Genomic DNA, 56,534 nt, shown 5'->3' with positions numbered 1-56,534 from the left:
GAGATCGCTGCCTTCTGCCGGTCCCCGGTCTCCAGCCGGAGCACGACCGCCCCGTGGTCGCGGGCGTGCCGTTCGAGCGCGTCGAGGATCGCGTCGGCGAGTCCGTGGCCGCGGAGACCGGGCGCCACGTAGAACCGCTTCAGCTCGGCGAACCCGCCGTCCTGGAGCTCGATGCCGCCGATGCCGACCAGCCGGTCTCCGACGCTCGCCCCGACCAGGTGCACCGACCCGGACTTCAGCTCGTGCGTCGAGTACCCGAAGCTCTCGTTCTCGGTGTACTCGGATTCAGCCAAGTCGCTGTCGAGTGCCTCGATCAGTGCGATGACCTCCGGATCGCGGACGGTCACCGGGCGGACCTCGGCGGCATCGGTAGGTTGTGCCATCTCCCGATCCTACGAGCCGGTGGCCGCCTCGACGCCCAGCCGGGACCCACGGCGCGGCGCCGCCGCGATGAAGGTCATGCACCACACGAGGGCCGCGACAGCGGCGATGCCGAAAGTCAGCCCGTATCCGCCGGTGAGGTCGAACGCGAAGCCGCCCAGCCAGGTCGCGGCCGCGGCGCCGAGCGCGCTACCGACCTGCACGAGGCCGGACACTCGACCGAGGACGGGCCCCGCGAATATGTCGCCGGTGCCCGCGCTGCGGGCACCGATCACCCCCCCGACGACGAGGCCCAGCCCTGCCGCCAGGACGGCGACCAGCCATTGCGCTGGCAACTGCGCGGCTCCGACGAGCAGCGCGATGTACGCCACCCCGGCGGCAACCCCGGTGCGCTCCCGCCCCCACCGGTCCGACGCCGCCCCGGCGGTGAGCTGCCCCGCGATGTAGCCCAGCGACGCGATACTCAGGACGAACCCGGCGGACGCCTCCGAGTAGCCGGACGTCACCAGGAACGGCGCGAGGTGTTGGAAGACGACGAAGTCGAGTACGCTCGCGGCGCCTGCGGCGACGAACAGGAACCAGAACGCCGGGCGTGCCAGGACGACACCGATCCGGACGGTTGCCGCGGCCTCGTCGGACTCCTCGGTCCGGGTCGGTGCGGGCAGCCGTCGGTGCAGCAGGAAGAACGCCAGCGCGACGACGACGGCGACCACCCCGGCGACCAGATAGGCGGTCCGCCACCCGGACTCGGAGATGACCTGGCCGAGCAGGTTGAACAGCACGAAGTTCCCGAGCCCGACGCACGCGTAGGCCAGGCCGAGTGCTCGTCCGCGGAACTCCGTCGGGTACGAGTTCGACACCATGACCTGGGCGGCGACGATCACCACGGTCGTCGCCGACGCAAGGACGAGACCGTACACGAGGTAGAAGTGCCAGAGCGCCGTCGCCCACGACGCGAGGACCAGCCCCACCCCGATGACGACGAACCCGATCGGCACAACCCGCCCCGGCCCGTACCGGTCGACGAGCCTGCCGACCAGCGGCGCCGACAGCGTGCTGCACAGCAGGTGTACTGAGTACATGCTGGACGCCTCGCCGCGGGTGATCCCGAGATCACGGGCGAAGGCGAGCGAGAACAGCGAGAAGCCTTCGACCAGACCGAATATCGTGCCAAGGGCCAGCCCGCCCAGCAGTGCCGTCTGCCAGAAGGACAGGCGCTCCCGCAGTCTCGCCGCCATTAGGCACCACCCGCAGCGAACCGCGGCGGCCCGGCGAACACCTCGGGGATCTCCAGCTTGTTGTTCTCGTACGCCTCCGCGATCCGGCTACGAGTGCGGCAGTGCTCCTCCAGGCTGGCAATCCCCTCGCGGACGAGCTCGCGGCCATCCGGGCCGACGCCGGAGAACCAGCTGACCAGCGGCTGCGGGTGGAACCCCATCCGGACCTTGAAGCCGTACATACTGCGACCCATCTCGATCCGCTTCACGCCCAGGCGTTCGGCGAGCTCCAGGGTCTGGGCGTAGAGCGCGTAGTATGTGCCGAGTTCCTTGTGGTGGTTGTAGTTGAGGCCCGCGATCCAGGCGTAGAGCGTGTCCTCGAAGTGCATCAGGACGAAGCCGCCGAGCAGCTCGTCGTCCAGCCAGATGCTCACGAAGTGCACGTACTCGCGCAGGTACTCGAAGATGCTGTACAGGTTCTCCGGCGGGTTGATCGTCGCGACGCCGTGCCGCGCGCAGACGTCCTCGACGAGCTTCGCGAACCGCTCGACGTCGCCGGACTCGATGGTCGTCCGGATGTGCGCACCCGACCGGCTCGCCTTGTTGGACAGCCGGCGGAACTCCCGGCGGAACTTCTGGCTCCGCAGTGTGGCCAGGTGCGCCTCCGCCGTCCCCGCGAAGTCGACGCCGCTGGTCGCCTCGGTGTAGACGGGGCTGAAGCCGCGTCGTTCCAGTTCGGGGCCGAGTGGGTCGGGCTCGGGGACCCCCGGGAAGCCGAAAACGGACACGCCGAGATCGGTCGCGACCTCACCGACGGTGCCGACGAGGTCGTCGACGATCTCTGCGGGATCGACGAGCGAGCAGATCCCGTTGAAGTACGAGTACCACGAGTGCCCGACCAGCATCCGCGTGTGCAGGATCGGGTGGTCGAAGTCGTAGTCGGGGCCGTAGCCGACGTAGTGTGGGTCCTCCTGCACCTCGTAGAACGGTGCGACGGCGTCGAGGCGCCCGTCGGTCCGGTGGCAGAGGTGGCGGGCGTGGAACACCGGCGCCGGTGGTGCCGTCTCGTACGCCGTCAGCCACTCATGGCTGTGGAAGGCCGAGCCCCCCGCCAGGACGACGACGTTGTTCCACTCGTCGGCGTCCACGTCGCCGATCGAGTCGTGCACGATCCAGCCTGAGCCTGATACCACTCGTCACTCCTTGCATCTACCGGGAGCGCAGGATCCCGATGTCGTCGAGTACCTCGGCGAGCAGCACAATGGCCAGCTCCAGGCCGACCCGGGCAGCGGGCCCGGCCTGGATGTGCGCGCCTGCCACGTCCGCGGGCGACTTCCCCGCGGCGAGGTCGCCGCCGATGACGTGCATGTCGCGGCCCACGGTGCGCACGTGCTCCTCGCCCTGGACCGACCAGAACTCGTCGGGCATCAGTCGCAGTCGCGAGCAGTACTCGGTCCACACGGCCGCGTCGTCGATCGAGAGGAGCGGGCCGCGCCGCCACAGACCCTCCGGATCGAGCCTCATCAGCGGTGCCGCGTAGTCCAACTCGGGCCCGCCGGGTGTGAGGTTCATGGTCGAGCAGAAATACGTTGTTCGGCCGCCGGTCCGGCGGGCGTCCGACAGCTGCCCGACGACATCGTCCGGGTCGGCCCCGGTAATCGCGGCGATCCGCTCCGCGGTGATCGCGTCCCGGAGCCGCATCGGCACCGCGGAGTCGACGCCAATCGAGATCGTGTGCAGCGGGAACGCTTCGCTGAGCTCGCTGAGCACCTCGGGTTCAACGCCGCCCATGCTCTGGAACCGCATGGTCACCCGCCGCGGTGGGCCGGCAGCCAGTTGCTTCCAGAACGTCCGGATCAGATCGAGTCCATCCGGGCCGCCGTTCCCGGCCGTCGGGTACGGCATCCCCGCGGGTACCGGGACGCCCGGCAGGTTCACGATCACGTGATCGAACTCGGCAAGGTCGATGTCCGCGAAGTTCCGGACCTCGGTGGTGACCTCGGCGCCGCCGGGGTTGAGCGCGCAGGTCAGCCCGGTGGCCTCCACCGCGTCCGGGAGGACGTCGATCGCGCGGACCGAGCCCGCGGTCCGCGCGGCGGCCGCCGAGGAGACCCCGGATCCGGAGCCGACGTCGAGTACCGTGCCCCGCGGTGCCGCGGCGAGGACGGCCTGGGCGAACCGCAGCGAGTCCTCGCCCAGGTGCACCTCGTGCTCGGTGCCGTAGTCGCGGTCGGCGGCGATCAGCAGCCCAGCGAAGGCGCTCAGCCGCCACCGGCCGGTGCGGTAGATGCCGTCGTCGGACGTCACGAGGCCGGCGGCGACCAGCGCCCGCCCGACGTCGTCCCGGATCGAACCGTGCCCGACGTGGACGCCAGTGTGCAGCAGCCGGGCCAGCTCCTCGCGCGGTGATGCCGCGGTCCCCTCCGGGGAGGCACCGTTCAGCGCCTCCCCGGTGAGCCACGGTTCCCACGTGTTGAGGCACGCACGACGCCGCCCGTCGAGCAGACCGGTCAGGTTCGCTCGACGGAGCAACTCAGCCGCGGTGGAGACCGAGGTGTGGGTTCCGATCATCCGAAGTGCCGCTCGTGGGCCTCCGGGTACAGGTCCTCCATGCTGGAGTGGTCGACGGGCCGGGTCAGGTCCGACTCGGTGGCGAATGTGTAGCAGACGATCATTCGCTCGGCGTCCTCGGAGAGTGGCGCGACCCGGTGCAGCGCAGTGTCGGCCTTGAGCAGGTACGCGTTCCCGACGCCCGGGTGCCGGCTGGCCACCGGACCCTTCGCGACGAGCTCGTCGACCCGCGGATTCTCGCGGTCCCACGGGGCGCGCGCGATGAAGTCGACACTGCCACCGATCGTCTGGTCCGGAATCTTGAAGATCCAGACGAGCGCCCAGGTGTAGTCGTCCCAGTGCCATCCGTGCACGTCACCGGCCTGGTGCAGCCGCGCGGCGATGTACTCCTCGGGCGTGTAGGGCACCGGCAGAACAGTCTCGCCGACGATCTGATCGAGGTAACTCCGCAGCGCGCGGCTGTCGAACAACTCCGGGACGACGGTGCTGCCGGCCGCGAGCGCGTCGCGGTCGAGGTTGGAGTATTTGCGCGGGGTGTTGCCGCTCTGGGCGACGACGATGTCGCGCCGGTTCGCCTGCCGGTCGAAGAGCTCCTCGACCTCGCGGAGGGCGGTGTCGAACACCCAAGGCGGGGTGAATCCGATGATCTCGGCGAAGTCGGTTTCCTGGTAACTGCGACGTAGATCGGGAATCTGCGACTGCATCGCCTCGGACGCGAAGTGGTCGTCGATGGCCGCTCGAATGGAGTCCAGCGACTCCCGGATTGTGGCGATTGCGGGCATATGTCCTCCTTATTTCCTCTATTTCCGCTTTTTCGATAAGCGAGTGCGTAACCACTCACCCCGCTGAGATTGCAACTCCGGGGACGCCATCGGCCCGAGTCGGATTTCCTGCGTTTCGGAAGGTCGATCAGACGGCGTCGGCCAATCGATTGCAGCTGACGGTCAGTCCGTTCTCGACGGCGTCGAGATACTGCTGACAGCGATTGGTGGATTCAGCCCGGACGACGGCGAATCCGATGCGATCGAGAAAGGCGTGGGGTGGCGTCCGGAGCACGGTTCCGAATTCGACCTCACGCGTGAAGGCATGCAGCCAGGGAGCGGACTCGATCTCTGGGTCGAGGTGCAGGCCCACCAGCCTGCTCTCCGCCGGCGGGTAGATGAAGCGGATCGCAGCGGCCGCCGGCCCGCCCCCTTCGGGGCCTGCGGGCACGGCCGGCAGGCCCACCCCGCACACCGCGGCGGCGGCCTCGACGACCTGGTCCCTCCCGGTCGCCAGCCGCACGAGCAGCGGGATCAGGTCGCCGCCGGGCCGGGCTCCGATCTCGACCACGCGGGGCCCGGTGCGGGTCAGCCGCAACTCGGTGTGGGTCGCGCCCCAGGCGATCTCGACGGCCGAGTTCGCGGCCCGGACCACCGAGACGATCGTGGAGTCGTCGGCGGTCACCGGCTCCCCCGGCGCGACCACGTGCCCGATCTCCTCGAAATACGGTGCTGGCCCGAGAGACTTGCGTGTGATGGCCAGGACCTCGGGAACGCCGTCCTGGACGACGCACTCCACCGAGATCTCCGGCCCGTCGAGGTATTCCTCGACCAGGAGCCGCCTGTCGGATGAGCCGTACGTCCCGTGGCCCGAGTTGCTGGCGATGTCGTAGGCGACCTCCAGCTCGGAGTCGGCGTCGACCCGGATCACGCCGATGCTCCCGGCCAGCGCTTGCGGCTTCAGCACGACCGGGTAGCCGATTTCCCGGGCTGCACCCCGCGCCGCGTCGCGGGAGTCGACCTGGACGCTGCGGGCCGACGGGACGTTGCCGGCCGCCAGCCGTGCCCGCATCTCAGCCTTGTCCCGGCATGCCCGGGCGGTCGCGACCGGGTTAGCGCGCAAGCCAGCGTCTGCGCCGGCCTCGGCCGCCGCTTCGACAGAGAACTCGTCATAGGTGAAGATTCCGTCAAAGCGACCCTGGTTACGGTCGACGTAGTCGGAAACGAGTGCCGGGTCGCGATGCGCAAGGTCGACGTGCTCGTCGACGACGCTCCTCTGCCATTCGTTGGCGGATGCGTCGAGAAGGGTTACCCGGAAATTGCTCGCCAATGCTTCGAGCGAATATCCTCGATAATCCGGATCACCGGCACCCAGAAGCAGCAGCCTCGGCGACATTCCCATCCCCCCAGACGGAGCCAGCGACTATTTATCGCTGGCTGAACCCGGAGAGGTACTCTAAGCGACAGTCCGTCAGAAGTAACAGAATTGTGATACAGGCGACATTTAAGTCGAATTTGCCCGGGACGCGTAACGCGGCATTCAACCGCAACATCAACACGCCAACCAGCCGGTTGGGCTACATCGCATTACCTCAAATGGTCCATCGTGCTTAGTGCAACGCCGATAACCCCACTTTTCCCGCTAACGGTGCTCCGACCTACTTCTCGGTGAGCTGGTCCGTCGAGCGCGCTCGTGGGTGGCACGTAGCCCGATGCTCGGCACGGGTCCGACAGAAACCCCGCCAAGCGGGAGTTGTGACTGGATCGGAACAGCAGAAACCAACGGAACGGCCCCTGATCGACTCGGTTGGATCGCGGTGTTGCTACTCGTGTCCGCGAAACCGGTCCGGTTGTCGCTATTGGCGTCATTGGCCGGGACCTGGTCAGAGGTGGCTGAACAATGGGGGAAAGACCAGGGCGACGATCCAGGCCCACGCGGCGTACACGGGGAGGTAGCCGGTCTGCCAGCGCTCGAGCGCTGTGAACGGTGTGGTCCGGCGGACGAATCCCGCCACCAGCCATGCGGACCAGGCGAGATTGGCCAGCAGGATGACGTTCTCGCCGAGCGCGGCCGCCTTGTTGGGTGTGGTGCCGTACTCGGTGATGCGTCCGGTGATTGCCAGCAGTACCAGCACGTCGATGGCCAACGCGCTGAGCACGAGGGCGAGCTGCAGCTTGTCGAACAGGCCGGACGGGGCCAGCGGATCGCGGGCTGAGATTGAGTAGAGCAGCAAGCCCAGTACCACGGCCAGCAGGAGGTCGAACAGGATCAGCGCTTCCCGCTCGACATCGATGCCGACGCTGGTCCAGCCGAGGGTGACGAGGAACGCCAGCATCATGACGGTGAACAGCGGGGTGAACAGTCTCGCGAGTACCGGGGCTATGTTCTCGATAACGCTCTGCTTGGCCTCGACGAGCCACCCGGCGACCACTACCGCTGCCACACCACCGCAGGGAAGAACCCACTGCGTGATGAACTCCTCCGGGACGATTCCGATGGCTTTGAAGGTTCCGAAAATGAACGCGATCAGCCCACCGCCGCCGGAGCCGATGAGCGAGAGGTAGATGAACCATTCGCCGGTGAAGCGGATGAAGTCCATTCGTCGGCGCGCGGAGCGCAGATCGTCGGCCACGTAGGCTAAACCGACCACGAACCACAGGGCGATCGGGAGATGGATGCTGGTCAGGACCACCGACTGGGAGTCCTCCGCGAGCGGGTAGACATTGGCCGCCACGGCGCCGAGCCCGAACAACGCCGCCAGTACCGCGATCAGCACTGGCCTGGCCTGACGGCGCCAGGCCAGGAAGGCGGCTAGCCAGGGCAGCGCGAACAGGCCGACGTTGGGCCCGTAGAACGCGGCATCCTCGTGGATGTTCATCCCGAACAGCGCCGGCGCCTTGACCGATGCTGCCGCGCCCGCCGCGCAGATGACGATCGCGAGCAGGTCACGCCGCGGCCGGGTGTCCGCCACCGGGCTATCGGTCTCGCCAGTCAGAACCAGTTGCTTCCACAGCCGTTCGGAATGCTCACGGGCGAACTCGCGGGAGAGGTCATCCAGGCCACCCATGCGTTTGACCGCGACCAGGAACGCCTCGTCGGCGCGTAGCCCAACGGCGATGAGCTCATCGACGGAATCCCGGAGATGGTCTTCGAGCTCTTCCGCGTCGGAGCGCCGTAACTCTGGGCGACGCTGCACGTAGTGACGCCACTGAGCGAACTGGTGCTCCAGTTCGCTCTGACCGTCTGGTGCTGTCATGCCTGGCCCTCCAGCGGGCTCGCTATCGTCGTCAAATCACCGGCGGCGAGCCAGACCTTCTTAAGCGCATCCACCACCGTGTCCCACTGGCGGCGTTGCTCGGCAAGCTCAGCCAAGCCACTGCTGGTGATGCGGTAGTACTTGCGCCGCCGCTCCCCGGTAACCGACTGCCAGCTCGACTCCACATAGCCGAGGCGTTCAAGCCGATGCAGCAACGGGTAAAGCAGCCCCTCGGTCCAGTCCAGCTCTCCACCGGACAACTCGTTGATCCGCCTGAGGATGGCGTAGCCGTAGCTTTCCCCCTCGGCCAGGATGCCCAGCACCATCGGTGACGCCGAGGCGGCCACGAGATCTTTGGTGACCCTCACCAAACCACCTCCCACGCCTAGTGCCTAGATCTATAATGCATTGTAGCTCTAGGTATCATTCGGGCCAATGTCCGGATCGTCGGCAAGGCACACTCGCGACATCGGCTGACCGGAATGTGCCGTAAGGCGGACCCGCCCCACGCCGGCGAGACCACACAGCCCCGTCGACGGCCCGCTTCTGCGGGAACGACGCCCCTGCCGCGCTCAAGCAGGTCGCGCCAGGGCACTTGTCGGTATCCGTGCAGGAAAGGCACGATCATCCACGCCGTCGCGGCGGAGCTGTTTCCACCCGAGATCAAAAACCGTGGCACCCAGGATGTGCTCATGGTCGTCTGCGACGGGCTCAAAGGCCTGCCCGACGCGGTCACCACGGTCTGGGACAAGGCGATCGTGCAGACCTGTGTGGTGCATCTATTGACTGAACTAGTGGGGTGTTTTTGCAGTTCAGGGTGGGTGGCGCTACGGTCCTGCGCCATGATCGTGTCCGAGGGACAGCCGAGGGATCTGGCGGGGTTGGTCGTGCCGTCGGCGGGCTCGTTGATGGAGACCGGCGATGTGTGGGAGCCGTGGCGGCTGCTTGATCCGCATGGTGCGGTGTTGGTGCCGGTTGCGGAGTGCCTGAAGGATCTGCGGGCGTGTGGGCGGGCGGTGAGCACGCAGCGGTCGTATGCGATGGCTTTGCTGCGGTGGTTCCGGTTCTTATGGGCGGTGGGGGTGTCCTGGGATCAAGCGACCCAGGTTGAGGCCCGCGATTTCTGTTGCTGGATCCAGTTCGTCGATAAACCGGGGGGGCGCACGAGCATCGGCCCGGTCGGTCGGCGGATGCTGTCGTGGCGGAATCCGTTGTGGTGCAAGGGGATCAGTTCGGCGAAGTCGGCGGCGACTGCTCTCCCAACTCGAAGCGCTCTGCCCCGGGTACCCGTGGCGCACTGTTGAAGCGGTCCGCGCGGACAGCGGGAAAGTACTGATCAGCCGCACCTGATCGATGGGCTGGACCGGGTTACCCGCGCGTTGGGCGGGTTGACCCGGGCGTGGCGGTTCGACCGGATGGCCACCGTCATCAACCCCGAGTCCGGTCGGGTGCAGGCCTCGTTCTCGGCCGTGGCCAAGCACTATGGCGTCGCGGTGCGGGCATGCCCACCGCAGCGAGGTAATCGCAAGGGCGTCGTGGAGAAAGCCAATCATGTTGCGGCGCAACGGTTCTGGCGCACTTTGCCTGACGATGTCACGCCCGAGCAGACCCAGCAGCGGCTCGACGACTGGTGCTCCATCCGGGGTGATACCCGGCTGCGCGCCACCGCGGATGGCAAAGCCAGTGTGGCCACCGTCGCCGCGGCCGAGCCGCTGCGCGCCCCGCCCGCGGACCCGTTCCCGGCCACCCTGGTGGTCACCAGGGTCGTCTCGGCGCAGGCGCTGGTGTCCTTCCGCGGCAACCGCTACAGCGTCGCCCCCGAACTCGCCGGCGCCACCGTCACCGTCTCCCACCGGCTCGGTGCCGGCCACGTGGATGTCGCCACCGAGTCCGGGACGGTGATCGCCCGCCACACCTTGGCGCCCGAGGGCGCCGGCGTTATGGTCCGCGACCACGGCCACGTCCTAGCGCTCGAGAAAGCCGCCCTGGCCGCCACCACCGCCCACGGCCACGTCCTAGCGCTCGAGAAAGCCGCCCTGGCCGCCACCACCACCACGCGGCCGCACCGCAGCAAGCAGCGCATCCCACCCGGACCGGACGCACGAGCAGCCGCCGACGCCCTGCGCGCCCAGCGCACCGGCCAAGCGCCGACCAGCGGCGTGGACGCCAGTGGTGAGGTCGTGATCGATCTCGCCCGCTACTGCGCCTGCCGAAAATCTCATCCGTGCAGGTCAGACAGTATGTTGATATTCGTGGAGGATTCCTGGCAGGCGGTCGTGTCGGCGTATCTTGAGGTCGGCTATCCGATCGGAGTCGGTGATCGGTTGAGGGGCGGCGCGTAGCGGTGCTGCCTGGTTCATGGCCTGGTGGAGCCGGTGCGCATTGTAGTGCTGTTCGAAATCGTGGAGCGCGTGGTGGAGATGGCGCTTGTTCCAGATGAGAGTCCGGTCGAGGAGTTCACGGCGAAGTGTCGGTACTCACCTCTCTGTGATCGAATTCATCCTCGGTATCTGGCCTCTAGGACATCCGGCGGGAGACTGCAAGCCCGATGACCTGGGCGGACCAGATTTCCGGCAGGCGCACCGTTGTAACGATCGGGATCATGGTCGATTTGCCCACCACAAGTATCGGTGGGAGAGGCCCGGATGGGTGCCGGGCCTCTTGAGTTGGGTGGTTGTCGGGTGTTCGGGTTTTAGGTTGTTAGTGGGTGGGGTTCGCCGGTGAGTGCGGCGAGTGCGCTGGCGATTTCGTGGACGGCAGCCCTTTCGGCGATGCCCAGATCCTCGACCGTACCGTTGTAATGATCGGGATCATGGTCGATTGCCCACCGCAAGCATCGGCGCGAGAGGCCCGGATGGGTGCCGGGCCTCTGGCGTTGGGTGTTTGTCGGGTATTCGGGTTTTAGGTTGTTAGTGGGTGGGGTTCGCCGGTGAGTGCGGTGAGTGCGCTGGCGATTTCGTGGATGCTGGCTCGGGTGTAGGTGGTGGTTGCGGAGTCGCCGTTGTTGTTGGTGTGGCCGGCGAAGGCCCGGGCCACGGCGTAGCCAAAGTTACGTTCGACCCAGGTCAGCGTGGTGTGGCGAAGCCAGTGGATGCTGATCTGCTGGGTGGCGACCCAGGGGAGATGGTTGCCGAGTCGGGTAAAGAGGTGGTCGTAGCGTCGGGTGGTGATGGGGTCTCCGTTGGTGTAGCGGAGGAGTTGTCCGCCTGATGCGGCTGCGCCGCGTTGTTCGGTGTGGTCGCGGAGGTGGGTCATGAGGGTGGGGGAGACGGGCTGCCAGCGGACGGTGCCTCCTTTTTCGTGGAGCAGGATCAGGCATTGGTCGGGGTCGAGGTCTCGGGGTGTGAGGGCGAGTGCTCCTCCCCGGCGGCAGGCTGTTTCGGTGTGTAGCCGGAGGATGAGGGTGTCCAGTACGGGGTCGTTGCCGGTGGTGGCGGCGACGTGGTTGATTTCCTCCAGCCGGGAGTCCGGCAGGCCACGGCGTGTGCTGGGCAGGCGGCGTGGTTTGGGTGCTTTCTTCGCGGGGTTGTCGGCCTCGCTGATCACACCGTCGTCGACGGCGTGGTTGTAGAGGCAGCGCAAGGCGGCGATGAGGTGTTCGGCGGCGCCGCGTCCGCCGCGGGCGTTGCGGCGGACGACCACCTGGCTGCGGATCTTCTCGGCGAGCTGCTTGATCTCCAGCGGTGTCGGTTCGTTCAGTCGCCGGTCGCCCCATTCGGTCGCTACGCGTTTCCAGTAGGTGCCGTACACGCGCCGGGTTCCGGTGCTGACGGCGTCGGAGACCTGGGGGATGTACTCGGTGAAGGTCGGAGCGGGTGGTCGCGTGGAGGGGGTGGTGACGAGGTCGTCCGGGCAGACGCCGAGGCGGGCGAGTAGTACCCGGGCCGCTTCGATTTCCTCGGGGCCGGCTCCAGGTGTGATCTTGTTCTCGGTCATGCCGGCTCACCGCCCCACACCATGGCGTGGCGCTTCTCCAGGGCTTGGTCCACCGCTGTGAGCGGATCGACCAGCACCATGTCCCGGCGCGGGTCGGCGACCAGCAGCACCGTGTCGCCGATGCGGATGCCGCACGCCGCTCTGGCTGTGGCCGGGATCTTGATCCGCCGTGTGTTGGGCAGCGGGTGGATGCCGCCCGGGTCGGGCTGCAGGACCACGGCACCGGAGGTGACCCGGATGGTCAGGTTCTGACCAGGGGGCCACTGCAGGGCATGCAGGACAGACGCGGCCGGGACTCGGCCGGAGGCATCGACCCGAGTCATTCCGTAGGTCACGTGGAGCTCGCGGCGTTCAGCGATGACCGGCAGGGGGAGCCTCCGGCGCTCACCGCTGCCCACTTCGACGGGAGAGCCTGTGCCGGTGGCCTCGGGTGGCACCAGGCCCGTGACGATCCGCTCAGGCATGGCCACCACCCCGGTGACCAGCACAGACCAGACGAGAACGCACCTGCGAACACCAAAATCCGCGACGGCGACAACGCCGACGCGAAACGGTGTTCAAGCGCTTGCTGCGATGGGGAAATCTCACCAGTTTTTGTGTCCGAGGGGGGACTTGAACCCCCACGCCCATTAATAGGGCACTAGCACCTCAAGCTAGCGCGTCTGCCATTCCGCCACTCGGACATCTTCGGTCCGGCCCTTCTTCCTTTGGGCCGTCCCGCTGTGTTGTGTAGATAGATTAGCTCATGGTCAAACACGCTCAAACGGCACCCCCCTCATTGGTGGTCGGGTGATAGAAATGCCTGGTGAGCGCACATAACGAGGGTATCTCCGGCACTGATCACGACGCTGGGTTGCTGCGGGCCGAGGACGAGGTCGTCGGCTTGGCCAGCGACCTGATCCGCATCGACACCACCAACACGGGCGACCCCGAGACGCTCGTGGGGGAGCGGGCCGCCGCCGAGTTTGTGGCCGCCAAGCTCAGCGAGGTCGGCTACGAGGTCACTTACGTCGAGTCCGGGGATCATCCCGGGCGGGGCAACGTCGTCGCCCGGTTGCCAGGGGCTGACTCGACGCGGGGTGGGCTGCTGGTGCATGGGCACCTCGACGTCGTGCCCGCGGATCCTGCCGAATGGTCCGTTCATCCCTTCTCCGGGGCCGTGCAGGACGGCTACGTGTGGGGTCGGGGCGCCGTCGACATGAAGGACATGCTGGCCATGAGCCTCGCCGTCGCGCGGCGGCTCAAGCGCGATGACATCACTCCGCCGCGGGATGTCGTCTTCGCTTTCTTGGCCGATGAGGAGGCTGGCGGCTTCCACGGGGCGCAGTGGCTGGCCGATCATCGGCCGGAGTTGTTCGAGGGCTGCACTGAGGCGATCAGCGAGGTCGGCGGCTTCTCGGTGACGCTCAAGGACGGCGTGCGCGCCTATCTGATCCAGTCTGCCGAGAAGGGTATCCGCTGGTTGAAGCTGCGGGTGCGGGCTCGTGCCGGACACGGCTCGATGGTGCACGACGACAACGCTGTGACCAGGCTCTCCGAGGCTGTGGCCAAGCTTGGCAACCACCGCTTCCCCCTGCTGTTGACTGACTCGGTACGCGAGTTCCTCGATGGCGTGACCGAGATCACCGGTTGGGACTTCCCGGAGAATGACATCGAGGGCGCTGTGGCCAAGCTTGGGAACCTGTCGCGGATTGTCGGCGCCACGCTGCGCGACACCGCGAACCCGACGATGCTCACCGCCGGGTACAAGCACAACGTGATCCCGTCGGTTGCCGAGGCCGCCGTGGACTGCCGGATCCTGCCCGGTCGGGAGGAGGCCTTCGACCGTGAGCTGGCCGAGCTCCTCGGGCCGGACGTGGAGCGGGAGTGGGTCGGGTTGCCGCCGGTGGAGACCAAGTTCGAGGGGCGCATCGTCGATGCTATGACTGCTGCGCTGATCGCCGAAGATCCGGGTGCGAAGGCGCTGCCCTACATGATGTCCGGTGGGACCGACGCGAAGTCGTTCAGCCGGCTGGGCATGAACTGCTACGGCTTCGCGCCGTTGAAGCTGCCCGCGGACCTCGACTTCGCCGCCTTGTTCCACGGCGTTGACGAGCGGGTGCCGGTGGAGTCGCTGAAGTTCGGGACCCGCGTGCTCGACCGGTTCATCCGCAACAGCTGATTGTCGGTGCCGTCTGGTTTCATCTACCCGAGTTGATCATGATCAATCGGGGAGGTGCGGCGTGGACGTGGCGCGCTTGATCGAGGTCTACCTGGAACACCTGCAGGCCAGGAAGCTCGCGGCGAACTCGCTGCGCGCTTATCGCCGCGACCTGGAGTCGGTCGCCGGTGAGCTGGTCGAGCTCACCGGCACCGGCGCCGACCGGTTGGCCGTGGACCGGGTTACCGCTTCGGTGCTGCGGTCGGCGTTCGCGCGGTTCGCCGCCTCGCGGTCGGCTTCGTCGGTGACCCGCGCCTGGTCGACCTGGAACGGTTTTTTCGGGTTCCTCGTGGTCGAGGGCGCGGTGTCCGGCAACCCGATGCAGGTGGTGCCGAAGCCGCGCAACGCCCCTTCGACGCCGAAGCCGTTGCAGGGCGAGGACACGCCTGAGCGGCTGCTGCGCACGGTGGCCGCCGGCGCGCGTCGTGCACGGAATCCGTGGCCGGAGCGCGACCTGGCCGCACTCGCCACGTTGTTGTGCACCGGGGTGCGGTCGGCCGAGCTGTTGGAACTCACCATCGCGTCGTTGGCGGGCCGGCCTGGAGACCGGCGGCTGCATGTGCACGGCAAAGGTGGCAAGAACCGGTCCATCCCGATCGAGGACACCCTGGACTCGTTGATCCAGAGCTACCTGCAGTCGCGGCGGGCGCGGTTCGGTCAGCGGCTGCCCGGTGGCGAGCCGTTGTTCGTCGATCACCACGGCGATGCGCTGCGGCGGGGCGGCCTGCAGTACCTCGTGCGGCAGTCTTTGCGGGCTGCGGGCGTTTCCGATCGGGTGCAGCCAGGTGCGATGGTGCACGCCTTGCGGCACACCTTCGCGACGCGGCTTGCTGAGGACGGGGCGAGTGCCGCCGAGATCGCCAAGCTGCTCGGGCACTCATCGATCAATTCGAGCCAGACCTACATCGACGTGACCGCGCGCGAACAGCGGTTGTCGGTGCGCGCGAACCGGACGTTGCAGGTCCTCGGGGAGCTCTCCGGCGGTTAGTGCCCTGATCGGGAACTGCCCCGGAGCGATAACCCCAGCAGTGGTGGGTGGGTCTACGGGAGAAACCCGCTTCAGCCCCACGTGTCGGCGGCTGCCAGGCCGATTACCGCACCTGTGGGGTCGGCTACCACGGCCGTGGTGCCCAGCGAGGGATGATTGCTTCGGTCGATGGTCTTGCCGCCCAGCTTCGGCGCGCGGGCGCTGATCGCGTCGACGTCCTCGACCGCGAAGTAGCACAGCCAACCCCAGCCGGCCGGTCGGCACCTCGTGCGGCCTGCCAGCGGTCGCTCGCCGACGAGGTACTGGTCGGCGAGCACCGACCAGCCCAGGATGCCGGCCCAGAACGCGTCAGCGCGCTCCAGCGCTTGCGTGCTCAGCTCGACCCAGCAGGGCTCGCCTAGGCGCGGGCTCGGCGCCCAGGGGCCATGCTGGGCCCGCCCCTTGACGACCAACGCGACCGCGTCGTCGGGACCGGTCAGCGAGGCGTCCTGGGTCGTTCCGGCGAACATCGGCCGCCAGCCGGGTCGTTCGCCGCCGCGGGGATTGCGCATCGCGGCGCAGCGCCGGTTACCCACCCAGCAGTCGAAGCCGACGCCGGTCGGTACCGGGGTCCAGTCCAGCAGGGCCCGGTAGAAGACTGCCGAAGCTATCGGGTCCTGGCTGATCAGGTCGGCGCGGCGCAGGCCGCGGACTATGGGACGTGCGGGCACCGTCGATTCCTCGCCACCGCTGGGGACCAACCCATCCTGGTCATCCTGACCGGCGGGCACAATGCTCCGTTCGTTCTCACCGCAGCCGTTCGAGCTCCTCGGCCACGGCGACGACCTGGGTGGCGAGCTTGCGCAGTTCGGCCTGGTCGGCGGCGTCGTCGACGGCGGTGACCACGTCCTCGGCCGCGCAGCGCAGTTGGAACAGCCGGTCCTGCAGGTCTGCCAGTTCGGCCGCTGAGAGCACCACCGCGTCCTCTGGGAGGCCACCGCGCTGGACCGAGGTGCGGCGTTCGTAGGCGCGTTGGCGGCACGACTGCGCGCAATACAGGCGGGGACGTCCCTGCCGGCCCGCTTCCGGAACGCGACGTCCGCACCAGGCGCAGTGCCGGGTTTGGCGTTGGCGGCGGGGCGGTGGGACGGAGGTTTCCACGATCGATCACGTTAGCCAAGGGCCCCGCCTGCGCGGTGAAGGCACGCCGATCAGGCAGAGTTGCTCGCGTGACGCATCCTTTCCTCCTCGGCCCCCGGCCCCGCGCGTTCGCCCACCGCGGTTGGCACCTGGGGGAACTGCACGATCTGGAGAACTCGCTGGCCGCGTTCCGCCGCGCCGCTGACGAGGGCTACCGCTACATCGAGACCGATGTCCACGCGACCGCCGACGGGGTCGTGGTGATGAACCACGACGCGACGCTGGACCGCACCACGGACGGTCGTGGCGCCATCGAGCGGTTGCCCTGGTCCGTGGTCGGATCGGCGTTGATCGGCGGTCGGGAACCCGTGTGCAGCCTGGACGCCGCGCTGGAGGACCTGCCGGAGACGTACTTCAACATCGACATCAAGGCGGACTCGGCGATGGGACCCGTGCTGCGGACGCTGCGCGCGCACAACGCCTGGGACCGGGTGTGCCTGGCGTCGTTCGCCGAGCACCGGTTGGCCGGGCTGCGCCGGGCCGTCGGGCCGCGGCTGATGACCTCGACAGGGCGCCGGTCGGCCGGGTTTCTGTGGCTGGGCTCGCGGTGGGGCGGCTGGCCGCTGCGGTCGTCGGTCGCCGGTGGTGCGGCCCAGGTTCCGCGTGAATTCGGGCCGCTGCGCTTGATCGACTCCCGCTTCGTGCGCCAGGCTCATCGCTGGGGGATCGAGGTCCATGTGTGGACCGTCGACGACGCCGCGGAGATGCGGGAACTGCTGGATCTCGGCGTGGACGGGCTGGTCACCGATCGGCCGGACGTGTTGCAGGAGGTGTTGCGAGAGCGGTCCGGCGAGCCGCAGGCGGAAGTCGGTGGATGAGCAGAACTACGCATTGTCCCCGCACGGACCTCCACCGCATTCCTTGAGCCAGTAAGGTCCGGTTACCCCCATCGAGTGATCTTGGCCGGAGGACCGAACGGATGAGCGTGATGGACAGCGACCTGGCGCCCGACGCCGCGCGGAGGCGGCGCCGGGAACAGCGGGGTTGGTGTTGGTACGACTGGGCCAACTCGGTGTTCCCGACATCGGTGACAACGGTCTTCCTCTCGCTCTACCTGACCTCGGTGGCGACGGAGGCCGCCAAGGCCGACGTGGCGCGCAACGGCCCGAACGCTTGTCCCCAGGACAACGCGCTGGTGCAGTGCGACATCTCGGCGTTCGGCCTGGTGTTCCCGGCCGGCTCACTGTGGGGCTACCTGCTGTCGGTGGCCACGGTCGTGCAGGTGGTCGTGCTGCCGATCACCGGTGCGATCGCGGACCGCACCCAGAGCAAGCGGCTGATGCTGGCGATCTTCGCCTTCGGCGGAGCTGCGATGACGGCGCTGCTGGCGCTGGTCGGTGGGCAGAACTGGCAGCTCGGCGTGGTGCTGTTCATCATCGCCAATATCTGCTTCGGCGCGTCGGTGGTGGTCTACTACTCGTTCCTGCCGGAGATCGCCGACGTCGACGAGCGGGACGACGTCTCGACCCGCGGCTGGGCCATCGGCTACCTGGGTAGCGGCGCCGCGCTGGCCATGCACCTGGTGATCTACCTCGGCCACGACTCGGTCGGCCTGAGCACGGAAGCCGCAGTGCGGCTGATCTTCTTGTCCTCGGGCGTCTGGTGGGCGGTGTTCACGCTGCTGCCGCTGGCGGCCCTGCGGCAGCACCGGAACCCGGAGACGACCGAGCGCGGCGCGTCCGCCGTCACCGCCGGCTTCAAGCAGTTGGTCACGACGTTCCGGGAGGCGAAGCACTTCCCGCTGACGCTGGCGTTCCTCGGCGCGTACTGGATCTACACCGACGGCATCTCCACGGTCACGCAGGTTTCGGCGCAGTACGGCAGCCTGGAGCTCAAGCTGCCGCAGGACTCGTTGATCATCACGTTGCTGATCGTGCAGTTCATCGCCTTCGTCGGCGGGATGCTGCATGGGGTGGTGGCGCGGCGCATCGGCGCTAAGAAGACGATCCTGATCAGCCTCGCCACCTGGCTGGTGGTGCTCGTCGCCGCGTACTTCGTGCAGGCCGGGCAGGACATGCAGTTCTACGGCCTGGCGGTTGGCATCGGTCTGGTGCTCGGCGGCACCAACGCGCTGTCGCGGTCGCTGTTCAGCCAGATGGTGCCGCCCGGCCGGGAGGCCGAGTACTTCTCGTTGTACGAGGTGGGGGAGCGGTCCACCTCGTGGCTGGGCCCGCTGGTGTTCGCCGGGGTCGGGCAGGCGACGGGGTCGTTCCGGCTGGCCATCATCTCGTTGGTGGTGTTCTTCGCGGTTGGGTTGGTGCTGGTCTCGCTGGTGCCGGTGCGGCGGGCGATCGAGGCGGTCGGCAACCCCGCGCCGAAGGTTCTCTGAGTCGATCTGCGGCGACGCTGCGTGCGCGGCGCGTGACGATCTGCGCCCGCCTCGCCAAGGCAGCCGCGTTGCTCCATGCTGGTGACAGGCGCTGCCGGGGTTGTCCGCGTGATCGGAATATGCCGGTACGCAGCGTTGTGACAAGAGGGAACCAAATGACGCTACATTCAGTTACCGATTTTCGTCCTGTCGCACCCGATCGTGTCGTGATCTATGTCCCACTATCGCTACATTCCAGGGACCTGGCTTGGCCATAGTGACTCAACATCTGGCACTATCACCCGTTCGAACGCACCTATAGATTGCAAGTGGGATAACGCGTCACGAACGCAGACCGACTGCATCTCTAGGGAGACAAGCTGTCGTTGACGGGTGAACAACGTCACCGACGGCAACCAGAACCACCACACCGGGAACACACGGCGGACCCCCCGTCGTTGCACACGGTGAGCACAACCGCCCGGGCTCGGTCCCGGGCCGAAGTGAAAGGAACCGTCATGGCCGACCGCGTTCTGCGTGGCAGCCGGCTCGGAGCGGTGAGCTACGAGACCGACCGTAACCACGACCTCGCACCGCGCCGGACGGTGCGCTACGCCTGCCCCAAGAGTCACGAGTTCGAGGTGCCGTTCTCCGACGACGCCGAAGTGCCGCCGACCTGGGAATGCCGCTTGCACGGCGCCGAGTCGAAGATCATCGACGGCAGCGAGCCGGAGCAGAAAAAGGCCAAGCCGCCGCGCACCCACTGGGACATGCTGCTGGAGCGGCGCACCATCCCGGAACTCGAGGAGTTGCTCAACGAGCGCCTCGACCTGCTTCGGGAGCGGCGCGGGCAGTCCGTCTGAGCAAGAGCATTCGGCGAAGGGCCTGGGACGCTGAGTCCCTGGCGCTTCGCCGTGTTCAGCGCTTCAAGCCGCGCAGGAGGTTCGCCGCTTGGTTGCCCCGGCGGCGCAGGCCCCACTTCGTCACGCGGACCAGGGCCTCGCGCACGACCTCGGCGTCCATCTTCGAGCAGCCGATCTCGCGTTCGACGAACGTGATCGGCACCTCGGCGACCGCGAACCCGGCCTCCACCGCGCGCCACGCCAGGTCCACCTGGAAGCAGTAACCCTGCGAAGCGACGTTGTGCAACTGCAGCGTCTCCAGGACCTCCCGCCGGTACACGCGGTAACCGGACGTGATGTCGTTGATCGACACGCCGAGCGCCAGCTTGGAGTACACGTTGGCGCCGCGGGACAGCAGCTCCCGGTACCAGGGCCAGTTCACCGTCCGCCCGCCGGGCACGTAGCGCGACCCCAGCACGACGTCGGCGCCGGTGCCATCCGGGCCGAGCATGCCGATCAACCGGGGCAGGTCCTCGGGGGAGTGCGAGCCGTCGGCGTCCATCTCGATGATCGCGTCGTAGTGCCGCGCCAGGGCCCAGTCGAAACCCGCCACGTACGCCGCGCCGAGCCCGGCCTTCTCGGTCCGGTGCATCACGTGCACCCGCTCGTCGTCGGCGGCGAGTTCGTCGGCGACGTCACCGGTGCCGTCTGGGCTGCCGTCGTCGACGACCAGCACGTGCGCCGTGGGTAGAGCGGTCAGCAGCCGTCGCACGATCGGTTCCAGGTTGTCCCGCTCGTTGTAGGTGGGGACCACCACCAGCGCCGAGTCGGCACCGGCTCCTGGGGATTGCCGGTTCGCCATCCATGTCCTCCTAGCCGGTCCGATCGGCCGGCTGCGCATTCGTTATGTTCGGGTTCAGGCGTCCGCTTCGCGCCGGGGCCGCCACCAGGACAGCACCACCGCGCCGACGCCCAGCACGACCAGTGTCCACATCGGAACACTTCCCAGCTCGGTGGCGAGCGTCTGCGTCGAGCGCAGCGGCACGTCGGCGACGATGTTCTGCGCGGTGAACAGGTCGGTCTGCTGGGTCACGGTGCCATCCGGTTGGACGACTGCGCTGACCCCGCTGGTGGCCGCCACCAGGACCGCCCGTCCGTGCTCCACGGCGCGCAGCCGCGACATCGCCAGCTGCTGGTAGCTCATCTCGGAGTGGCCGTACCAGGCGTTGTTGGTCGGCACCGCGAGCAGCGTCGCGCCCTGCTGGGCGGCGCCGGTGAAAACGTCGTCGTAGGCGACGTCGTAGCAGATCCCGACGCCCAGGCGGGCGGTTCCGACGTCGAGGATGCCGGGCTCGTCGCCGGGCACCATGTCCTGGCGGAAGCGATCCACGAACGGGCTGACCAGTCGAGCCACCGGCCGCATCGGGATCGTCTCGGCGAAGGGGACCAGGTGTTGCTTGATGTAGCGGTCGCCCGCGCCCGATGCCGGATCCCACCGGACGATCTGGTTGTGCAGCTGGCCGTCGGCGTCCTCGCCGAGGCCGCCGACCACCAGCGGGACGCCGAGCGTGGCGGCGATGCCGGACAGGTCCGGGTCGGTCCGGCTGGGGCCCCAGCTGCCGACCTGCTCGGGTAGCACGACGAAGTCTGGTTGCGGCACCCGGCCCGCCTTCACGTCGTCGGCGAGCTGCTGCGCGGCGGCGATGTGGTTGGCGTGCAGCACGTCGTCCTCGTAGAGCAGGCCCAGCCCCAGGTTGGGCGCATTGCCCTGCACGATCGCGACCCGGGCGGTGCCGGCGTTGGGATCGGTGCCGATGAAGGGCAGCATGGCCAGGCCGGCCACCAGTGGCAGGAGGACCGCGGCCATTGGGGCGGCCCAGCGGCGCGGGGTGCGTGCGCGGCGGGTCAGTTCGGCCAGGCCGCCGCCGACCGCCGCGACGGAGAAAGACACCAGGGCGGTGCCGCCGAGCGCGGCCAGCGGCAGGAACAGGCCCGTGTCCTGGGTGAACGCCAGCCTGCCCCACGGGAATCCGCCGAAGGGTACGGCGGAGCGCAGCGCCTCGGCGGCGACGAACACCGCCGCCATCCACACCGGGGCACCGTGCAGTCGGCTGACGCGCGCCATCCCGGCGCCGCCGAGCGCGACGAACAGCGCTTGGACGGCGGCCACCCCCAGCCACGGCCACGGACCGAAGTCGGCCCCCAGGAAGTCCTGCAGCCAGCCCAGCAGCGGCAGCAGGTACGCGAAACCGAACAGCAGGCCGTAGCCGAACCCAGCGCGGGCCTTGCGGCCGCGCAGCACCGCCACGAACACCGCGAACGCGATCGGGGCGATCCACCACAGGTCGCGCGGGGGAGATCCGGCGTAGAGCGCGAACCCGGCGGCGACGACCGCGAGCATGCGCAGCCAGACCGCGCCGAACGATCGACCTCTGGTCTTGCTGCGGCCCTGCCGCTCAGCGCGCTGCAGACGAGCCGTGGGGACAACCACCCGATCAACCTTCTCGGTGCCGCGGTCCCGGACCGGCCAGGACGGAAACGTTCTGTCGTGTTCGTGTTCGTGCGCGGGCAGCCCGGCGCGCACTCAAACAAATGTACGCCGGATGGTCGAGTCGGGTCGGCAGTGGGCAAATCCGAACAAACGCCCGAAGCGGACGCGGCGGAGCTGCTATCGACGATCTCGGTGGTAGGTGTTGGCGCGGCCGTCGGTTTCGAGTTCTAACCGCAGGGTGGCCTTGGCAACGCGTTCCGAGGCCGTCATCGGCAGCGGTTCCCCGGAAGGTCCAGTAGCGCGGGACTTCGAAAGTAGGCGAGCTGGATGGCGCAGAAATCCGCCAGCTCACGTGGACCGCACGGTTCGTCGCAGCGAGCACCACCGCGTGGACCTCCTCGCCGCGCAACTCGTCCGGTTCCGGCAGGACCGCGGCCACCTCGACCGGGGTGTAGGTGCAGACGCGCTCGATCTCGGCTGCGGCGATGTTTTCGCCGCTGCGGCGGATCATGTCTTTGGTGCGTCCCGAGTAGTAGACGCGGCCGTCGTCGTCCATCCGGGCCGGGTCGCCGGTGCGGAACCGGCCTTCGCGGAAGGCGCGTTTGGTGGCCTCCGGACCGCGGAAGTAGCCGTGCATCAGGCTGGCGTCGCGGATGGGCAGTTCGCCGAGCTCGCCGCGCGGCACTGGCGCGCCGGCGTCGTCGACGATCACGACTTCGCGCCCCGGCGGCGCCCAGCCGAGGCAGCCGGTCCTAACCGCGGCGTCGTGGTCTTGCGAGGTCATCCTGATGGTCGCTACCGGTCTCGGTCATGCCGAAGGCCTCGAACCACGGGACGCCCCAGCGTTGTTCGAGCGCAGCGTGCAGGTTCGGCGGGATCGCCGACGCGCTGATGGAACGAACCCGATGTTGCCGGTCGCGCGGCGACGGTTCCTGGTCGAGCAGCGACTTCGGCATCGGGCGTAGGCAGTAGAACCAGATGCCGCGGTGCTCGCGGACCTTGGCCCAGAACGTGGCAGGATGGAAGCGGTCCAGCATCACGAGCCGCGCCCCGGCGGCGAGGCCGCGTGCGACGTTCCACTGCGGATCGATGTAGTGGAATAGTTGAGCGGTCAGGATCATGTCCCGGTCGTCGACGTTCGGGAAGCCGTTGACGAGTCCGTGCGCAAGCGTCGTCGAGTAGCGGTGGGGGAGTGCGCAGCCCTTGGGGGTGCCGGTGGTGCCGGAGGTGTATTGGACGTTCGCGAGCGCGTCCGGAGTCGGCGGAGTGCACTGGGGTGCTTCGGCGGTCGGGAGGTCGATGGTGTTCGCGCTGCTGGCGTTCGCCCCCTCGACCAGGCGGTCGCTGATCCGCACCCCGGCCGTCGCGGCCGTGGCGTGACAGCCGGGGCGATCCGCCAACGGCGGAAATCGCGCACCGCAGGCAGAAGCCGGCGCGGCGCACCGGTCGACCGGCCCACCCGAGGTTGACCGGTGCGCCATGCTGGTCGTTGCTGGGGACAATCGGTGTGGAGGTGGGAAGTGCCTGCTGGGCTGGAAGAAGTCGGTCGCGGGGATCACCCGGTCATCGCTTTGCACGGTTGGTTCGGTTCCGGGGCCGCTTGGCGGCCGTTGCAGCCGTACCTGGACGGCGCTCGTTTCCGGTACGTCTTCCCGGACTACCGTGGATACGGCTCGAGGATCTCCGAACCCGGCTCGCACACCCTCGAAGAAGCCGCCGGGGACGTGCTCGCCCTCGCCGACGAACTCGGCTTCGACCGGTTCTCGCTGGTCGGTCATTCGATGGGCGGTGCGGTGATGCAACGCGTACTGGCGGACGCGCCCGAGCGGGTTCGGGCTCTGGTGGGGGTTTCGCCGGTGCCGGCCAGCGGCGGGGAGTTCGACGAAGACGGCTGGGCGCTGTTCTCCGGTGCCGTCACCGAAGCCGGGAACCGCCGGGCCATCGTCGACTTCACGACCGGCAACCGGCTGACCGGGGTGTGGCTGGACGCGGTGGTGCGCCACTCGCTGGACACCTCCGATCCGCAGGCCTTCGGCGACTACCTGGTGGCGTGGGGCAAGGCCGACTTCCACAGCGAGATCCAGGGCAGCGAGGTGTCGGTCAAGGTCATCGTCGGCGAGCACGATCCGGCCCTCGGCGAGTCGAGGATGCGCGCGACGTTCGAGCAGTGGTACCCGAATTGCGAGATCGAGGTGTTGGGAAACGCGGGCCACTACGCGATCGACGAAACCCCGCTCGCCCTCGCCACCAGCATCGAGATCTTCCTGGCGGGGGTCCAGTAGTCGCGTGCGCGGATGCATCCGGGTCGATATCCTCCTGCGGACACGTGTACCCTCCCCGCCGCAATGTTGGCTGCTGGGCTCATCGGAGTGGGTGGCCCCGTGGCCTACGGCGCCCTCGCCGACGGGACGTCGGCCGAGCGGGCGGTCGGCGCGGCGTACCTGGAGACCAGCCTGCTCTTCGGCACCGCGATGCCCGGTGGTGGGGAGCCGGTGTCCGACGAGCAGTTCCACGCTTTCGTCGACGAGGTCGTCACGCCGCAGTTCCCGGCCGGGCTGACGGTGCAGGACGGGTACGGGCAGTACCGGGACTCGCACGGCGTGATCGAGCGCGAACGCTCCTTCGAGCTGACCCTGCTCTACCCGGCCGGTGAGCACAACGTCAACGACCCGAAGATCGAGCAGATCCGCGAGGAGTACAAGAACCGCTTCGCTCAGGAATCGGTGGCTCGCATCGACGACCGCACCGCCGTCGACTTCTGAGGCCCGGCCGCTGTTACAGCCGGTCCGCGTCCGCAGTTCGATGGTGAATTCACCTGCCAGGCGGGGGAATTCGCTGGGAGCCGGGAGCTGGGAGCCCGACCCGTCGGGTGCGGGTTCGCCGGTGCGACGGGTGAGGGCTGTGCGTATGAGGGGATGCCAGCGCGCGGCGAAGGTGTCGAGGACGTATTCGCCGCCAGCCTCCTTCGTGATCACCTGGCCGGTGGCGATCGTGTGGTGCAGGCGTGCTGGGCCGAGGACCGTGTTCGAGCGCCACGTGGTGTGCCGGGACCAGCGGCTTGGTCGGCGGCTTCTTGGACAGGGATTTCTTCGCCCGGTTTCGCCAGTGGCCACGCAGTTGGTCCAGGTTCCAGGCGCGCAGGTGGTGCGGCTCCGGATCGAGCCCGAGTTGGTCCGGAGCCGGACCGCGCACAGCGATCCCACGTTCCCGCAGTACCTTCCACATCACCGGGTTCACGTCGAAGCCGCGACCGTGTTGGAAGGACCAGCCGCTGTGCGAGGCTAGGGGGCGGATCTGCGTCACCGGCTCGCCCAGGTCGGCCATTCGACACGAACGCGCCGTTCATGGTTCCCGGGATGGTCGGATCGGCCCGCACCAGGGCGCGTCTGGCGGCCGTGGCGTCGCCGATGGGGTGCAGGACGCGCAGCCGACGCGACTCCCGGTCGCTGATGTCCCCATCCACCACGGCGATGAAGTCGATGTCGCTGCGCTCCGCCAGCCACGAGTCCAGCGCGGCCGAGCCGACGACGTAGAAGCCGGTGCTCCTCCCCGCCTGCAGCCGGTCGGCAACGGCCAGGTAGCGGGAGACGGCGCGTGCTGCATCGTGATGGAGCATTCTCGTGGTCTCCCAATGCGAGGGGTACGGCTGCTGTGCTCAGGGCCAGGGGCGATGATGTCCACATCGGACGCTTTAGCGGCCGTGGTAGGTGAAGGCCGTCCAGTGCATCGGTGCAGTCGGATCGATTTCGGCGAAGTGCTGGGTGAATTCCTCTCCAGGGCTCCCGGGATCGATCGGCGGTCGGGGTCGAGCATCCAGAGCTGGGCGGCGCGCAGGACCGCCGCCGGGTCGGGGTGCTCGGTGTTCAGGAGGTGGTGGAAGGCGATCATGAACATCGCTGCGGCCAGGTCGTCGATCTCCCACTTGGTACCGATCACCCCGCTGGCACCCGCGGCCAGTAACGCGGTGGCCAGGGTCAAGACTTCGTCGTGCTCGCGGACGGTCAGGTCGCTCGCGCAGGCGGCGAGCGCGACGAGCGCGACGTGCGGACCGTTCTCGTGGTACTGGCGCAGCACGTCGCGCACCGGCGGTGATCGCCCGGCCCCGAGCCGGAGCGCGGTTCGACCGGGAGCTCGGACTGATCGGCGTGGCAGCTCAGGTGAGCAGCGACGCGCCCAGCAGCGTCGCCAGGACATCGTCCGCGTCGGCACCGATCGGCGGCGTGGCCCAGGGCGGCCGACGTAGCGGCCGTTCGGGTAGTGGGCGTCCTGGATGTGCCCGACTTCGTGCCGGGTCCAGTACAGCTCGGGTGTGCGCATCAGGACCGGTTCTTGCTGCCAGGGGCGCGGTTGTCGGCGGGCGGCCTCCACGAATTGGGCGTGCCGTTCGGCCGGTTGCGGATCCGCCGACATCGCCCGGACCACGACCATCCTGGCCCGATCGGGGGAGTCGTGCGGCGAGGTTCCGGCTCCCTGCGTGACGACGGCCCCGGACCGCAGGGAGGCGGTTTCCGGCGTCGCGGCCGCTTCGTCGGAGAGCGCGTCGAGGTGTCGCCGAAAGTCGAGGAGTCAGGGTTTCGGCAGTTCGAGGATCAGCTGCCGGACTTCGTCATCGAGTTCGCTCCAGCGCGCGGCGGGCAGGTCCTTCCGCAGGATGAGGAAGAGGCGTTCGCCGTGGCAGACATCGCGGATCTCGGTGACGGCGTCGGGCCGCTCCAGGGTCGGTGAGCGTCTCGACCGTGTGCTGGCGGTCCTCGTCACCGCCGCCCAGCTCCCGGAACCGGGCGGCCCGCAGCTGGGCGCGTGTCAGCATCGGGTGGTCCCGCAGCTCGCATTCGGCAATCCCGTCGATGGCGATGCCCAGATCCGCGATCACCTCCTCGACGCCGGCCGCGTCGGCGAGCCGGAGCACCGTTTTCGAGACGAGTATCGCGGCGCGGCCGAAGATCTCGGCGCGCGCCGGATTGTCCGCCGCCACTAGCGGCCGCAATTGCCGCCAGTACCCCACGGCGGCCCGCAGATCGTCCTCGCCGTGGTGGGCCGCGCGCAGCAGATGCGCCAGGCAGAGGTCGTATAGCGGCGCGATGCGGGCGGGGGAGTCCTCGACGATCGCCGCGGTGAGCCGATAGGCGATGCCGAGCGCCTCGTCGGGCTCGGCACCGGTCAACTAGTCGCGTTGCGGCAGCAGATCCACCAGCTGCACTGCGGCTACCTAGGTCGCTTCGGGTTCGGTTTGGATGCCAAGCTCCTCGCGCAGCGCAGTGATGGCTTCGGTGAGTTCGGCCGGAACTCGGTCATCGTCGCTCCCTGTGCGGCACCCGCCCCCAAGCTAGCGCGCGTCGATCAACTTTCGAGCGGCTCTTCGATCGAGTTCGCCTCCCAACGGTTTCGAGGAGGCGGCGATGAGGCGCTGCCAGGTGTCGATACAGTCGGGCATATGTCTGGTTCGCCGGTTCCGGTTCCCGCTGTCCTCCTCGCCGGCGGGGCGGACCGCGAGTGGCAGCCGGTCCAGGGCGGGGAGTCGGGCGCCAGCACCTTCCGGTCTTCGGACGGCTCGTGCTTCGCCAAGTGCGTCGCGATCGGTCAGGTGGCGGAGCTGCAACAGGAACGTGACCGGGCCGAATGGCTTTGCGCCAACCGAGTTCCCGGCCCCACTGTCCTCGCCTGGCACGCCGATGACGCGGGCGCATGCCTCGTGACCAGGGTGATGGCGGGCGTGTCCGCGGATGCGGTTGCGGCCCCGATTCTCGCGCGGGCGTGGGAATCGATCTCGGATGCTGTGCGGCGCCTGCATGACCTGCCCACGGCCACCTGCCCGTTCTCGCGGGACCTGGCGCAGATGTTCGCGACCGCGCAGGACGTGGTCGCGCGCGGTGCGGTCAATCCAGACTTCCTGCCGGTGGAACAGCAGGGGACGGAGCCCGCGCTGCTGCTCTCGCGCTTGGCCCCGCAGCTGGAGCAGCGCATCGAGCAGGAGGCTGCGGAACTCGTCGTTTGCCACGGAGACCTGTGCCTGCCCAACATCATCCTTGACCCGGACACCCTGGACGTCGCGGGCTTCATCGATCTCGGCCGGCTCGGCACGGCCGACCCGTACGCCGACATCTCGCTACTGCTCGCCAACGCCCGGGAAACCTGGCCGGGCGAAGCCGAAGCCCGGGTCACGGACGGGGCCTTCGCCCGACGGTACGGGATCGAGCTCGACGAGGACCGGAGACGGTTCTACCTGCACCTCGACCCGCTGACCTGGGGGTGACGCTTCAGGCCGGCAGGAGGCGGGCGACGAGTTCGCTGAGGCGGCGGGCGTTGCGGCATTGGTGCGTCTCGACGACCTCGGCGTAGTCGTGGGCTGCCGAGTCGCCGGTCGACCACCGGTTGGTCTGCTCGGGATTGAGCCAACACACCCGGCGGGCCCGGTTGACGACCTGCCGCAGCGCGTCCAGGTTCGGGTCCTAGCCGTTGGTGCGGGCGTCGCCGAGGATCAGCACCGAGGTGCGCGGGCCGACGGCATCGAGGTGGCGTTCTGCGAATTCACCCATCGCAGCACCGTAGTCGCTGCTGTCGTGCCAGCCGGTCACCGTCGCCTCGATGAGGATGCGGCGGCCGAGCTCCACCGGGTCTGCCAAGCCGCCGATGATCAGTCTGGTCACCTCGTCGGTGCGGTTGCCGAAGGCGAACACGCGGACCTTGCTGAACTGGTCGTGCAGCGCCTGGACCAGCAGCATGGTGAAGTTCGCGAAGTCCGCCACGGATCCGCAAACATCGCACAGCAGCGCGATTTCTGGCCGTGCGGGGCGGCGGTGCTGGTAGACCGGGTGCAGCGGTACGCCACCCGTGGACAGGGCGCGGTGCAGCGTGCGGCACAGGTCGATCTGCCCGCGAGCGGCCTGGCGGCGACGTGCCGCGAGCCGGTGGCGAGCTTGCGGGCCAGCGGCTGCGCGACCGGCGTTGAGGAAGTCGATCTGGTCGGCGCTCGGCGCGACAGCATGCTCAGCGATGTGCTCCGTCCCGCGCAGTTCTGCGGATCGGCGCCGGGCATACGCGGTGATCGTGCCCAGTTCGGGCACCGTGATCTGGAAGTCGCTGAGCACTCCAGCAGCAGCCTGTCCAGCTCGACGTGGGCTTTGTCGGTCGCGTCGATCAGCAGCACCGTCGGTTCGTCCGCACTGGATGGCGGTGAGCAGCGGGCAGGCGAGCCGGAACTCCTCGCTGAAGATGTCGGTGAGCGCCTCACCCCAGGTCTCGTCGCGCCCGGCGGTGATCCGCAGCAGCTGCTTGCTGTGGTTCCACTCGTAGAGCGCGCGGGTCTCGTCGACGCCCTCGTAGCACTGCAGCCGGACCAGACGAGTGCCGCCGACCTGGGCGACGGCCTTGGCCAGCTCGGTCTTGCCGACCCCTGCCGGGCTCTCTACCAGCAACGGCTTGCCGAGCCGATCGGCGAGAAGATGGTGGTGGCGACGGCGGTCGACGCGAGGTAGCCGGCCTTGGCCAGCTTCGGGGACACGCCGTCCACGGACGTGAAGAACCCGGGCCCGTCTGCTGGTGCGCCGCCGTCGGTCATGCCGTCAACTCCCGTCCGTCGGGCCCGGCGTGCCCAGGCCACGCCATGCAGGCCAGGTGCTTTAGCGCGACTCACTTTGTCAACGTCGTTTCACCACGTGTGCGCGCCGCAAGTTCCTCCACTGTGGACGCGGATTTGTCGTCGGCGGTGACCCGAACGTCTTGCATCGGTTGCCCGGGCAGCGCGGACGCAGTGTGCTGGACGAGAGGCAACGGAGCCTTCTGGAGGAGACATGCGTGCAGCTGTGTACCGAGGCCGCGAGGACGTCGTAGTGCAGGACGTGGCGGAGCCCTCGTGCTCGTACGGGCAGGTCAAGGTGAAGGTCGAGCACAACGGGATCTGCGGAAGCGACCTGCACGAGTACTACGCGGGGCCGATCTTCGTGCCGACCGAACCGCATCCGCTGACCGGGCAGCAGCTGCCCCTGACGTTGGGGCACGAGTTCGCCGGGACGGTCGTGGAGTTGGGGGAGGGCGTCCAGGACGTCTCCGTCGGTGAACACGTGGCGATCGAGCCGGTGTACCGCTGCGGCGAGTGCCCGCCGTGCCGCAGCGGGCACTACAACATCTGCCAGCAGATCGGCTTCCACGGTCTGATGGCCTCCGGTGGTATGGCCGAGTACACCGTGGTGCCCGCGTGGATGGCGCATCGGCTCCCGGCGTCGATCAGCTCGGAGCTCGGCGCGCTGGTCGAGCCGATGTCGGTGGCCTACCACGCGGTGCGCCTCAGCGAGGCGCGCGACGGGGACACAGCCGTGGTCTTCGGCGCGGGGCCGATCGGCATAGGTATCTGGTTCGCCCTGCGCGGGCTGGGGGTCGAGGACATCACCATCCTCGAACCATCGTCGGTGCGCCGCGACGCCATCTCCGCGTTGGGCGCCACCGACGTGATCGATCCGACCGCGACCGACCCGGTGAGGCACCTCCTGCAGCGCACCGGAGGGCGGGGTGTCGACGCGGCGTTCGACGCTGCGGGCGTGGAAAGCAGTGTCGCTGCTGGTCTTTCCTGCCTGGGTGCCCGCAAGCGGCTGATCGCGGTGGCGATCTACGAGCATCCGCTGACCACGAACCTGCTCGAACTCGTCATGCGCGAGGGCATGGTGCAGGGCTCGCTGTGCTACACCTCCGACGACTACCGCGCGGTGATTGATCTGATGGCCCGCGGCCACTACGACACCACCGGATGGGTCACCCATGTCCCGATCGACCAGGTCGTCGAGGAGGGCTTCGCGGCGCTGCGCGCCGGCCGGAAGATGAAGATCCTGGTCGACCCGTGAGCCCCGCCCGATGGGTCGTTCTGAGCCACCAGGCGACCGGGACGTCTGAGACAGGCGCAACATCAGTCCCCGGTGAGGGCGGCTACTAGTGCAGTGATGACACGCGGTGGCGGTCTCCCCAGCCTCGGCCAGGCGTGTCACGCGCCCAGGGAAGCCAGCGCTGTTCGCCAGGTTCGCCATCACTTGCTGGGTCTGAGCGGCGACGTCACCTTCGCCGATGAGCGCGCCGTTGCTGTCGACGGCGTGCTGGCCGCCGATGTAGATCGTGGTCGCACCGGGCGGCACGACCGCCACACGGCTGACAGGGGGCGAGCGCACGAGGACTTCGGGGCGAAGCAGTGACTTCTCCTGGGGCATGGCCCAGCGTGACCACATACCCGGACAGGTGGCGTCCGGGTATGTGATTCTCGTCCGGTGAGTACCGCGAGTCGCCCTCTGGAGGCCCTTTCGCTGCTGCGAGCACACCCCGGCATCTCCGCCCCCAGCCTCGCCGCCCGGCTCGGTGTCACCGAACGCACCGCGTACCCCGACCTCGCACAGCTGCGCGAGCTCGGCTACCCCATCGGCGCATCGCGAACCTGCCCGGCGGCCTGGTCGCGGTGCCCGTGGTGTCGCCGACCCCGGTCTGGCGCATCAGCGCCGCGGTGAAGAAGTCGAGCGCCGACCACCCGGCGGCCAAGCGCACCGTCGAACTGCTCCACGCGCTCACGCGGGAGCCACCGGCCGTCGCGCGGTGACCGTTTGCGGTCAGTCGAGTTGTTCGGTCCCCGGCTCGGTTAGCTCGGCGGCCACCACGTCTCCTGGCTCGCCGGGTGCGACCGGGCGTACGAGACCTTGGTGCACGAGCCAGTGGGCGGTCTGCTGGTCGCAGAACGCCACGCCGTCGATGTACAGGTCCGGCTCGCAGCTGCAGGTGATTTGAACGCGGCCTGCGGCGACCGCCCGCAGGGTGGCACGTTCCCGGTTGTTGAGCTCTACACGCACGTCGGGCATGTCCCCCAAACCCCCTCCCGACGTCATCGGCGGTTGCCGAGTGTTCCAGCGGAGCGGCCGGTCGGACAGGGCGGAAAGACCTATCTCGTGACGGTCACGACCACGGGTCGGTGGTCCGACGCTTGCGTGTCGGGTACTTCGGCGCGGGTTGCGCGCAACTGCCCGGCGAAGGTCACGTAGTCGATCCGGTTCTGCGGCGCCGATGCGGGGTAGGTCAGGCCGGCGTCCGGTCCATTCGTGGCGGCCCAGCCGTCCCGCATGCGGGCCAGCAACGGTGCCAGCTCCGGGGCGCCGGGGCTGGCGTTGAAGTCGCCGAGCAGGAGCTGCCGGGAGCCGGGCGGGTCCTGGTCCAGGATTCGGATCGTCTCGTCGACCTGAGTCCGCCGGACAGCCGGGTCGGGCCGGTAGTCGAGGTGGGTCGCGTAGACGTGCGTCGGGCCCCCCGGGGTGGCGAGGACTGCCTCGGCGAAGCCCGGCATCGGCTTCGGCACCGGAGCGGGATCCACCGTGGAAAGCCGGGTGATCCAGTGGTTCTCGGTGTGAATGACGGGGAACCGGCTGAGCACCGCGACGCCGTACCGGCGGCGCTCGGTGTGCCCGGGCTCCGGGTCCAGGTTGTAGATCGGCGCGAAGAACACGTGCATCCCGGTCAGCCGGCCCAGCTGCTCGGCCTGGTCGGCGTAGCCGCTGCGCGCCGACCAGTGCAAGTCGACCTCCTGCAGGCCGACCACGTCCGCCCCGCTGCCCGTGATCGCGTCCGCGGTGCGCGCCAGGTCGAGCCGTCCGTCGGTCCCGATCCCGGTGTGGATGTTGAAGTCGAGGACGTCGAGGTCGTGGCCGGGGGCCGCCTGCGCCGCCTGCGGCAGCAGCGCGATCACGGCGGTGGCGAGGGCGATCACGACATTGGTCCGGCGAGAAGCGGTCACAAGTCCGGCAGCATACGAGCCCCCGATGACGGTGTCGTGGACTTCGCCTTGCCGGTACCTGACGCGCGCGTGCTTCGCGTCCAGCACTTCCTTGATGCGCGACGACTAGGGGCAATATCGGGCCACGGCGTCCGGCGCACCGGTCCGCTCGACGCACCCCCAGTGGAGAGGATCTACACCTCCAGACTCCCGGACCGGCCGCCGAGACACAGCCGCATGCCAGCAGCCAAGCCGGCGACGCTACCCGTCGGGCACCGCGCCGCCGTCGAAGTCCGGTGGAACTACCACGACCTGGGCCACGAGCTGCGCTTTGCGTCCCAACGGCTTCGTCGACGCCGGATACGCCCCTACGCCTCATCACCGACTGAGCCGCGGCTTCGCGAGGAAACTGCGGACGGTGCCCCAGGCGGTAAGGCAGAGGACCACCAGCGCGGGCCATAGCAGGATCCAGGCCGCGTCCGCCATCCAGGCGATGCCGGATGCCGCGGCGGTGCTGAAGCAGGCCGCGCAGGTCATGCCTAGGGGGAAAACCGTTGCCCAGCGGCGGAAGTCGTAGCGCAGGCGCGGCGCGAGCAGCTCGAACACCACCAGCACCAGGTACCAGCCCACGGTGATCGCCCAGAGCACGAGGTCGATGGTGCGCACCGTCGCAGCCGCCGTCGGCATCTCCAGCGCTTGCAGCGCAAAGTGCAGCTTGCCGGTCGCAACGGTGCTGATCGCGAGCGCCCCTCCGGCGATCCAGTGATCCCCGGCTCCGCGGCTGAGCTGCCGGAAGTCGAACGGGACGAGCACCGCGGCGTACAGCACCAGGCCGAGCGCAGTCGCACCGGCACAAACCCACAGCAGCAACGGAGATCGCGCGTCGATGGCGAGCTGACCCGCCAGGACCGCCAACGACTGCGTCGCGACGCAGACCAGGAAGTTCACCCCGACGGTCGGGGTCCGCCAGCCGCGCAACACCAGCGGCATCAACCCGAGCCACAGCAGCGTCGCCACCACGAGGAGCACCCAAGCGGCCGCCCAGAAGTGCAGGCCGAGGCCGAGAACCCCGGTGGCGGCTACGCAGGTCAACGCGCCGGGGCGGCCGGCCTCCCACAACCAGCGCTTGGTGTCGAAGGAAATCCGTGTCAGGAACGCCACCGCCAACACGCCCCACGAAGCGGCGGCACCCACCAGCAACACCAAGGAGAGCACGGGAAAACCCGCCATTCCGCTGGCGACCGACACCACTCCGATGCTCATCACCACCGCCCCGGATTCGGGCGGTACGCCCTTCCAGTTCATGCCGTCAGAGCCGCTGCCAGCCGCGCGGCGATTGCCGGGTTCCCACTCGGTCACCGGATCGGCTGCGGTAGACGATGTACGGGCGGAACAGGTAGTGCAGCGGGGCGCTGAAGGCGTGCACGAGGCGGCTGAACGGCCACAGCGCGAACAGGGCCAGGCCGAGCAGCGCGTGCATCCGGTAGTCCAGCGGGGCGTGCGCCATCAACTCCGGGTGCGGCTGCAGCAAGAAGATGCCGCGGAACCACGGTCCGATCGTATCGCGGTAGTCGTAGGGTCCGCGGACGCCGTTGTCGACGATCGTGGTCCACAGTCCGAGACAGATCGTGGCCGTCAGCGCGGTGTAGGTGAACAGGTCGCTGCGGCTGGTCGCGCCGCGCACCGCGTGCGTGCGCAGGCGCCGCCACAGCAGGACCAGCAGCCCGGCCAGCGCGGCACAACCCGCGAACGTGCCCATGCCCAGCGACACCTCGTGGTAGTTCGACTCCGTCACGCCGAACACTTCGGTGAGCCACTTCGGCACCACCAGGCCGAGCACGTGGCCGCCGACGACGAACAGCAGTCCATAGTGGAACAGCGGGCTGCCGATCCGCAGCAGGCGGGACTCGTGCAGCTGGCTGGACCGGGTGGTCCAGCCGAACTTGTCATACCGGTACCGCCAAATCGTGCCGCCGATGAACACGGCGAGCACGACGTATGGCAGCACGGCCCACAGCACGACGTCGAACGGGGTGGTCATCGGCGGCCCTCCTGGAGGGTGAGCGGATAGGGCTGCAGGCCGACCTGCTCAGTCGGCGCTTGCGAGGGAGCAGCGGTGCTTTCGCGCTGTCGCGGCACGGCGTCAAGCACGGCTTGCACGGCAGGGGCGTATGGGGTCTCGATCTCGGCGAGCTTGCGGTGCAACACCTCGATCGCGGGCCGGTAGCGGCCGAGCAGGCGCTCGCCCTCGCGTCGCCGCGGACCGGCGGAGAACTCCAGCAGGGCGGGCAGGTAATCCGGCAGTTCGCCACCGATGATCCGGTAGCCGTGCGTGCGGTACACGCCCGCCAGCTCGGCCAGCGCGCCGCCGCGTAAACGGGTGTCGCCGTGCACGTACCAGGTCAGGTACAGGCCGCGGCGCGGGCTGGTGTCGAACACCTCGATGTAGTGCTGCTCTGCTTGCTGCGCAGGCGTCTTCGCGAGGTGCTCCAGGGTGTGGTGCAGGTGCTTCGCCGCGCCGGTTCCGGCGATTTCGGCGAGGCATTCCCGCAGCAGATCCATCCGCTGGGCCAACTCCGCGTCGGGGTAGTGCAGGCACCACGCGGCGATCTGGCGCACCAGCGCGCGCGAGCGGGAATCCTTGCGGCGACGTTTCACGACCGCTCCCCGCGAAGCGTCGGGAACATGCCGTCCGGGCGTCCGCTGCCGTCCCACACGACCAGGTCGGTGCTACCGGACCGCAGCCCGCCCATGCCAGGCCCGCCGTCGGTGTCCAGGCTGCACGTGGTCGCGATCGATTCCAGCTCGTGCGCGTCGCCGATGCCGGCGGTCGGGATGACGTAGCGCTCGTCGTACTTCGCGATGGCCAGCAGCCGGTACATCGACTGGAGTTCCGCAGCGTCCAACCCGATCGTGCGGAGCGGTTCCTCGTCTGGCGGTTCGTCCAGGTTCAGCGACCGCATGTATGAGCGCATCGCCGCGAGCTTGCGCAGCGAATCACGCACCGGGCCGACGTCACCCGCGGTGAACAGCTCGGCCAGGTACTCCACGGGGATGCGCAGGGCGTCGATGGCGCCGAAGAGGTTCCCGGCGTCCGCACCGTCGAAACCGGTCTCCGCGACGGCGTCCACCACCGGCGACAGCGGCGGGATGTACCAGACCATCGGCATTGTCCGGTACTCCGGGTGCAGCGGTAGCGCGACGCGGTAGCGGCAGATCAGGTCGTGGACCGGGGACCGCCGGGCTGCCTCGACCCAGTCGTGCGGGATGCCCGCCCGCTCGGCGGCAGCGGCGACGGCGGGATCGTTCGGATCGAGGAAGAGGTCCCGCTGCGCCGGGTAGAGCTCGTGCTCGTCGGTCGTGGCGGCCGCCTCGCCAACCCGGTCGGCGTCGTAGAGCAGCACCCCGATGTAGCGCAGGCGGCCGACGCAGGTCTCCGAGCAGATCGTCGGCTGCCCGACCTCCACCCTCGGGTAGCAGAAGGTGCACTTCTCGGCCTTGCCGGTCTTGTGGTTGAAGTAGACCTTCTTGTACGGGCAACCGGAAACGCACATCCGCCAGCCCCGGCAGCGGTCCTGGTCGACGAGCACGATGCCGTCCTCGGCCCGCTTGTACATCGCCCCGGACGGGCAGGACGCGACGCAGGACGGGTTGAGGCAGTGCTCGCAGATCCGCGGCAGGTAGAACAGGAACGACTGCTCGAACTCGAAGCGGATCCGGGTGCCCAGCTCGGTGCGCAGCTTCGCGACCACCGGGTCCGACTCGCCGTGCTCGGGGGCGCCGCCCAGCGAGTCCTCCCAGTTCGGTCCCCAGCGGATGTTGGTCGGGCGTCCGGTGATCGCCGAGTTCGGGCGGGCCACCGGGGTGTCGTCGCCCAGCGGCGCTTCCAGCAGGTTCCAGTAGTCGTAGGTCCAGGGCTGGTAGTAGTCGTCGAGCTCCGGCAGGTCCGGGTTGGCGAACAGCGTCGCGAGCTTGCGCAGCCGCCCGCCGCCGCGCAGCTTCAGCCGGCCTCGGCGGTCCAGCCGCCAGCCGCCGCGCCACTGCTCCTGGTCCTCGTAGCGCCGCGGATAGCCCTGTCCGGGACGGGTTTCGACGTTGTTGAACCACACGTACTCGACGCCGCCCCGGTTGGTCCAGGTCTGTTTGCAGGTGACCGAGCAGGTGTGGCAGCCGATGCACTTGTCCAGGTTCATCACCATTGCCAGTTGTGCCATGACACGCATCAGTACTCGACCTCCTGGTTGCGGCGGCGGATGACGGTGACCTCGTCGCGCTGGTTGCCGGTCGGGCCGTGGTAGTTCAGCGCGAACGACTGCTGCGCGTAGCCGCCGATGAGGTGCGTCGGCTTGACCTGCACGCGGGTCAACGAGTTGTGGATTCCCCCGCGCCTGCCGGTGGTTTCGCTCTTCGGCACGTTCACCGTCCGGTCCTGCGCGTGGTACATGAACACGGTTCCGGTTGGCATCCGGTGCGACACGACCGCGCGGGCGACCACGACGCCGTTGCGGTTGACGGCCTCGACCCAGTCGTTGTCGGAGACACCGATGGCCGCCGCGTCCGCCGGGCTCATCCAGAACGTCGGGCCACCCCGGGAGAGCGTCAGCATGATCGGGTTGTCCTGGTATTCGCTGTGGATCGACCACTTCGAGTGCGGCGTCAGGTATCGCACCACGACTTCGGCGGTGCCGTCGGGGCCGAGCCGGCGTTCCCCGCAGAGCCGGTGCAGGTCCAGCGGCGGCCGGTACAGCGGCAGCTGCTCGCCGAGTTCGGCCATCCAGTCGTGGTCGAGGAAGAAGTGCTGGCGGCCGGTGAGGGTATGCCAGGGCTTGAGCTGCTCGACGTTGATGGTGAACGGCGCGTACCGCCGCCCGCCGGACTCGTCGCCGGACCACTCCGGGCTGGTGACCACCGGAACCGGCCGGGACCTGGTGTCGGCGAAGGTCACCCGGTGTCCGATGTGGTGGGCGGAGATGTGGGTGAGGTCGCGGCCGACCCGGTCGGCCAGCACCCGGAACCCCTCGTTGGCAAGCCGGCCGTTGGTGGTGCCGGACAGCGCGAGGATCGCGTCGGCGGTCCGGCGATCGGTGTCCAGCAGCGGGCGTCCGGCGGCCGGTCCGCCCGCCGCGACCCCGTTCGACTCGGCCAGCCACGCCAGTTCCGGGCCGACCTCGACGGTGTAGCCCTTCGTCGTGGTGCCGAGTTTGTCCAGCAGTGGCCCGACCGCACCCAGCTTGGCGGCGACCGCCGGGTAGTCGCGTTCGACGACGGTGAGCGCCGGCATCGTCCGGCCGGGGACGGGGTCGACGTCGCCGCGGCGCCAGTCGCGCAGGACCCCGCCGGGTTGCGCGGCTTCGCCGGGGGTGTCGTGGCCGAGCGCCGTCGCCACCACGTCCCGCCGGATGCCGAGGTGGTGCGTGGCGAGTTCGCTGAACCTGGCGGCGATGGCGTGGAAGGCGTCGAAGTCGGTCCGGCACTGCCAGGGCGGGTTGACGGCCGCGTTGAACGAGTGCACGTAGGGGTGCATGTCAGTGCTGGACAGGTCGTGCTTCTCGTACCAGGTCGCGGCGGGCAGCACGACGTCGGAGAACAGCGTCGTGCTGGTCATCCGGAAGTCCAGCGACAGCAGCAGATCGAGCTTGCCTTCTGCCGCATCCGACCGGTGCACCTCGACCGGCGGCTGCTCGGGCTCGGTCGATCGCGGTGACGCGTCGGTGCCCAGCAGGTGCTTGAGGAAGAACTCGTTGCCCTTGGCCGAAGAGCCCAGCAGGTTGGAGCGCCACACGGTCAGCACCCGCGGCCAGTTCGACGGCGCATCCGGGTCCTCGCCCGCGAAACCAAGCCGACCGGCCTGCAGTTCCCGCACGACGTGCTCGCCGGGTTCGAGTCCGGCCGCAGCGGCCTCGTCGGCGAGGTCCAGCGGGTTGCGGTCGAAGGTGGGGTAGGACGGCATCCAGCCCGCGCGCGCCGAGCGGGCGAGGCAGTCGGCGGCCGTGGCTCCGGCGAGCGTCCCAGCCGCGCCGGGCCAGGCTAGCGCGTCCGCGGTGAGCCCGTCGTAGCGCCACTGCCCGGTGTGCAGGTAGAACCAGGCGGTGCCGATCATCTGGCGCGGCGGGCGGTGCCAGTCCGCCGCCGACGCCAGCGTGGCCCAGCCGGTCAGCGGCCGGACCTTCTCCTGACCGACGTAGTGCGCCCACCCGCCGCCGTTGCGGCCCTGGCAGCCGGTGAGCAGCAGCAGGGTCAGGAACGTGCGGTACACCTCGTCGGAGTGGAACCAGTGGTTGGTACCCGCGCCCATGAGGATCATGCACCGCCCCTGGGAGCGGATCGCGGTTTCGGCGAGTTCCCGGGCGATCCGCGCGGCCCGACCTGCGGGCACCGACGTGATCTGCTCCTGCCAGGCCGGGGTGCCCGGCGAGTCCGGGTCGTCGTAGCCGGACGGCCATTCGCCCGGCAGGCCTTCGCGGGTGACCCCGTACTGCGCGAGCAGCAGGTCGAACACGGTTGTCACCAGCGGGCCGCCGGGGCTCAGCCGGATCGCCGGGACGCCGCGGGTGATCGCCGCGCCGCTGCCGTCCGGCGCGTCGAAGCGGGGCAGCATGACCTCGACCGGCTCGCTGTCGTGGGTGTGCAGGCTCAGGCGCGGGGTGACGGCGCCGAGGTCGAGGTTCCACCGCCCGGTTTCGCGGTCGTTCCAACGGAATCCCAGCGAACCGTTGGGCACCACCGGCTCGCCCGTCGCGTCGTCGAGGAGCACCGTCTTCCACTCCTCGTGCTGGCCTTCGCGGCCGATGTCGGCGGCGGTGACGAACTTCCCCGGCACGAATCCGCCGCCGCGTTCGACGAGGCTGACGAGGAATGGCAGGTCGGTGAAGCGCCGCACGTAGTCGGTGAAGAACGGCGTCGGACGGTCGACGAAGAACTCCTTGAGCACCACGTGGCCCATCGCCACGGCCAGCGCTGCGTCGGTGCCCGGGTGCGGCGCGAGCCATTCGTCGGCGAACTTGGTGTTGTCGGCGTAGTCGGGCGAGACGACGACGACCTTCTGGCCCCGGTAGCGCGCCTCGGTCATCCAGTGTGCGTCGGGCGTGCGGGTGACCGGCACGTTGGAGCCCCACATCATGAGGTACGCGGCATCCCACCAGTCCGCCGACTCCGGAACGTCGGTCTGGTCGCCGAACACCTGCGGCGAGGCGACCGGCAGGTCGGCGTACCAGTCGTAGAACGACAGCATCGGCGCGCCGATCAGCGCCATGAACCGCGACCCCACGGCGTGCGAGACCATCGACATGGCCGGGATCGGGGAGAACCCCGCGATGCGGTCCGGGCCATGTGCGGCGATGGTGTGCACGTGCGCGGCGGCGATCATCTCGACCGCCTCGTCCCAGGAGATGCGGACCAGCCCGCCCTTGCCGCGGGCCTGCTGGTAGCGCCGCCTGCGCTCGGGATCGTCCATGATGGACTGCCATGCGGCGACGGGATCGCCTGTCCGCCGCCGGGCCTCGCGGTACATCTCCACCAGCACGCCCCGGGCGTGCGGGTAGCGGATGCGGGTGGGGGAGTAGGAGTACCAGGAGAACGAGGCCCCGCGAGGGCAGCCGCGCGGTTCGTACTCGGGCCGGTCCGGGCCGACCGACGGGTAGTCGGTGTCCTGCGCCTCCCAGGTGATGATGCCGTCCTTGACATAGACGTTCCACCGGCAGGACCCGGTGCAGTTCACGCCGTGGGTTGAGGGCACCACCTTGTCGTGGCTCCACCGGTCGCGGTAGAACACGTCGCCCTCGCGGCCGCCGCTGCGGTACACCGCGTGAAGGTCCGCAGAGGTGTCGTCTTTGGACACCAGTCGGCCGATTCTCAGCAGCGCGTCACCGGCCGTTCCCCCGGTTCGACCCCGGGTTCGACCCCCGGTCCGGCCCTCGGTTAATTGTCCGGGAACTCCGTCGGAGTTCCGGATCGGTGCTGCGCACATGGTGACTTCTCCCGATCTCGCGGAGAAACGATGAAGCGAATTCGGTGTCGGTTCGCAGGACCTAATTTACGACCGGAGTGGCCGCCGCGCAGCGAGATCAAATATGGGAAACTTCACACTCGGTTAAGGGAGAAAGCTCTCAGTGACCAGTTTGTTCGGCTGTGCTTCTCGTATTTCTTTTGTCCAATTTATCGACGCATCAGGATTTCATTAAAAGTAGATGGACAGGGCTTTTGTGCTGTCAGGAGATCCTTGCTTGGTATATGCCAAAACTCTTTTGAATTGTTTTGGAAACCTTTGGGGAGATTTCGGGAAATCCGTCGTTGTGCCGTTATGTCCCTTGTTTGGGGGCTATCCCCTGTTCGGGTTACATTCCACATTGGTCGTCAATCGATTGGTGGAATCGCCCTGGCGTTCCCGAGCGAGTCGGGTCGGTGTCCGCGACCGCCGGTCCTGCGGCGCGGCCCGGACGGCGGAGCGCGGTTGACCCATTCGGCGGAGCCAGGTCTCCTCGGAGATCGTCCGATGTGGATTTACGTAGAAGTTCGAACGAGTGGGCGACGTCGTCGCGCTGCTGCGTGTGGCGGGACGCATCGAGGCCACGCTCACCGCGGAACGCTGTTGGTCGCCCGGTCAAGGCGAGCAGGGGTGGGGCGCAGCGCTGCCCGGGGAGCTCCTGGGTTAGCAGGTCAACCGGTGCAGGTGAACTCCACGGCGTGCCAGCCGGTTGCGCCGTCCGGGACGACCGGGCGGCGCTCCGGTGTCTGCGTCCTGCCGGTCCGGTCGGTGGCGCGGCATTCCACGACGTGACCACCGGGCGGGAGGCTCATGGTGGCGCGCCACATCCGCCAGGTGTCCCGGCTGACGTCGGTGGCGAGTTCGGCGGGCTGCCACCGGCCGCCGTCGGCGCGGACCTCGACCCGGTCGATGCCGGCGTGCTGGGCCCAGGCGATGCCGGCCACCGTGACCGGCCCGGCGGGCACCACCGCCCCTGCCCGGGGGCGGTCGATGCGGGACGCGGTCTTGATCGGCGCTTGCCGGGCCCAGCCCCGCCGCTCCCAGTAGTGCTGCCGGTCGAAGGTGGTGACCTCGGCGTCGACCAGCCACTTTGTCGCCGACACGTAGCCGTACAGCCCGGGAACGACCATGCGGACCGGAAAACCGTGCTCGGTGGGCAGCGGCTCGCCGTTCATGCTGACGGCGAGCAGCGCGCCCCGGTCCGGTTCGAGCAGCACGTCCAGCGGCGTGCCTGCGGTGTAGCCGTCGACGCTGGTGGTGAACAGTTGCTGCGCGCCTGGCCGGACTCCGGCCTCCAGCAGGAGATCGCGCACCGGCACGCCGACGAACGTGGCCGTGGAGATCAGCCCGCCGCCGACCTGGTTGGACACACAGGTGATCGTGATCGTGCGGGCTTCGACCCGGCGCTGCAGCAGTTCGTCGTAGCTCAGCACCAGTTCCCGTCGCACCATGCCGTGCAGCCGGAGCCGCCAGTCCTCGGCGCGGGACTGCGGCACCACCAGCGCGGTGTCGATCCGGTAGAAGTCCCGGTTCGAGGTCAGGAACGTCGGTGTGCCGGAGGCGACGAAGTCGGCGCCGGGCGGGATGGGCGGCACTGGGACCTTCGGGATGCGGGCGGCTGCCGCGAGCTGCGAGGAGATCACGCCAGCGCCCCGTTGCAGGAACCCGCCGACGATTCCGGCCGCGCCCGCGCCGAGCACCACCAGGGACGAGGTGATCAGGAATCGCCGACGGCCCGCATCCGCCTCGGCCGGGGCATCACCGGCCATCTCCGCAATGTGGTGCAGCAACCGGAACACGACGACCCCGACCACCAATGCCGTCAGCGCTGCCGCCACGCCGTCCCTGGGGCGGGACATCGCGGCGGCCACTCCGACGAGCCCGAACAGGCCGATCACGATCGCACCCGGCCACCAGCGCCGCCGGGACAGCAGCCCCGCGAGCGCTGCCAGCAGCGCGATCACGAGCACCATCCCGGTCTGCAGCGCCAGCTTGTCGGCGGTGCCGAACAGCGAGATTGCGAGTTCCTTCACCGGCTCCGGCGTCAGGTCGACGAACGCGCCGCCCACCGCAACGAACGGTGCCGGGCTGTCGGCCAGGCCTGCCGCGAGGTGTCCCGCGCCAAGCGCGGCGCCCGTGGCGAGCAGGCCGACTACGGCGGCACGCAGCCGCGGGATCGGTACCGAGTTCATGCTTCCCATTCGACGCCGCCCACCCCCGCATGCGCCACCGGCCGCAAGGCCTCCGGTCGGTGCCGACCGCCCTTGCCTTCGGGCGTGCGAATTCTGGGAACCGGTGGGGCTGGGTCCATCGGATCGGCCGTCGCCGACGCAGTAGCCGACCGTGGGCACGAAGTCGTGCTGCGTGACTCGTTCCTTCCTCCGGCGCAGGGGATCGAGCCGGGCGCGCCACCGGTTGGTGCGCGGCGACGTGCGGGAGATCGACGTGGTGTGCGAGCTGCTCGACAGCGCGAACGCAGCGCTCGGCCTGGCCGAAGACGGCGTTGGCGGATGGTTGGCTTCCGGTCGGCCGCCGATGCGCAGCTGCCGCGCGAGGTTCCCCCGTCTGGCTCCGACACAGGTGCGCGAAACCTTGGCCACGCGGTGCCACCGGCCTGCGCGGGGCCGCGCTGCCGCGGCTTGACCGATGTGGACACGACGGAGGACGCGGTGCGGGTTGCGGACCTGCTGCTGGCTTCGCGATTCGTCGCGAGTTTGCCGGTCCCGTCGACGTGCCGGAAAGTCGCCGACGGGTCACGCGGGGAGAACGGCCGTGCCGGTGTGTCCGGGACAATGTTGACGCCACCCCGTGCGGGCGTTGATGATCCACCGGTACGAACAGCCAAGGAGTCCTTTGTGGACTCTCGAGGAAGCCGGGAATGAGCCTTGATGTCGGAATCGCGCCGTTGCGGTCGATTCGTTCCGTTGGTGCGAACTTTCCCTGATTTTCGGCACACTTGCTCCGAACGGGCAGTTTTTCCGTTATCCCGTCTCATTTATCCCGCTGATCCCGTTGAACATGAACGGTATGCAGTATGCTGCATGCATTCGGGATCGTGGCGAGTCGCGCCGGAACCGACCCCCGGCCCTGACGCGCGTTGGCGTACGGAGGTGGAGTGCCGATGAACTTTCCGGTGTGGGTGTGGATCGCGACCCTGGTGGCGCTGGCCGCGCTCATCGTCGGCGACCTGGTGTTCGTGGGTCGCCGGCCGCACGCGGTCGGGGTCCGGGAGGCGAGCCTGTGGGTCGCCGGCTACGTCGCACTCGCGGGCCTCTTCGGCGTGCTCCTGCTCGCCTTCGCCGGGCCCACCAGCGGCGCGGAGTTCTTCGCCGGTTACGTGACCGAGTACAGCCTCTCGGTCGACAACCTATTCGTGTTCGTCATCATCATGTCGCGGTTCGCGGTGCCGAAGGAGCACCAGCACCGCGTGCTGTACCTCGGCATCGTGCTCTCGCTGGTGCTGCGGGGCGTGTGCATCGCCGCCGGGGTCGCGGCCCTGAACGCCTTCAACTGGGTCTTCTACATCTTCGGCGCCTTCCTGATCTACACCGCCATCAAGGTCGCCAGGGACGGTGCCGGTGACGAACCGGAGGACCCGGACAACGCGGTCGTCCGCGCGCTGCAGCGCGTGCTGCCCACATCCGATTCGTACGACGGCGGCAAGCTGACCACGCGGGTCGACGGGCGGCGGATGTTCACCCCGATGGTCGTGGTCGTCGCCGCGCTCGGGCTCGCCAACGTCATCTTCGCGCTGGACTCGATGCCCGCGATCTTCGGCCTCACCAAGGATGGCTTCATCATCTTCACCGCGAACGCCTTCGCGCTGATGGGGCTGCGGCAGCTCTACTTCGTCATCGGCGGGCTGCTGGACCGCCTGGTGTACCTCAGCTACGGCTTGGCGGTGGTCCTCGGTTTCATCGGGTTGAAGCTGATCATCGAGGCTTTGCACGGCTCGCACATCGACGAGATCCGCTTCGCGGTACCGGATATCGGTATCGCCGCGTCGCTGGGCTTCATCGTCCTCACCCTGGCGGTGACGACCGTGGCGAGCCTGCTCCGCGCCCGTTCGACCGCGAAGAGGCCCGAAGAGCCCGTCGAGGTGCGTGAGCCCGCGCACAGCGGCGACCACAGCGCATGACCTGGCGGGTGGGTGGCGGTATCCACCGCCAACTCACACTGGAGGCGCGTTCGTCAGCACGTCGGCTGCGATGACGCCCGCCATCCAGCAAGGATCCGAATCGACCGGGTTGCCCCGTCTCTCCAGCCCGATTTGGAAGTTCACCGCGAACTGCTCATCGCGCGCGGTGCTGACGTAGAAATCGCACGAGTCGTCATTCGCGTCGAAGTGCACCACCGCAGGGCGGTGATCAGGGTGGTACGTGTGGTGCGCACGGTGATGCCATGCGGTTTCTGTCGTCGGTGCGTGCGTGCTAGGTGGCTGGTGTTTTGGGTGGCTAAGGATCGGTGTGTCTCTCCCGGTTGAGGTGATCGTTTTGGCAGGATGGTCGGGTGACGAGGCCGCGCTGCAAGCCGGGCGGGCGCGTCAAACCGACCCCGCCTGGCGGGCCGACTACCGCGCCACCCGCCCCAAAGTCGAACGCAAAATCGCTCATCTCATGCGCCACCGCCACGGCGGGCGCCGGGCCCGCGTCCGAGGACTGCTGAAAACAGCCGCCGACTTTTCACTGCTGGCCGCCGCGGTCAACCTCGCACGCCTCGGCATCCTCGGGATCGCCCGCACGGCGACCGGATGGACCACGACCACCGCCTGACCAGGCCCCAGCGGGCCCGCCAAGACACGCACGAGCCCCCCGGTCAGGGCATACCGGCAACGATCACGCCCGAGTCCCGCCACACCGCCGAACCCGATCGATGAGAACCCGCGACCACACCGACCCGCTCAACAAACACAGAACAGATCAAGCCCCCACAAACCCCGTTCGACACCAGCCACCTAGCGCTCCAGCCGCACTTCGTAGTTTTTGGTCTGTCTGCGCTGGTAGTGGGCTTGTCGGGCGCGGTATTGGTGGGGGCCGTGGTGACCTGCCCTGCCGGGCACACCGCCCCCATCCGCGCCCGCGAGCGTCACGCCGGAGCGGCCAGCTTCGGCGCCGCCTGCGCGGCCTGCCCACTGGCCGCACAGTGCACCACCGCGAAGACCGGCCGCACGCGCCGACGAAGCCTACGGCGGGGACTCAAAGTTCCGATCCTGGCTGGAAGATCAGCGCATCGGCTACGTCGTGGCTGTGCCCAGTAATCAGACCATCCCTGCGGTGGCCGGCACGTCCCGCGCCGACGTGCTCGTGGCCCACGCACCCGATGACGCGTGGAAACGCCGCAGTTGCGGGGATGGCGCCAAAGGGCCGCGACTGTTCGACTGGGCCGTCGCCGAATTACCGGCCTACCCCGACACCACCCCGCCCGGCTGGGGACGGTGGCTGCTGGCACGTCGCTCGCTGACCCGCAACAGCAAGGGCGACTACGAGATCGCCTACTACTTGTGTTGCGCCCCAACAGGAACGACCGATGAGGACCTCATCCGGGTGGCCGGGGCACGGTGGGCGATCGAGGACTGTTTCCAGACCGCCAAGACCGAAGTCGGCCTGGACCACTATCAGGTCCGCCGCTACGACGCCTGGTACCGACACATCACCCTCGCGATGCTTGCCCACACCTACCTGGCCATCACCGCGGTGATCGCCCCAAAAGCCCTGGCAACGGCCTCATCCCAATCACGCTGGGCGAGGTCAAGCGTCTCCTGGCACACCTGATCACCACCCTGCCCGACCGTGTCGTGACCTGGGCCTGGTCGCACTGGCGCCGACGTCACCAATACCGCGCCCGACAAGCCCACTACCAGCGCAGACAGACCAAAAACTACGAAGTGCGGCTGGAGTACTACACCACCCTGCCCGACCGTGTCGTGACCTGGGCCTGGTCGCACTGGCGCCGACGTCACCAATACCGCGCCCGACAAGCCCACTACCAGCGCAGACAGACCAAAAACTACGAAGTGCGGCTGGAGTACTAAGTGCGTTAAACCGTCCACAACGGAATCGCTCGGACCTGCGGGATCTTCAAAGTCACAGGTCAAGGCGCTGTTGATGGCTACCTTGACACGGTAGCGCTCATGCGCGGTGTTTGTGTGGGTCGACGGCGTAGTGCCAGCAAGTCCTGCGAACAAACCGCGCAGGAACGGCAGACGTCGCGGTGCGGAGGGAGTACACCGCGACGTCTGCTCGCCTCGGTGTAACCGAGGGGCCTTTTCAGCGCTTGGCGTTGCTGCGATACCGGGCGTCCTCAGGTGGCAGGTGTGTGGGATGCGTAGGCAGGCTGGTCGCGGGCAACGGTTGATGTACCGAACACGGCGGCAACTTCTACAGCGGCCCCGCCGGGCAGGCTGTAGAGACCGACGGCGGCGCGGGCCGGGGCTAGGCCGCCGAGTGCCTTCCCGATTGCTTCGGTGGCACCGTCGGCAACGTAGGAGTGATCGGTGAACTCTGCGGTAGTTCGGACGTAGACGGTCAGGCTTACCGCGTCGGTGAGCGTTCTGCCAGCTGACCTCCCTACTGCTTGGGCGGCTGCGACGGCGCGGCGGGCCGCGATACCGGCGAGTTCGCGTGCCCGCGCGGGGGTGACTTCCGAGCCGACACGCCCGCTTTCGATCATTGCGCCGTCGAGCCGGGGAGTCATTCCGGCCGTGAAGATCAGGTCTGACGCGAGCCGGGCGACGGCGTAGTCGCCGTGCGGGGTCGGCACATCCGGGTTTGATTCCCGGGGGGAGCCGCTCACAGCTGCGGGCCGATCGGGCATTCGGTGAGCACCTCGTGGCCGGTTTCGGTGATCAGGACGGTCGCGGAGAGCCCGATGCCGGCGACGCCGGCGATACGCAGCGTCGGTACGACGTGGATGACCTGATTCGGCTGGAAGGTTTTCTGCTCGTTCTCTCCGAGCGAGAGCAGGTGGCCCTCTCCCCAGTCGGGGGCGAAGGCGATGCCGACTGAATATCCGCTGCGCTTGCGGTAAGTGTGGGCGAGACCTGCGTCCGCGATCGCGGCCTTGCATGCAGCGTGTGCGGCGGCGGGGGAGCCTCCGGGGCGGACCTCGGTCAGTGCGGCCGCGCGAGCGGCGTCGCAGGCCACCGCCATCCGGGCGGCGTCGCCGGTGAGTTTCCCGGTCCAAACCGTGTGCATCAGCGGCGCGTTGTAGCGGCCGTAGGTCGCGGACATCTCGAGCAGGACGGCCTCGTCACGCTCGATCCGACGGTCGGTCCAGCTGGCGTGGATCGTGCCGGCTCGCGGCCCGGATGCGACGAACGGCTCCATGCCGAAGTACTCAGAACCTGCCTCCACCAGCGACGCGAAAGCCGTTGCGGCGACCGAACGTTCTGTTGCGCCGGGTACTGCGGCCCGGGCTGCCGCGGCGATGCCGGCGTTCGTCGCGGCGGCCGCACCGCGGATTTGCTCGATCTCCGCGGGCGACTTGATCAGCCTTGCGGCGGCGATGGCGCCGTCGATCGCAGCTGTGGTGGCACCGGCCTTGCGGATGCCATCGGTGAGCCGGTGGAACGGCTCGGGCGGCAGGAACCACGAGCGCTCTTCGACGCCGACTGCCCGCGCGCTAGGAGCGAGTTCGGCAAGCAGCCGGACGGTCTCGGCGACCGGGTCGGAGCTGTCGGCGAATCCGACGACCTTGCTGAAGTACGTGGTGGCGTGTGCGTTCTCGGTCTCGGTCTGCCGCATGAGCAGAGCCGCCTCGCCGTCGGCTGTGACGATCAGGCACTGGTAGGTGTAATACCCGGGCGTGGCGTGCCCGGACAGGTAGCAGACGTTCTCCGGGGTGTGGACGACCGCAGCGTCGAGGCCCGCTGCCTTCAATGTCGCACGGAAGGTGTCTAGACGACGGGCGTATTCGGTCTCGTCGAATACGGGTGACATGGTGTCGCTCCTGTTCTGGCGCGGCCTCAGCGGCCGTGGCGAGCTCAGCGAAAGGGTCGGTCAGCTGGGGTACGGCTCGGTGCTGGTGAGGGATTCCGCGAGGATCGCTCGGTAGAGGCCGACCGAGGCGGCGAGTTCGTCGACGACCACGTGCTCGTCGACGGCGTGCATGACCTCGAGTTGTCCGGGGCCGCACACCAGGGTGGGCACGCCAGCTGCCCGGAAGTGGGTCATGTCGCAGTTGACGGTCAGCCCGCCGAGCGAATCGTCGGCGTCGTTAGCGGCCAGCGCGCGGCGTGCCCCGACGACGAACGGGTGGTCGCCGGGGGTTTCCGAGGGGCCTCCTGTGCTGGGGGCGAGTTCGGCGACCGACGCCGTCGCGCCTGGGGTCTGCTCGGCGAAGCGGGCGAGTACCTCGTTGATGGCGGTGAGGACGGCGTCTGGGGACTCGTCGGGCAGCAGTCTGCGGTCCAGGGTGATGCGGCAGCGCTCGGGCACCGCGTTGGGCGCTTCTCCACCGCCGACCAGTACCGGGGTGCAGGTGGCTGCGCCCAGCAGTGGATGGCGGCGTCCGCCGAGCTCGGTGGCGTAGTCCTCGAGCAGGCCCAGCAGCTGGCCGGCTGCGACGACCGCGTTCACCCCGAACTGCGGTGTGGCCGCGTGTGCCGAGCGGCCGACCACCTCGATGACCGGGCGGATCGAGCCTTTGTGCGCGGTGAGCAGCCGCATCCCAGTAGGTTCGCCGACGATGACGGCATCCGGGAGTCGCCCGGCACCGACCAGCTCAGGTACCAGGCGGCGGGCACCGGCCGAGTCGCCCTCTTCCTGTGACACCGCGGAGTAGACGATCTCGCCGGTCGTGATCGTGCCGGACTGTGCGAGCTCGATCGCGGCGCAGGCCATCGCCGCGAGTGGTCCCTTGGCGTCGGCGGACCCGCGTCCGAACAGCCGTCCGTCGCGGACTTCCGGCTCGAACGGTGCGCTCGTCCACCCAATTCCGGCAGGCACGACGTCAAGGTGCGAGTTCAGCATGATCGACCGTCCGCCGGCGCCGAGTCGCAGGCGCGCGGTGAGGTTCACTTTGCCGGGGGCCAGCGTGTCGATGGTCGTTTCGAATCCCGCCGCCGCCAACGCCTCGCCGAGCAGGGCGGCGGTGCTTTCCTCTTCGCCTGTCGGGTTGGTCGAGTCGCACGCCACTAACGAGGTTAGGAGATCGACGACGTCAGGAATGCGTGAAGTCTCCGGTCTTGTGGCGCGGGTCGTGGTGGTCATTTCAAGTCCTCCGCGGGGGCAGGTCGGTGGTCCGGGCCGCCCGGGGCCACCGAGTCAGTGATGGTCCAGGCGACCCGCGCTGGTGAGCGGTGCGTGTGCTGGGTAGCGAGGGACAGGCGTGGCTGATCAGGCTGGGGCGACGGACCCGACCACGTCGATGATGCGGTCGAGCGCCGCGTCCCACCGGGCCTCGTCTTGGGCGAAGCACAGCCGCATGTGCCCCAGTCCGGCACGACCGAACTGGTAGCCCGGATTGACCACGACTCCGGCCTTCTGCTTCAGCGCGAGCGCGACGTCTTGGTCACGCGCTCCGGTCAGAATCTTGGGGAAGACGTAGGCGCTGCCGTAGCTGGCGTTGACCCGCAGCACGGACGAGGTGTTGATCTTCTCGACCGTAGTGTCGCGCAGGGCTTGGTACTCGACCAGCTTTTTGGCCAGGAACTCCTGGTCCTCCGCGATCCAGTGCGTGAGCAGGTGCTGCGCGTATGCGGGAGCGCGGAGGGCACTGACCGACTGCAGGTCCTCCATCGCGTCGACCAGATCCTTGGGGCCCACGGCCACGCCAAGGCGGTAACCCGACAGTGACTCGGTCTTCGACGGGCCGAGCAGGGTGACGGTGCGTTCGGCGAGGCCATCGACGGCGGCGAGGTGGTAGAACGGCTCGTTCTCGTACACCAGGCGGGTGTAGAGCTCGTCGGCGATTACCGTGAAGTCGTGCTGTTGGGCGAGGCGTGCGATCGCCTCGATCGTGTCCTGGCCGTAGATAGCCCCGGTGGGGTTGTTGGGGTGTGAGAAGACCATGAGGCGTGGCTTGTTCGCAGCCGCGCGCTCCAGCGCATCGAGGTCCAGGGTCGGGCGCGTGCCTCGACCGGTGGCGCTTTCGTCCGGCCAGATCATCGGGATGCGTTCAACGCGGGCACCGAAGTAGCGCAGCATGCGTTCGGTGGACAGGTAGTCCGGGTCGGGCAGGAGCACGAGGTCGCCAGGCGAAAGGATTGCGGCGAGGGCGACGAACAGCGCACCCTGCGTCCCCGGGGTGAGGATGACGTCGGCCGATCCCGTCGCGGGTACGCCGAGCACGGTTGAGACGTTGTGTGCCACAGCCTCACGGACGGCCCGGTCGCCTCGGTACGGCGTGTACGTCATCCCTCCGCCGCCGGCTGCCTCGACGAAGGTCGGCAGTGCCCACTCGGGCGGCGGGAAGCGGTGGGTGTCGGCATAGGTGGCGTCAAGTAGATCCTCAGGCCCAGGCGCATTCTCCAGCTCGCGCTCGGCCTCACGCAGGGATTTGCCCAGCGTGTCGGAAAGCTCCGGCAGGGACAGGCGGTTGATGGCATCGGGCAGTTGAGCCACAGCACTTTTCCTTATCTGATTTCGTGTGTTTATGGGTGTTGGTCTTGACGGGGCCGCCGTAAGGCGACGCGGTACCAGGCGAGACGACCCGGCTAATCAGGGGTGCCCAGGGTGGCCGGCTGGGCTTCGATGGAGCCGATGAGCTGAGCCAGGCCGCCGAGTACGTGTGTGCGGGTGCACGCTGCGGATTCCCAGGCGCTGCCGTCCTCCAGGGCGGCGACGATCTTGGTGTGCTCGCGCAGCGATTGGTGGGCCCGGTCTGAGTCGGACAGGTAGAGCGTGATGTAGCGGTCACTCTTGGCGCGGAGCTGGTTCAGGGCGCCCATCGACGCGGGCATTCCGGCCAGGTCGTAGATCGCGTCGTGGAACTGCCGGTCGAGGACGCGAAGTGTGCTCGAATCGCCCGTTGCGGCCGCGTTCCGCTGCTCGTCGATGAGCGTGGTCAGCTGTGCGGCCAGCCGAATCCGGCGCTCCTGCGATGCTTGAGCCGCCGCGGCGCCGAGCATGCTCTCCAGCGCCGCCCGTCCATTGTAGACGTCGCGGGCGTCGTCCGATGACACCGCTGCCACCATCCACTTCTGGTGCGCGCGGTCGATCACTAGGTCCTCGGTGGCCAGGCGGGACAGGGCATCACGCAGCGGACCTCGACTGACTCCGAGTTCCGCGGCGAGTTTCTCCTGGCTGAGTTGCTGGCCCGGCGCGAGCTTGCCGGTGAGGATCCATTCGCGCAGCAGGCGGTATGCCCAGTCCTGCTTGCGCGTACCGAACGGGATCGCGGTACCAGCGGGGACCATTCTTCACTCTCCCAGGATCTGCTGAAGGAACTGTTTAGTGCGTTCGTTGGTGGGACGCGTGAACACCGCTTCAGCGTTGCCGTCCTCGACGATGCGGCCGTCGACCATGAACACGACTCGATCCGCGGTCCGGCGCGCGAACTCCATCTCATGAGTCACGGTCACGATCGTCATGCCTTCCTCCGCAAGGTTGCGCATAACGGCCAGAACTTCCCGAGTGAACTCGGGGTCCAGGGCCGAGGTTGGCTCGTCGAACAACATCAGCTCGGGGCGCATCGCGAGCGCACGTGCGATGGCCACACGTTGTTGCTGCCCACCAGACAACTCGTACGGGTAATGGTTGCGATGCTCGGGCAGGCCGACTCGTTCGAGCAGGGCGAATGCGTCGGCTTCCGCTTTCTCCCGGCCCGTACCGCGCACCCGCCGCGGCGCCAGGGTGATGTTTTCCAGTGCCGTGAGATGGGGGAAGAGGTTGAACTGCTGGAAGACCATCCCGATGCGGCCAGCGAAGGAGCGGGGTTTGGTACCCGGCTTGGCGAGCGTGTCGCCTTGGAACGCGACCGAACCCGACTGGATTGGCTCGAGTCCCGCCAGACAGCGGAGCATTGTGGATTTTCCCGCACCAGACGGTCCGAGCACGGCAACGGTTTGCCCAGCCGGGACCGCAAGGTCGACATCGATGACCACTGGCTTTCCGTGGTAGCTGCGGCCCAGGCCGCAGGCCTCCAAAACCCTTGGTGCGGACGGCGGGGCCACGGTTGTGTCGTTCATCGTGTCTCCCATCAGGCCGGCTGAGGCGTGGTTCGGGCGCTGCGGGCGGAGGCGCGCAGCGTGACGTCGAAACGGCGCTCAACGGCCCGGATGCCGAACGTGAAAATGGTGGTCAGCAGCAGGTAGAGCAGCGCAGCGGCGCACAGCGCCGAGACATAGTCGAAGTCGTCGGCCGCCTGGCGCTGCGCAGTCAGCATCAGATCGCTGACGCTGACCACGGAGGCCAGCGCCGAGGTCTTGAGCATGCCGATGAACTGGTTACCGGTCGGCGGCAGAATCAGCCGCAACGCCTGCGGTAGCACCACCCAGCGAATGACTTTCAGCTCCGACAGGCCAAGCATGTGCGCCGCCGTCCGCTGGCCACGGTCAACTCCCAACAGGCCACCACGCACGATCTCTGCCATGTAGGCGACCTCGTTGAGCGCCAGTGCGATCAACGCGCAGGTGAAGGGGCTGAAGTTCAGCCCCCAAAGGGGCAATACGTTGAACACGAAGATCAGTTGGAGTAGCACGGGGGTGCCGCGGAACAGCCAGATATAGCCATCGATCAGCCATCGCAACGGGGTCGGCCCGCTTTTGAGCAGAGCAAGAACGACTCCTCCGGCGATGCCCAGAGACATGGCCAACACCGTGAGTTCGAAGGTGGTCAGCGTGGCGGTGAGGAAGGAGCTGGAGAAGACACGCTCGAGGATTTCCATGCCGGTCAGCCCCCATGACCTGGTGTCGACGGAGGGGACGCGTTCTGCGAGGTGAAAATGTTCGAAGTGGCAGGCAACTGGTACTTGGCCAGCAGCTTCTCGTACTCCCCTGTTTCGACGAACCTCTTCAGTGCAGCCTGAATGGCAGCCGCGGTCTCGGTGTCGCCCTTGCGGACCGCGATGCCAATCTTCGTCTCGTTCTTGTAGGTCGCAGCCGAGCTGAAGGTCTCGCCCGTCGAGGCCAGGATCTTCGAGCCGGTCGGCGTGGACGTGTCGAACCCATCGGCACGCCCCGACTGGACCGCCAGCATCGCGTCCTGGTTGGTTGGCAGCGTCATGATGGTCATTGGCGGGAGGCCCTGTGCGCGGAGCTCGTCGTTGTACGCGTTCATGTACCGCTCGCCGATCGCGCCGCGGGTCACCGCGATGGTGCGCCCCGACAGATCACGGGGCACCTGCGTGATGTTCTTCGGGTTGCCTTTCGGCACGATCAAGCTCTCGCCGATCAACAGGTAGGGCACGAAGTCGACTTTCTTCTGCCGCTCGTCGGTGATGTACATCGCCGAGTTGATGACATCAACCCGCTTGCCGCCGAGCGCAGGGATTAAGCCGTCGAATTCCATGTCGGTCGGCTTGGCGGTAAGCCCCATGCTCCCGGCCAAAGCGTTGATCATGTCAATATCGAAACCCTGGAACGTACCGTCCGCGGACCGGGTCTCGAACGGCGCGAACGTCGCCGCCGTCGCGAAGGTCAGGACCCCGTCTTTGACCAAGCCGGGAGGCGGAGCGACCGCAGGAGCCGGCGTGTTCCCCGCTGGCGCAGAACTGCCACACGCCACCAGTGCCGTGATGAGCAGGACGCTCAGCGCCGCCAGTCCTGCTCGTAGGAGTCGGAATACCATGTGCTTTCCTCTCTGAAGGCCCAGGTCCGAACGTTCTGTAAACAGTCTTCAGTCGTGGGCGCCAAAATGTCAACAGTCTCCAGGTTGGCTTCGACAAGGATGGGCGTGGTTGCCGGTGGGTAAATCTGCCGTTTCGGGACCGCAGCGATGGCTACACATTGTGCAGCTTCCATAACGGTTTGTGGTTGACGGGCGGGGAGTTCGACGTAGCGCCGGCCGCCACTGTCATCACATGCGTGAGTCCTCTAGATGGTGGACGTGTCCCCGCTGCGTCCGAGCGCGTTCAGGTCCGCCGCGCTCAGCTCGACATCGACTCCCAGGCCAGGAGCGATCGGCACGGGAATTGCTCCATCGGCTAGTTCAATTCCGCTCGCGCGATCATCCGTCACGTTGGCGCAGCCCCACAGTTCCGCGATCCCGATGCCGAGCCCCGCGGCAAGCTGGACAGTGGTCGCACAGCCGAGCCGTCCGCAATCCATCTGCCCTAGACCGATTTCGAGCTCATGGCGCCGGGCGGTGTCCACTGCCTCGGTCAGGGCAGCAACAGTGCCGGTTTTCTCGAGCTTCAGGTGAACACCGTCGATCGCGCCCAGCGTCGCGGCGGCACGTACCGATGCTGCGTCGCGGACGGACTCGTCGGCCCACACTGGGATCGGGGACGCCGACCGGACCGCAGCCAGGCCATCGAGTCCCGCGACCGGTTGCTCGAACCACGCGACCCCCAGGTCGGTCAGCCACCTGAGCGATCCGATCGCAGTCGGGACGTCCCACCCTCCGTTCGCGTCGACCACGAGTGTGACGTTGTCTCCCGCGACATTTCGGGCAGCCTCAACGCGGCGGCGGTCTAGGCCAGGATCGCCTCCGATGCGGATCTTGAGCCGTGGATATCCCGCCGCCACAGCAGCACTCGTGTGCTCCTCAGCTTCGGCCACAGTGCCGAATACGATCATGGTGTGTGTCGGGATGGCCACGGGCGGTGGGGTCGACGTCAACGTGCTCCACAGCGGGACGCCTGACGATCGGGCGACCGCGTCTCGCCACGCAACGTCCACCAGCATCGCCGCAGGTGGGCATGATCCAGCCAGGCGATCAGCAAGCTCCCCCGGATTCGACCACGGCAGATCCGGTATCGCCATCAACGCAGCAACGATGTCCGTGGTGTCGTGTTTTGTGGCGTAGGCGCCGTTACCGCGGGTCTCGGCCCAGCCGACTGTCCCGTCGGCGAGGCGAACCCTCAGGAAGACCTCGGTGAGCACTGCCGTGTCGACCGCAGAGTGAAGCAGTCGGCGCCGCAGGTTCAGGTCGACTGTCACGAAACCGGCCTCGATGATCGAGTAGTCGGCGATCGAAGCTCCCTGGCCATGACTATGAGGCATGCTCGTCACTACAGTCCTTTCCGCTCATCCGCGTGTCCTTCATGGACTCCGGCCGTAACCGGCATTCGGAGCCTCGAACGAGTTGATCAGCGGGACCGCGAGCACGGGCGGCGGGTTCGTCTGGCAAACCCCCCGAAGCGAATAGACAGGTCCGGCATGCTCACGTATCGGCTCTGGTGCTCGCCCCGGTCACACCTGGCGCGCAACTGGCTGAGCGCGCCGACCGTCGCAGGAATGTCGGCGAGAGTGTCGATAGCGTCGTGAAAATCGCGATCCAACCGCCTCAACCAACCGCAGCGCCGCTGTGCGGTTCGCTTCGGCCAACGTGCAACGGCGGGGCTGAACGTTCAAAAAACTCCCTAAACACGCAGTTCAAAGCGTTCTGTCAACAGTTTGAACGCCGACGTGCAGGATGTCAACGAGCGAGCCCGTGCCGGTTGGTTGTAGCCAGGCGCACGGCACGGCACTGCCATTCGGACCTTTGGCGTGAAGGAGCCAGCGCATGATCCCGACTAGGGACGAGGTGGCCGGCCGCGTCGACCGTCTAGGACATCTTGCGGGCGGCTGGGGGTTGACCCGGCACC

Annotated in this window: 52 protein-coding genes, 1 tRNA gene and 6 pseudogenes (1 of these 59 cut by a window edge); 20 read left to right on the top strand and 39 right to left on the bottom strand. The window is 68.2% G+C overall.

All coding sequences use genetic code 11. The annotated features are described in order from the left end of the window. The 8 genes from SSPN_RS0123330 to SSPN_RS0123295 form a co-directional block, all read right to left on the bottom strand. On the bottom strand, positions 1 to 383 hold the 5' portion of the coding sequence (locus tag SSPN_RS0123330; RefSeq protein WP_010309639.1) for a GNAT family N-acetyltransferase. Its footprint begins 154 nt before the window's first position; 383 of the gene's 537 nt are visible here — the first part of the coding sequence; it begins with the start codon at positions 381 to 383; its stop codon lies beyond the left edge, outside the window. A gap of 9 nt (positions 384 to 392) precedes the next feature. Then, entirely contained in the window at positions 393 to 1,619 is a 1,227-nt protein-coding gene (locus SSPN_RS0123325) for an MFS transporter (protein ID WP_010309638.1), read from the bottom strand. Next, positions 1,619 to 2,791 (bottom strand): GNAT family N-acetyltransferase, encoded by a 1,173-nt coding sequence (locus tag SSPN_RS0123320; RefSeq protein ID WP_010309636.1) that lies wholly within the window; start codon positions 2,789 to 2,791, stop codon positions 1,619 to 1,621. Before SSPN_RS0123320 ends, SSPN_RS0123325 begins: the two co-directional genes overlap by 1 nt. Positions 2,792 to 2,807: 16 nt before the next feature. Continuing rightward, the gene (locus tag SSPN_RS0123315; protein WP_010309634.1) at positions 2,808 to 4,169 is read right to left on the bottom strand and encodes a 50S ribosomal protein L11 methyltransferase; all 1,362 of its coding nucleotides are present in this window, start codon (positions 4,167 to 4,169) and stop codon (positions 2,808 to 2,810) included. Further along, a complete protein-coding gene (locus SSPN_RS56975; RefSeq protein ID WP_010309631.1) occupies positions 4,166 to 4,951 on the bottom strand; it encodes a HalD/BesD family halogenase in 786 nt (261 codons plus the stop codon). Before SSPN_RS56975 ends, SSPN_RS0123315 begins: the two co-directional genes overlap by 4 nt. 127 nt (positions 4,952 to 5,078) lie before the next feature. After that, entirely contained in the window at positions 5,079 to 6,326 is a 1,248-nt protein-coding gene (locus SSPN_RS45285; RefSeq protein ID WP_170121577.1) for an ATP-grasp domain-containing protein, read from the bottom strand. A gap of 487 nt (positions 6,327 to 6,813) precedes the next feature. Beyond that, complete coding sequence (locus SSPN_RS0123300) at positions 6,814 to 8,187, bottom strand: permease prefix domain 1-containing protein (protein ID WP_010309625.1); 1,374 nt, start codon at positions 8,185 to 8,187, stop codon at positions 6,814 to 6,816. Then, positions 8,184 to 8,555, bottom strand: a complete 372-nt coding sequence (locus SSPN_RS0123295; RefSeq protein WP_029535650.1) for a PadR family transcriptional regulator — start codon at positions 8,553 to 8,555, stop codon at positions 8,184 to 8,186. The genes SSPN_RS0123300 and SSPN_RS0123295 overlap by 4 nt, the downstream gene beginning before the upstream one ends. 291 nt (positions 8,556 to 8,846) lie before the next feature. Here SSPN_RS0123295 and SSPN_RS51735 point away from each other — a divergent pair. After that, positions 8,847 to 8,972, top strand: a pseudogene (locus SSPN_RS51735) (transposase); the annotation flags it as partial. 594 nt (positions 8,973 to 9,566) lie between these two features. Further along, positions 9,567 to 10,529: a Mu transposase domain-containing protein gene (locus tag SSPN_RS45275; RefSeq protein ID WP_010309618.1), complete on the top strand. Its 963-nt coding sequence runs from the start codon at positions 9,567 to 9,569 to the stop codon at positions 10,527 to 10,529. On the opposite strand, the pseudogene SSPN_RS62855 reads toward SSPN_RS45275, so the two are convergent. From SSPN_RS62855 to SSPN_RS0123270, 4 genes and pseudogenes are all read right to left on the bottom strand, one after another. Next, positions 10,419 to 10,646, bottom strand: a pseudogene (locus SSPN_RS62855) (integrase); the annotation flags it as partial. The gene SSPN_RS45275 and the pseudogene SSPN_RS62855 sit on opposite strands and share 111 nt — an antisense overlap. Before the next feature lie 442 nt (positions 10,647 to 11,088). Further along, the gene (locus tag SSPN_RS0123280) at positions 11,089 to 12,123 is read right to left on the bottom strand and encodes a tyrosine-type recombinase/integrase (RefSeq protein WP_010309616.1); all 1,035 of its coding nucleotides are present in this window, start codon (positions 12,121 to 12,123) and stop codon (positions 11,089 to 11,091) included. Further along, complete coding sequence (locus tag SSPN_RS60205) at positions 12,120 to 12,587, bottom strand: AbrB/MazE/SpoVT family DNA-binding domain-containing protein (protein WP_237710703.1); 468 nt, start codon at positions 12,585 to 12,587, stop codon at positions 12,120 to 12,122. Before SSPN_RS60205 ends, SSPN_RS0123280 begins: the two co-directional genes overlap by 4 nt. A gap of 133 nt (positions 12,588 to 12,720) precedes the next feature. Continuing rightward, positions 12,721 to 12,806 (bottom strand) — tRNA-Leu (locus SSPN_RS0123270). A 122-nt stretch (positions 12,807 to 12,928) separates the two neighbouring features. On the opposite strand from SSPN_RS0123270, the gene SSPN_RS0123265 reads away from it, so the two are divergent. Then, positions 12,929 to 14,284 (top strand): M20/M25/M40 family metallo-hydrolase, encoded by a 1,356-nt coding sequence (locus SSPN_RS0123265; protein WP_044574824.1) that lies wholly within the window; start codon positions 12,929 to 12,931, stop codon positions 14,282 to 14,284. A 61-nt stretch (positions 14,285 to 14,345) separates the two neighbouring features. Then, positions 14,346 to 15,311, top strand: a complete 966-nt coding sequence (locus tag SSPN_RS0123260) for a tyrosine-type recombinase/integrase (RefSeq protein ID WP_010309613.1) — start codon at positions 14,346 to 14,348, stop codon at positions 15,309 to 15,311. 71 nt (positions 15,312 to 15,382) lie between these two features. Here the strand turns inward: SSPN_RS0123260 and SSPN_RS0123255 are convergent, their stop codons facing one another. Both SSPN_RS0123255 and SSPN_RS0123250 read right to left on the bottom strand, forming a co-directional pair. Further along, on the bottom strand, positions 15,383 to 16,021 hold the full coding sequence (locus SSPN_RS0123255; RefSeq protein ID WP_044575388.1) for a VOC family protein: 639 nt from the start codon (positions 16,019 to 16,021) through the stop codon (positions 15,383 to 15,385). 76 nt (positions 16,022 to 16,097) lie between these two features. Beyond that, positions 16,098 to 16,451 carry a hypothetical protein gene (locus SSPN_RS0123250; RefSeq protein WP_029535647.1) on the bottom strand — a complete coding sequence of 118 codons (354 nt, stop codon included), beginning with the start codon at positions 16,449 to 16,451 and terminating at the stop codon, positions 16,098 to 16,100. A gap of 68 nt (positions 16,452 to 16,519) precedes the next feature. Between SSPN_RS0123250 and SSPN_RS0123245 the strand changes: the two genes are divergently transcribed. From SSPN_RS0123245 to SSPN_RS0123235, 3 genes are all read left to right on the top strand, one after another. Beyond that, positions 16,520 to 17,308, top strand: a complete 789-nt coding sequence (locus SSPN_RS0123245; RefSeq protein ID WP_010309606.1) for a glycerophosphodiester phosphodiesterase family protein — start codon at positions 16,520 to 16,522, stop codon at positions 17,306 to 17,308. Positions 17,309 to 17,409: 101 nt separating this feature from the next. Next, a complete protein-coding gene (locus SSPN_RS0123240) occupies positions 17,410 to 18,819 on the top strand; it encodes an MFS transporter (RefSeq protein WP_010309600.1) in 1,410 nt (469 codons plus the stop codon). Positions 18,820 to 19,316: 497 nt separating this feature from the next. Beyond that, positions 19,317 to 19,661: an RNA polymerase-binding protein RbpA gene (locus tag SSPN_RS0123235; RefSeq protein ID WP_010309598.1), complete on the top strand. Its 345-nt coding sequence runs from the start codon at positions 19,317 to 19,319 to the stop codon at positions 19,659 to 19,661. Positions 19,662 to 19,716: 55 nt separating this feature from the next. Here SSPN_RS0123235 and SSPN_RS0123230 read toward each other — a convergent pair whose 3' ends face one another. The 3 genes and pseudogenes from SSPN_RS0123230 to SSPN_RS51715 all read right to left on the bottom strand — a co-directional run. After that, positions 19,717 to 20,502, bottom strand: coding sequence for a polyprenol monophosphomannose synthase (locus SSPN_RS0123230; protein ID WP_010309595.1), 786 nt, complete (start codon positions 20,500 to 20,502; stop codon positions 19,717 to 19,719). Positions 20,503 to 20,556: 54 nt separating this feature from the next. Further along, positions 20,557 to 22,131 carry an apolipoprotein N-acyltransferase gene (lnt, locus tag SSPN_RS0123225; protein ID WP_237710702.1) on the bottom strand — a complete coding sequence of 525 codons (1,575 nt, stop codon included), beginning with the start codon at positions 22,129 to 22,131 and terminating at the stop codon, positions 20,557 to 20,559. 177 nt (positions 22,132 to 22,308) lie between these two features. Next, positions 22,309 to 23,417 (bottom strand): annotated as a pseudogene (locus SSPN_RS51715) (AMP-binding protein); the annotation flags it as partial. On the opposite strand from SSPN_RS51715, the gene SSPN_RS62850 reads away from it, so the two are divergent. The 4 genes from SSPN_RS62850 to SSPN_RS60200 all read left to right on the top strand — a co-directional run bounded on the left by SSPN_RS62850 (position 23,359) and on the right by SSPN_RS60200 (position 25,664). Beyond that, positions 23,359 to 23,511, top strand: a complete 153-nt coding sequence (locus SSPN_RS62850) for a hypothetical protein (RefSeq protein ID WP_420188104.1) — start codon at positions 23,359 to 23,361, stop codon at positions 23,509 to 23,511. The pseudogene SSPN_RS51715 and the gene SSPN_RS62850 sit on opposite strands and share 59 nt — an antisense overlap. Before the next feature lie 140 nt (positions 23,512 to 23,651). Then, positions 23,652 to 24,413, top strand: coding sequence for an alpha/beta fold hydrolase (locus tag SSPN_RS0123210; protein WP_010309590.1), 762 nt, complete (start codon positions 23,652 to 23,654; stop codon positions 24,411 to 24,413). 99 nt (positions 24,414 to 24,512) lie between these two features. Then, positions 24,513 to 24,893: a DUF3574 domain-containing protein gene (locus SSPN_RS0123205; protein WP_237710701.1), complete on the top strand. Its 381-nt coding sequence runs from the start codon at positions 24,513 to 24,515 to the stop codon at positions 24,891 to 24,893. A 594-nt stretch (positions 24,894 to 25,487) separates the two neighbouring features. Beyond that, positions 25,488 to 25,664, top strand: coding sequence for a hypothetical protein (locus SSPN_RS60200; protein WP_237710700.1), 177 nt, complete (start codon positions 25,488 to 25,490; stop codon positions 25,662 to 25,664). Between the two features lie 280 nt (positions 25,665 to 25,944). Here SSPN_RS60200 and SSPN_RS62845 read toward each other — a convergent pair. Continuing rightward, positions 25,945 to 26,136 (bottom strand): annotated as a pseudogene (locus SSPN_RS62845) (CHAT domain-containing protein); the annotation flags it as partial. A 601-nt stretch (positions 26,137 to 26,737) separates the two neighbouring features. After that, positions 26,738 to 27,295, bottom strand: coding sequence for a hypothetical protein (locus SSPN_RS51700; protein ID WP_083822053.1), 558 nt, complete (start codon positions 27,293 to 27,295; stop codon positions 26,738 to 26,740). 270 nt (positions 27,296 to 27,565) lie between these two features. Here SSPN_RS51700 and SSPN_RS0123175 point away from each other — a divergent pair, with 270 nt between their 5' ends. Next, positions 27,566 to 28,384 carry an APH(3'') family aminoglycoside O-phosphotransferase gene (locus SSPN_RS0123175; protein ID WP_029535642.1) on the top strand — a complete coding sequence of 273 codons (819 nt, stop codon included), beginning with the start codon at positions 27,566 to 27,568 and terminating at the stop codon, positions 28,382 to 28,384. Between the two features lie 4 nt (positions 28,385 to 28,388). Here SSPN_RS0123175 and SSPN_RS51695 read toward each other — a convergent pair. Together SSPN_RS51695 and SSPN_RS60195 are read right to left on the bottom strand one after the other, a co-directional pair. Then, positions 28,389 to 29,195, bottom strand: a pseudogene (locus tag SSPN_RS51695) (VWA domain-containing protein). Continuing rightward, a pseudogene (locus SSPN_RS60195) lies at positions 29,169 to 29,689 on the bottom strand (AAA family ATPase); the annotation flags it as partial. The pseudogenes SSPN_RS51695 and SSPN_RS60195, both read right to left, overlap by 27 nt. 232 nt (positions 29,690 to 29,921) lie before the next feature. On the opposite strand from SSPN_RS60195, the gene SSPN_RS0123160 reads away from it, so the two are divergent. From SSPN_RS0123160 to SSPN_RS60190, 4 genes are all read left to right on the top strand, one after another. Then, positions 29,922 to 30,965 carry a 2,3-butanediol dehydrogenase gene (locus tag SSPN_RS0123160; protein ID WP_029535641.1) on the top strand — a complete coding sequence of 348 codons (1,044 nt, stop codon included), beginning with the start codon at positions 29,922 to 29,924 and terminating at the stop codon, positions 30,963 to 30,965. A 183-nt stretch (positions 30,966 to 31,148) separates the two neighbouring features. Next, a complete protein-coding gene (locus SSPN_RS56970) occupies positions 31,149 to 31,307 on the top strand; it encodes a hypothetical protein (RefSeq protein WP_010309574.1) in 159 nt (52 codons plus the stop codon). A gap of 72 nt (positions 31,308 to 31,379) precedes the next feature. Next, positions 31,380 to 31,613: an HTH domain-containing protein gene (locus SSPN_RS51685; RefSeq protein ID WP_083822051.1), complete on the top strand. Its 234-nt coding sequence runs from the start codon at positions 31,380 to 31,382 to the stop codon at positions 31,611 to 31,613. Then, the gene (locus tag SSPN_RS60190) at positions 31,574 to 31,702 is read left to right on the top strand and encodes a hypothetical protein (protein ID WP_337466381.1); all 129 of its coding nucleotides are present in this window, start codon (positions 31,574 to 31,576) and stop codon (positions 31,700 to 31,702) included. Before SSPN_RS51685 ends, SSPN_RS60190 begins: the two co-directional genes overlap by 40 nt. Positions 31,703 to 31,712: 10 nt before the next feature. Here the strand turns inward: SSPN_RS60190 and SSPN_RS0123145 are convergent, their stop codons facing one another. The 7 genes from SSPN_RS0123145 to SSPN_RS0123115 form a co-directional block, all read right to left on the bottom strand. Beyond that, a complete protein-coding gene (locus SSPN_RS0123145) occupies positions 31,713 to 31,958 on the bottom strand; it encodes a hypothetical protein (RefSeq protein WP_010309568.1) in 246 nt (81 codons plus the stop codon). 80 nt (positions 31,959 to 32,038) lie between these two features. Further along, the gene (locus SSPN_RS0123140) at positions 32,039 to 32,971 is read right to left on the bottom strand and encodes an endonuclease/exonuclease/phosphatase family protein (RefSeq protein ID WP_010309566.1); all 933 of its coding nucleotides are present in this window, start codon (positions 32,969 to 32,971) and stop codon (positions 32,039 to 32,041) included. Between the two features lie 270 nt (positions 32,972 to 33,241). Next, positions 33,242 to 34,222 (bottom strand): tellurite resistance/C4-dicarboxylate transporter family protein, encoded by a 981-nt coding sequence (locus tag SSPN_RS0123135; protein WP_010309563.1) that lies wholly within the window; start codon positions 34,220 to 34,222, stop codon positions 33,242 to 33,244. Then, positions 34,173 to 34,904, bottom strand: a complete 732-nt coding sequence (gene narI / locus SSPN_RS0123130) for a respiratory nitrate reductase subunit gamma (RefSeq protein ID WP_010309562.1) — start codon at positions 34,902 to 34,904, stop codon at positions 34,173 to 34,175. Before narI ends, SSPN_RS0123135 begins: the two co-directional genes overlap by 50 nt. Next, complete coding sequence (narJ, locus tag SSPN_RS0123125) at positions 34,901 to 35,521, bottom strand: nitrate reductase molybdenum cofactor assembly chaperone (RefSeq protein WP_010309560.1); 621 nt, start codon at positions 35,519 to 35,521, stop codon at positions 34,901 to 34,903. Before narJ ends, narI begins: the two co-directional genes overlap by 4 nt. Beyond that, the gene (narH, locus tag SSPN_RS0123120; protein ID WP_010309558.1) at positions 35,518 to 37,086 is read right to left on the bottom strand and encodes a nitrate reductase subunit beta; all 1,569 of its coding nucleotides are present in this window, start codon (positions 37,084 to 37,086) and stop codon (positions 35,518 to 35,520) included. Before narH ends, narJ begins: the two co-directional genes overlap by 4 nt. Further along, positions 37,086 to 40,829, bottom strand: coding sequence for a nitrate reductase subunit alpha (locus SSPN_RS0123115; RefSeq protein ID WP_083822050.1), 3,744 nt, complete (start codon positions 40,827 to 40,829; stop codon positions 37,086 to 37,088). Before SSPN_RS0123115 ends, narH begins: the two co-directional genes overlap by 1 nt. Positions 40,830 to 41,382: 553 nt before the next feature. On the opposite strand from SSPN_RS0123115, the gene SSPN_RS61755 reads away from it, so the two are divergent. Further along, on the top strand, positions 41,383 to 41,514 hold the full coding sequence (locus tag SSPN_RS61755; RefSeq protein WP_010309554.1) for a hypothetical protein: 132 nt from the start codon (positions 41,383 to 41,385) through the stop codon (positions 41,512 to 41,514). Positions 41,515 to 41,518: 4 nt separating this feature from the next. Here the strand turns inward: SSPN_RS61755 and SSPN_RS0123105 are convergent, their stop codons facing one another. After that, positions 41,519 to 43,039 carry a molybdopterin-dependent oxidoreductase gene (locus SSPN_RS0123105; RefSeq protein WP_010309551.1) on the bottom strand — a complete coding sequence of 507 codons (1,521 nt, stop codon included), beginning with the start codon at positions 43,037 to 43,039 and terminating at the stop codon, positions 41,519 to 41,521. Between the two features lie 929 nt (positions 43,040 to 43,968). On the opposite strand from SSPN_RS0123105, the gene SSPN_RS0123095 reads away from it, so the two are divergent. Further along, complete coding sequence (locus tag SSPN_RS0123095) at positions 43,969 to 44,985, top strand: TerC family protein (RefSeq protein ID WP_010309546.1); 1,017 nt, start codon at positions 43,969 to 43,971, stop codon at positions 44,983 to 44,985. Between the two features lie 33 nt (positions 44,986 to 45,018). On the opposite strand, the gene SSPN_RS0123090 is transcribed toward SSPN_RS0123095, so the two are convergent. Beyond that, complete coding sequence (locus SSPN_RS0123090; RefSeq protein WP_010309544.1) at positions 45,019 to 45,201, bottom strand: hypothetical protein; 183 nt, start codon at positions 45,199 to 45,201, stop codon at positions 45,019 to 45,021. A gap of 139 nt (positions 45,202 to 45,340) precedes the next feature. Between SSPN_RS0123090 and SSPN_RS45255 the strand changes: the two genes are divergently transcribed. Further along, positions 45,341 to 45,619, top strand: coding sequence for a transposase (locus tag SSPN_RS45255; protein WP_237710699.1), 279 nt, complete (start codon positions 45,341 to 45,343; stop codon positions 45,617 to 45,619). A 276-nt stretch (positions 45,620 to 45,895) separates the two neighbouring features. Then, positions 45,896 to 46,618 (top strand): IS701 family transposase, encoded by a 723-nt coding sequence (locus SSPN_RS45250; protein WP_202798939.1) that lies wholly within the window; start codon positions 45,896 to 45,898, stop codon positions 46,616 to 46,618. Positions 46,619 to 47,147: 529 nt separating this feature from the next. Here SSPN_RS45250 and SSPN_RS45245 read toward each other — a convergent pair. From SSPN_RS45245 to SSPN_RS0123030, 9 genes are all read right to left on the bottom strand, one after another. After that, a complete protein-coding gene (locus tag SSPN_RS45245) occupies positions 47,148 to 47,660 on the bottom strand; it encodes a RidA family protein (RefSeq protein WP_044574815.1) in 513 nt (170 codons plus the stop codon). Further along, on the bottom strand, positions 47,636 to 48,784 hold the full coding sequence (locus SSPN_RS0123065; RefSeq protein ID WP_010309533.1) for a M24 family metallopeptidase: 1,149 nt from the start codon (positions 48,782 to 48,784) through the stop codon (positions 47,636 to 47,638). The genes SSPN_RS45245 and SSPN_RS0123065 overlap by 25 nt, the downstream gene beginning before the upstream one ends. 60 nt (positions 48,785 to 48,844) lie before the next feature. Next, positions 48,845 to 50,056, bottom strand: a complete 1,212-nt coding sequence (locus SSPN_RS0123060; RefSeq protein ID WP_029535637.1) for a M20 family metallopeptidase — start codon at positions 50,054 to 50,056, stop codon at positions 48,845 to 48,847. A gap of 126 nt (positions 50,057 to 50,182) precedes the next feature. Further along, positions 50,183 to 51,409: an aminotransferase class I/II-fold pyridoxal phosphate-dependent enzyme gene (locus SSPN_RS0123055; RefSeq protein WP_010309527.1), complete on the bottom strand. Its 1,227-nt coding sequence runs from the start codon at positions 51,407 to 51,409 to the stop codon at positions 50,183 to 50,185. A 92-nt stretch (positions 51,410 to 51,501) separates the two neighbouring features. After that, the gene (locus SSPN_RS0123050; RefSeq protein WP_010309524.1) at positions 51,502 to 52,203 is read right to left on the bottom strand and encodes a GntR family transcriptional regulator; all 702 of its coding nucleotides are present in this window, start codon (positions 52,201 to 52,203) and stop codon (positions 51,502 to 51,504) included. 3 nt (positions 52,204 to 52,206) lie between these two features. Continuing rightward, on the bottom strand, positions 52,207 to 52,974 hold the full coding sequence (locus tag SSPN_RS0123045) for an amino acid ABC transporter ATP-binding protein (RefSeq protein ID WP_101377396.1): 768 nt from the start codon (positions 52,972 to 52,974) through the stop codon (positions 52,207 to 52,209). Between the two features lie 11 nt (positions 52,975 to 52,985). Continuing rightward, positions 52,986 to 53,672, bottom strand: a complete 687-nt coding sequence (locus SSPN_RS45240) for an amino acid ABC transporter permease (protein ID WP_010309519.1) — start codon at positions 53,670 to 53,672, stop codon at positions 52,986 to 52,988. 5 nt (positions 53,673 to 53,677) lie between these two features. Continuing rightward, positions 53,678 to 54,445, bottom strand: a complete 768-nt coding sequence (locus tag SSPN_RS45235) for an ABC transporter substrate-binding protein (RefSeq protein ID WP_010309518.1) — start codon at positions 54,443 to 54,445, stop codon at positions 53,678 to 53,680. A gap of 374 nt (positions 54,446 to 54,819) precedes the next feature. After that, positions 54,820 to 55,950, bottom strand: coding sequence for a mandelate racemase/muconate lactonizing enzyme family protein (locus SSPN_RS0123030; protein ID WP_010309516.1), 1,131 nt, complete (start codon positions 55,948 to 55,950; stop codon positions 54,820 to 54,822). Positions 55,951 to 56,534 lie beyond the last annotated feature (584 nt).

The sequence above is a fragment of the Saccharopolyspora spinosa NRRL 18395 genome (assembly GCF_000194155.1).
GTDB classification, from domain to species: Bacteria; Actinomycetota; Actinomycetes; order Mycobacteriales; family Pseudonocardiaceae; genus Saccharopolyspora; species Saccharopolyspora spinosa.
The sequence above is the reverse complement of the archived record's forward strand: the minus strand, read 5'-3'. Positions and strand labels throughout refer to the sequence as shown.

Bases quoted from the DNA above. Each gene is read 5' to 3' on its own strand.
- SSPN_RS0123325 (WP_010309638.1), bottom strand. From the start codon at position 1,619: ATGGCGGCGAGACTGCGGGAGCGCCTGTCCTTCTGGCAGACGGCACTG.
- SSPN_RS0123315 (WP_010309634.1), bottom strand. From the start codon at position 4,169: ATGATCGGAACCCACACCTCGGTCTCCACCGCGGCTGAGTTGCTCCGT.
- SSPN_RS56975 (WP_010309631.1), bottom strand. From the start codon at position 4,951: ATGCCCGCAATCGCCACAATCCGGGAGTCGCTGGACTCCATTCGAGCG.
- SSPN_RS45285 (WP_170121577.1), bottom strand. From the start codon at position 6,326: ATGTCGCCGAGGCTGCTGCTTCTGGGTGCCGGTGATCCGGATTATCGA.
- SSPN_RS0123300 (WP_010309625.1), bottom strand. From the start codon at position 8,187: ATGACAGCACCAGACGGTCAGAGCGAACTGGAGCACCAGTTCGCTCAG.
- SSPN_RS0123280 (WP_010309616.1), bottom strand. From the start codon at position 12,123: ATGACCGAGAACAAGATCACACCTGGAGCCGGCCCCGAGGAAATCGAA.
- SSPN_RS60205 (WP_237710703.1), bottom strand. From the start codon at position 12,587: ATGCCTGAGCGGATCGTCACGGGCCTGGTGCCACCCGAGGCCACCGGC.
- SSPN_RS0123240 (WP_010309600.1), top strand. From the start codon at position 17,410: ATGAGCGTGATGGACAGCGACCTGGCGCCCGACGCCGCGCGGAGGCGG.
- SSPN_RS0123235 (WP_010309598.1), top strand. From the start codon at position 19,317: ATGGCCGACCGCGTTCTGCGTGGCAGCCGGCTCGGAGCGGTGAGCTAC.
- SSPN_RS0123230 (WP_010309595.1), bottom strand. From the start codon at position 20,502: ATGGCGAACCGGCAATCCCCAGGAGCCGGTGCCGACTCGGCGCTGGTG.
- SSPN_RS60200 (WP_237710700.1), top strand. From the start codon at position 25,488: ATGGTCGGATCGGCCCGCACCAGGGCGCGTCTGGCGGCCGTGGCGTCG.
- SSPN_RS0123175 (WP_029535642.1), top strand. From the start codon at position 27,566: ATGTCTGGTTCGCCGGTTCCGGTTCCCGCTGTCCTCCTCGCCGGCGGG.
- SSPN_RS0123160 (WP_029535641.1), top strand. From the start codon at position 29,922: ATGCGTGCAGCTGTGTACCGAGGCCGCGAGGACGTCGTAGTGCAGGAC.
- SSPN_RS0123145 (WP_010309568.1), bottom strand. From the start codon at position 31,958: ATGCCCGACGTGCGTGTAGAGCTCAACAACCGGGAACGTGCCACCCTG.
- narI (WP_010309562.1), bottom strand. From the start codon at position 34,904: ATGACCACCCCGTTCGACGTCGTGCTGTGGGCCGTGCTGCCATACGTC.
- narH (WP_010309558.1), bottom strand. From the start codon at position 37,086: ATGCGTGTCATGGCACAACTGGCAATGGTGATGAACCTGGACAAGTGC.
- SSPN_RS0123115 (WP_083822050.1), bottom strand. From the start codon at position 40,829: ATGTGCGCAGCACCGATCCGGAACTCCGACGGAGTTCCCGGACAATTA.
- SSPN_RS0123105 (WP_010309551.1), bottom strand. From the start codon at position 43,039: ATGAACTCGGTACCGATCCCGCGGCTGCGTGCCGCCGTAGTCGGCCTG.
- SSPN_RS0123095 (WP_010309546.1), top strand. From the start codon at position 43,969: ATGAACTTTCCGGTGTGGGTGTGGATCGCGACCCTGGTGGCGCTGGCC.
- SSPN_RS45245 (WP_044574815.1), bottom strand. From the start codon at position 47,660: ATGCCCGATCGGCCCGCAGCTGTGAGCGGCTCCCCCCGGGAATCAAAC.
- SSPN_RS0123065 (WP_010309533.1), bottom strand. From the start codon at position 48,784: ATGTCACCCGTATTCGACGAGACCGAATACGCCCGTCGTCTAGACACC.
- SSPN_RS0123060 (WP_029535637.1), bottom strand. From the start codon at position 50,056: ATGACCACCACGACCCGCGCCACAAGACCGGAGACTTCACGCATTCCT.
- SSPN_RS0123050 (WP_010309524.1), bottom strand. From the start codon at position 52,203: ATGGTCCCCGCTGGTACCGCGATCCCGTTCGGTACGCGCAAGCAGGAC.
- SSPN_RS0123045 (WP_101377396.1), bottom strand. From the start codon at position 52,974: ATGAACGACACAACCGTGGCCCCGCCGTCCGCACCAAGGGTTTTGGAG.
- SSPN_RS45240 (WP_010309519.1), bottom strand. From the start codon at position 53,672: ATGGAAATCCTCGAGCGTGTCTTCTCCAGCTCCTTCCTCACCGCCACG.
- SSPN_RS0123030 (WP_010309516.1), bottom strand. From the start codon at position 55,950: ATGCCTCATAGTCATGGCCAGGGAGCTTCGATCGCCGACTACTCGATC.